The 57,671-nt window shown below is 52.8% G+C and carries 47 protein-coding genes (2 of these 47 cut by a window edge); 29 read left to right on the plus strand and 18 right to left on the minus strand.

Going from position 1 to position 57,671, the window contains the following annotated elements:
- A protein-coding gene (locus DTHIO_RS01660; protein ID WP_008868619.1) for an SDR family NAD(P)-dependent oxidoreductase crosses the window boundary here: on the minus strand, nucleotides 1-180 show its beginning. It extends 567 nt beyond the left edge of the window; 180 of the gene's 747 nt are visible here — the first part of the coding sequence; its start codon is at nucleotides 178-180; its stop codon lies beyond the left edge, outside the window.
- Nucleotides 181-1,282: 1,102 nt separating this feature from the next.
- Between DTHIO_RS01660 and modB the strand changes: the two genes are divergently transcribed.
- From modB to DTHIO_RS01680, 4 genes are all read left to right on the plus strand, one after another.
- Entirely contained in the window at nucleotides 1,283-1,960 is a 678-nt protein-coding gene (gene modB / locus DTHIO_RS01665) for a molybdate ABC transporter permease subunit (RefSeq protein WP_008868620.1), read from the plus strand.
- An 11-nt stretch (nucleotides 1,961-1,971) separates the two neighbouring features.
- On the plus strand, nucleotides 1,972-2,730 hold the full coding sequence (modA, locus tag DTHIO_RS01670) for a molybdate ABC transporter substrate-binding protein (RefSeq protein ID WP_008868621.1): 759 nt from the start codon (nucleotides 1,972-1,974) through the stop codon (nucleotides 2,728-2,730).
- A gap of 2 nt (nucleotides 2,731-2,732) precedes the next feature.
- Nucleotides 2,733-3,476 (plus strand): ABC transporter ATP-binding protein, encoded by a 744-nt coding sequence (locus DTHIO_RS01675; protein ID WP_008868622.1) that lies wholly within the window; start codon nucleotides 2,733-2,735, stop codon nucleotides 3,474-3,476.
- A gap of 202 nt (nucleotides 3,477-3,678) precedes the next feature.
- On the plus strand, nucleotides 3,679-5,232 hold the full coding sequence (locus tag DTHIO_RS01680) for a sigma-54-dependent Fis family transcriptional regulator (protein WP_008868623.1): 1,554 nt from the start codon (nucleotides 3,679-3,681) through the stop codon (nucleotides 5,230-5,232).
- Nucleotides 5,233-5,251: 19 nt separating this feature from the next.
- On the opposite strand, the gene DTHIO_RS01685 is transcribed toward DTHIO_RS01680, so the two are convergent.
- Complete coding sequence (locus DTHIO_RS01685; RefSeq protein WP_008868624.1) at nucleotides 5,252-6,451, minus strand: hydroxymethylglutaryl-CoA lyase-like TIM-barrel protein; 1,200 nt, start codon at nucleotides 6,449-6,451, stop codon at nucleotides 5,252-5,254.
- 381 nt (nucleotides 6,452-6,832) lie between these two features.
- On the opposite strand from DTHIO_RS01685, the gene nifH reads away from it, so the two are divergent.
- The 8 genes from nifH to nifB all read left to right on the plus strand — a co-directional run bounded on the left by nifH (nucleotide 6,833) and on the right by nifB (nucleotide 15,685).
- The gene (gene nifH, locus DTHIO_RS01690) at nucleotides 6,833-7,663 is read left to right on the plus strand and encodes a nitrogenase iron protein (protein WP_008868625.1); all 831 of its coding nucleotides are present in this window, start codon (nucleotides 6,833-6,835) and stop codon (nucleotides 7,661-7,663) included.
- Nucleotides 7,664-7,699: 36 nt separating this feature from the next.
- The gene (locus DTHIO_RS01695; RefSeq protein WP_008868626.1) at nucleotides 7,700-8,023 is read left to right on the plus strand and encodes a P-II family nitrogen regulator; all 324 of its coding nucleotides are present in this window, start codon (nucleotides 7,700-7,702) and stop codon (nucleotides 8,021-8,023) included.
- 12 nt (nucleotides 8,024-8,035) lie between these two features.
- Nucleotides 8,036-8,431, plus strand: coding sequence for a P-II family nitrogen regulator (locus DTHIO_RS01700; RefSeq protein ID WP_008868627.1), 396 nt, complete (start codon nucleotides 8,036-8,038; stop codon nucleotides 8,429-8,431).
- 58 nt (nucleotides 8,432-8,489) lie between these two features.
- Nucleotides 8,490-10,115, plus strand: a complete 1,626-nt coding sequence (gene nifD / locus DTHIO_RS01705) for a nitrogenase molybdenum-iron protein alpha chain (protein WP_008868628.1) — start codon at nucleotides 8,490-8,492, stop codon at nucleotides 10,113-10,115.
- A 24-nt stretch (nucleotides 10,116-10,139) separates the two neighbouring features.
- A complete protein-coding gene (gene nifK, locus DTHIO_RS01710) occupies nucleotides 10,140-11,516 on the plus strand; it encodes a nitrogenase molybdenum-iron protein subunit beta (RefSeq protein ID WP_008868629.1) in 1,377 nt (458 codons plus the stop codon).
- 45 nt (nucleotides 11,517-11,561) lie between these two features.
- On the plus strand, nucleotides 11,562-12,941 hold the full coding sequence (nifE, locus tag DTHIO_RS01715) for a nitrogenase iron-molybdenum cofactor biosynthesis protein NifE (RefSeq protein ID WP_008868630.1): 1,380 nt from the start codon (nucleotides 11,562-11,564) through the stop codon (nucleotides 12,939-12,941).
- Between the two features lie 2 nt (nucleotides 12,942-12,943).
- A complete protein-coding gene (locus DTHIO_RS01720) occupies nucleotides 12,944-14,308 on the plus strand; it encodes a nitrogenase component 1 (RefSeq protein ID WP_008868631.1) in 1,365 nt (454 codons plus the stop codon).
- Nucleotides 14,309-14,392: 84 nt separating this feature from the next.
- Nucleotides 14,393-15,685, plus strand: coding sequence for a nitrogenase cofactor biosynthesis protein NifB (gene nifB, locus DTHIO_RS01725; protein WP_008868632.1), 1,293 nt, complete (start codon nucleotides 14,393-14,395; stop codon nucleotides 15,683-15,685).
- On the opposite strand, the gene DTHIO_RS01730 is transcribed toward nifB, so the two are convergent.
- A complete protein-coding gene (locus DTHIO_RS01730; RefSeq protein ID WP_040417387.1) occupies nucleotides 15,686-16,327 on the minus strand; it encodes a hypothetical protein in 642 nt (213 codons plus the stop codon).
- Nucleotides 16,317-16,715, minus strand: coding sequence for a hypothetical protein (locus DTHIO_RS01735; RefSeq protein ID WP_040417389.1), 399 nt, complete (start codon nucleotides 16,713-16,715; stop codon nucleotides 16,317-16,319). Before DTHIO_RS01735 ends, DTHIO_RS01730 begins: the two co-directional genes overlap by 11 nt.
- A gap of 846 nt (nucleotides 16,716-17,561) precedes the next feature.
- On the opposite strand from DTHIO_RS01735, the gene DTHIO_RS01745 reads away from it, so the two are divergent.
- The 12 genes from DTHIO_RS01745 (at nucleotide 17,562) to DTHIO_RS21295 (ending at nucleotide 34,893) form a co-directional block, all read left to right on the plus strand.
- Nucleotides 17,562-20,213, plus strand: a complete 2,652-nt coding sequence (locus DTHIO_RS01745) for a hybrid sensor histidine kinase/response regulator (protein ID WP_008868634.1) — start codon at nucleotides 17,562-17,564, stop codon at nucleotides 20,211-20,213.
- A 22-nt stretch (nucleotides 20,214-20,235) separates the two neighbouring features.
- Nucleotides 20,236-21,645: a sigma-54-dependent transcriptional regulator gene (locus DTHIO_RS01750; protein ID WP_008868635.1), complete on the plus strand. Its 1,410-nt coding sequence runs from the start codon at nucleotides 20,236-20,238 to the stop codon at nucleotides 21,643-21,645.
- A gap of 406 nt (nucleotides 21,646-22,051) precedes the next feature.
- Nucleotides 22,052-23,764, plus strand: coding sequence for an L-lactate permease (locus tag DTHIO_RS01755; RefSeq protein ID WP_008868636.1), 1,713 nt, complete (start codon nucleotides 22,052-22,054; stop codon nucleotides 23,762-23,764).
- A gap of 89 nt (nucleotides 23,765-23,853) precedes the next feature.
- Nucleotides 23,854-25,245, plus strand: a complete 1,392-nt coding sequence (locus tag DTHIO_RS01760) for an FAD-binding oxidoreductase (RefSeq protein WP_008868637.1) — start codon at nucleotides 23,854-23,856, stop codon at nucleotides 25,243-25,245.
- Nucleotides 25,246-25,260: 15 nt separating this feature from the next.
- A complete protein-coding gene (locus DTHIO_RS01765; RefSeq protein ID WP_008868638.1) occupies nucleotides 25,261-26,532 on the plus strand; it encodes a (Fe-S)-binding protein in 1,272 nt (423 codons plus the stop codon).
- A 63-nt stretch (nucleotides 26,533-26,595) separates the two neighbouring features.
- Complete coding sequence (gene pta, locus DTHIO_RS01770) at nucleotides 26,596-28,692, plus strand: phosphate acetyltransferase (protein ID WP_008868639.1); 2,097 nt, start codon at nucleotides 26,596-26,598, stop codon at nucleotides 28,690-28,692.
- Between the two features lie 400 nt (nucleotides 28,693-29,092).
- Nucleotides 29,093-30,307, plus strand: a complete 1,215-nt coding sequence (locus tag DTHIO_RS01775; protein WP_008868640.1) for an acetate kinase — start codon at nucleotides 29,093-29,095, stop codon at nucleotides 30,305-30,307.
- A gap of 34 nt (nucleotides 30,308-30,341) precedes the next feature.
- On the plus strand, nucleotides 30,342-30,968 hold the full coding sequence (locus DTHIO_RS01780; RefSeq protein WP_008868641.1) for a LutC/YkgG family protein: 627 nt from the start codon (nucleotides 30,342-30,344) through the stop codon (nucleotides 30,966-30,968).
- Nucleotides 30,968-33,127, plus strand: a complete 2,160-nt coding sequence (ldhH, locus tag DTHIO_RS01785) for an L-lactate dehydrogenase (quinone) large subunit LdhH (protein ID WP_008868642.1) — start codon at nucleotides 30,968-30,970, stop codon at nucleotides 33,125-33,127. Before DTHIO_RS01780 ends, ldhH begins: the two co-directional genes overlap by 1 nt.
- 119 nt (nucleotides 33,128-33,246) lie before the next feature.
- Nucleotides 33,247-33,438: a DUF2283 domain-containing protein gene (locus DTHIO_RS01790; protein WP_008868643.1), complete on the plus strand. Its 192-nt coding sequence runs from the start codon at nucleotides 33,247-33,249 to the stop codon at nucleotides 33,436-33,438.
- 277 nt (nucleotides 33,439-33,715) lie between these two features.
- Nucleotides 33,716-34,651 (plus strand): radical SAM protein, encoded by a 936-nt coding sequence (locus tag DTHIO_RS01795; RefSeq protein ID WP_008868644.1) that lies wholly within the window; start codon nucleotides 33,716-33,718, stop codon nucleotides 34,649-34,651.
- An 83-nt stretch (nucleotides 34,652-34,734) separates the two neighbouring features.
- On the plus strand, nucleotides 34,735-34,893 hold the full coding sequence (locus DTHIO_RS21295; protein WP_153305055.1) for a hypothetical protein: 159 nt from the start codon (nucleotides 34,735-34,737) through the stop codon (nucleotides 34,891-34,893).
- Nucleotides 34,894-35,058: 165 nt separating this feature from the next.
- Here the strand turns inward: DTHIO_RS21295 and DTHIO_RS22615 are convergent, their stop codons facing one another.
- Nucleotides 35,059-35,457, minus strand: a complete 399-nt coding sequence (locus DTHIO_RS22615; protein ID WP_144311417.1) for a GNAT family N-acetyltransferase — start codon at nucleotides 35,455-35,457, stop codon at nucleotides 35,059-35,061.
- Nucleotides 35,375-36,541 (minus strand): ATP-binding protein, encoded by a 1,167-nt coding sequence (locus tag DTHIO_RS01805; protein ID WP_008868646.1) that lies wholly within the window; start codon nucleotides 36,539-36,541, stop codon nucleotides 35,375-35,377. Before DTHIO_RS01805 ends, DTHIO_RS22615 begins: the two co-directional genes overlap by 83 nt.
- A 145-nt stretch (nucleotides 36,542-36,686) precedes the next feature.
- Between DTHIO_RS01805 and DTHIO_RS01810 the strand changes: the two genes are divergently transcribed.
- The gene (locus DTHIO_RS01810) at nucleotides 36,687-36,845 is read left to right on the plus strand and encodes a hypothetical protein (protein WP_008868647.1); all 159 of its coding nucleotides are present in this window, start codon (nucleotides 36,687-36,689) and stop codon (nucleotides 36,843-36,845) included.
- A gap of 105 nt (nucleotides 36,846-36,950) precedes the next feature.
- On the plus strand, nucleotides 36,951-37,109 hold the full coding sequence (locus DTHIO_RS21300; RefSeq protein WP_153305055.1) for a hypothetical protein: 159 nt from the start codon (nucleotides 36,951-36,953) through the stop codon (nucleotides 37,107-37,109).
- 234 nt (nucleotides 37,110-37,343) lie between these two features.
- Here DTHIO_RS21300 and rimI read toward each other — a convergent pair whose 3' ends face one another.
- Both rimI and DTHIO_RS01820 read right to left on the minus strand, forming a co-directional pair.
- Nucleotides 37,344-37,838 (minus strand): ribosomal protein S18-alanine N-acetyltransferase, encoded by a 495-nt coding sequence (gene rimI, locus DTHIO_RS01815; protein WP_008868648.1) that lies wholly within the window; start codon nucleotides 37,836-37,838, stop codon nucleotides 37,344-37,346.
- On the minus strand, nucleotides 37,831-38,283 hold the full coding sequence (locus tag DTHIO_RS01820) for an SRPBCC family protein (protein WP_008868649.1): 453 nt from the start codon (nucleotides 38,281-38,283) through the stop codon (nucleotides 37,831-37,833). The genes rimI and DTHIO_RS01820 overlap by 8 nt, the downstream gene beginning before the upstream one ends.
- Before the next feature lie 278 nt (nucleotides 38,284-38,561).
- On the opposite strand from DTHIO_RS01820, the gene DTHIO_RS01825 reads away from it, so the two are divergent.
- On the plus strand, nucleotides 38,562-39,512 hold the full coding sequence (locus DTHIO_RS01825) for an L-lactate dehydrogenase (RefSeq protein WP_008868650.1): 951 nt from the start codon (nucleotides 38,562-38,564) through the stop codon (nucleotides 39,510-39,512).
- 325 nt (nucleotides 39,513-39,837) lie between these two features.
- Nucleotides 39,838-40,578, plus strand: coding sequence for a histone deacetylase family protein (locus DTHIO_RS01830; protein WP_008868651.1), 741 nt, complete (start codon nucleotides 39,838-39,840; stop codon nucleotides 40,576-40,578).
- Nucleotides 40,579-41,079: 501 nt separating this feature from the next.
- On the opposite strand, the gene DTHIO_RS19405 is transcribed toward DTHIO_RS01830, so the two are convergent.
- Together DTHIO_RS19405 and DTHIO_RS01845 are read right to left on the minus strand one after the other, a co-directional pair.
- A complete protein-coding gene (locus tag DTHIO_RS19405) occupies nucleotides 41,080-41,898 on the minus strand; it encodes a FlgO family outer membrane protein (RefSeq protein WP_008868652.1) in 819 nt (272 codons plus the stop codon).
- 29 nt (nucleotides 41,899-41,927) lie between these two features.
- A complete protein-coding gene (locus DTHIO_RS01845; RefSeq protein ID WP_161598613.1) occupies nucleotides 41,928-42,620 on the minus strand; it encodes a hypothetical protein in 693 nt (230 codons plus the stop codon).
- A 420-nt stretch (nucleotides 42,621-43,040) separates the two neighbouring features.
- Between DTHIO_RS01845 and DTHIO_RS01850 the strand changes: the two genes are divergently transcribed.
- Entirely contained in the window at nucleotides 43,041-43,646 is a 606-nt protein-coding gene (locus DTHIO_RS01850; RefSeq protein WP_008868654.1) for a FlgO family outer membrane protein, read from the plus strand.
- 77 nt (nucleotides 43,647-43,723) lie between these two features.
- On the opposite strand, the gene DTHIO_RS01855 is transcribed toward DTHIO_RS01850, so the two are convergent.
- The 8 genes from DTHIO_RS01855 to DTHIO_RS21930 all read right to left on the minus strand — a co-directional run.
- The gene (locus DTHIO_RS01855) at nucleotides 43,724-44,998 is read right to left on the minus strand and encodes a hypothetical protein (RefSeq protein WP_008868655.1); all 1,275 of its coding nucleotides are present in this window, start codon (nucleotides 44,996-44,998) and stop codon (nucleotides 43,724-43,726) included.
- A 125-nt stretch (nucleotides 44,999-45,123) separates the two neighbouring features.
- Complete coding sequence (locus DTHIO_RS19410; protein ID WP_161598614.1) at nucleotides 45,124-46,251, minus strand: TolB-like translocation protein; 1,128 nt, start codon at nucleotides 46,249-46,251, stop codon at nucleotides 45,124-45,126.
- A 48-nt stretch (nucleotides 46,252-46,299) separates the two neighbouring features.
- Complete coding sequence (locus DTHIO_RS19415) at nucleotides 46,300-51,312, minus strand: ankyrin repeat domain-containing protein (RefSeq protein ID WP_008868657.1); 5,013 nt, start codon at nucleotides 51,310-51,312, stop codon at nucleotides 46,300-46,302.
- A gap of 193 nt (nucleotides 51,313-51,505) precedes the next feature.
- Complete coding sequence (locus DTHIO_RS01870; protein WP_008868658.1) at nucleotides 51,506-52,327, minus strand: hypothetical protein; 822 nt, start codon at nucleotides 52,325-52,327, stop codon at nucleotides 51,506-51,508.
- Between the two features lie 33 nt (nucleotides 52,328-52,360).
- The gene (locus tag DTHIO_RS01875) at nucleotides 52,361-53,707 is read right to left on the minus strand and encodes a M48 family metalloprotease (protein WP_008868659.1); all 1,347 of its coding nucleotides are present in this window, start codon (nucleotides 53,705-53,707) and stop codon (nucleotides 52,361-52,363) included.
- Nucleotides 53,708-53,718: 11 nt separating this feature from the next.
- Nucleotides 53,719-53,931, minus strand: a complete 213-nt coding sequence (locus DTHIO_RS01880; RefSeq protein WP_008868660.1) for a hypothetical protein — start codon at nucleotides 53,929-53,931, stop codon at nucleotides 53,719-53,721.
- A gap of 646 nt (nucleotides 53,932-54,577) precedes the next feature.
- Nucleotides 54,578-55,414: a hypothetical protein gene (locus DTHIO_RS01890; protein ID WP_008868662.1), complete on the minus strand. Its 837-nt coding sequence runs from the start codon at nucleotides 55,412-55,414 to the stop codon at nucleotides 54,578-54,580.
- 102 nt (nucleotides 55,415-55,516) lie between these two features.
- Nucleotides 55,517-57,671, minus strand: the 3' portion of a protein-coding gene (locus DTHIO_RS21930; protein WP_208596360.1) for an Ig-like domain-containing protein. The gene runs 431 nt beyond the window's last position; only the last 2,155 of its 2,586 coding nucleotides appear in the window; its start codon lies off the right edge, out of view; it ends in the stop codon at nucleotides 55,517-55,519.

Below are 57,671 nucleotides of genomic sequence, written 5' to 3' on the forward strand. Positions count from 1 at the left end.
CGCTGTCCTGACCATAACATGATGTCCTGAACAATTTTGTGCAGTTTCATGCAAAGGTTCCCGGCTTCTGGCATTCAGGACCAGATTCACCCCTTCATGGGCCAGGCCCAGGGCCAGGGCTCTGCCTATTCCCATGGAAGCACCGGTAACAATCATGGTGCTATCTTTTAGTTCAGACATAAATAAATTCTCCTTATTTTAAGTTGATGGGACGAACTTCCTGCCCTGGGTACACCAACATTTATGTAGAAAAAAACCACCTTTTTGTAGAAAAAAGCAAGCAGTGCAAAAATTCAGGCTGCGCTTGGCAATCAAAAAAACGCCTGAAAAGTTTTTGTTGATCGCTGACATTTCTGTGTTCCCGGCCTGTCAGGGCTGGTACATAAGCAACCTCAAACAAAACAGGAACGGCTCTTGCTGTGTGTAACCAGTTAACCCTGCAACATCACTTATTTGTAACCATTCAGGGGGTCCTCGGTGGTGACTAATGGCACAAGGCCAGGGGACTGTCCCCCTGGCCGGTACCTGCCCCCCTGAATGGTTACACTTATTTGTATCTCAAAGGGACTGGCAATCCTTCAATAGTAAGGCTTCAGAAAAAGGAAGGGATCGGTTACAACCACCCCCGGCCTTAAGAAGTATGGGAGTAAGGGCGTATGGGAGGATGGGAGTCAAAACATCTTAACACCCACACATGGATACCCCCATACACCCATACTTCTTCCTAAGGCTGGCTATGCCCGCAACCCAATAAATAAAAGAGTTTTTTGACAGGATTAACAGGATTAAGAGATTGATTAAGAGAAAAACATTTTTGTCCTGGCCGGAAGCCAGGCCAAAAGGTAATCACTCCAGCACTCACTTTTTTCCGGCACTCATGAATGTCGGAAGAAAGTGAGTGCTGGATGGTAAATTCAGTCAGCGGCATCAGGCCGGTGGCTGATTATCCTATCCATCCTGTTAATCCTGTCTAAGGCCTGCCACGCGCAGCGCGTGGTTCTTGTTTTTTATGACAGGGTTTCAGGAGTAAGTCAAAAGAAGGGTAGAGATAAGGAAGGGATCGGTTACAACCACCCCCGGCCCCTCCTTGGCTAAGGAGGGGAGTTACTACGTGCACGTAAGCCTATTCATTGGGGCAGGCCCAGTTAAACCTTGCTTTGCAGGAAATCCTTCAGATTTGTTTAACCCGGCAGGCCCAGTTAAACCCTGCTTTGCAGGATGTCAGATAAAGTTACCAACATGTTTGTTTGAAATTTGTGCTAAGCGCCTGGATTCTGCCCTTATGGATTTTACCCTTGATACTTCTTTTCTGTACCCACTGCAGCTTACCCTCAAGGTAGCTTCTCTGGCAACTTTTTTTGCCCTGTTACTGGGGGTTGCAGCAGCCCTTGTCATCCATAAATACCGATTTTTCGGCCGGGATCTGGTAGATTCAGTCCTTACCCTGCCTCTGGTCCTCCCCCCTACAGTACTTGGCTATTATCTGCTGGTTGTGATGGGCAGAAACAGTTTCCTGGGCAGATGGCTGGAAGACTCGCTGGGCATTTCCCTGGTTTTTACCTGGCAGGGTGCCGTGGTAGCCGCAACAGTTGTGGCCTTTCCCCTGGTCTTTCGATCCACCCGTTCCGCCCTGGAAAACGTAAATCCCTCTTATGAAAACGCTGCCAGAACCCTTGGCTGCAGCGAACCCAATGTCTTTTTCCGCGTATCCCTGCCCCTGGCCATGCCCGGCATCCTGTCCGGCACTATGCTGGCTTATGCGCGGGCCATGGGAGAATTCGGGGCAACTCTTATGGTGGCCGGCAACATGCCCGGCCGGACCCAGACCATGCCACTGGCCATATACAGCGCAGTTCAGTCCGGCAACAATGCCCTGGCCAACTCCTTAGTGGTAATCATCTCAGTGGTCTGCATTATTATCCTGTGGACCTCAGGCAAACTTCTTAAACCCAGAAGGTAGACAGGTGCATTATGCCCAGAATAACAACTCTCTTCCTGTTATCATTCTTTTTGCTTTTATCCTGGCCGGTTCAGGCCAGGGAGCTTATTGTCTCGGCAGCAGCCTCCTTAACAGAAGCATTCGAGGAAATAAGCGCCCAATTCGAGGCCGACAACCCCGGAGTCCGGATCATCAGAAATTACGCCGCATCAGGGGCCCTCTACAGGCAGATGACCCAGGGAGCGCCTGTGGATGTATATGCCCCGGCCAATATGCACTGGATGCAGGAAGCAGCAAGGGCCGGCCTGGTGGAGGCAGGCAACCTTCATGTATTTGCCCAAAACCAGGTAGTACTGGCTGTTCCCGGGTCAGATAAACCTGATATTTCCACTCCTGAAGATTTAAGATTGGGAAGAATCCGTAGAATAGGCATTACCAGTCCAGCCACCTCACCTGCGGGTAATTACGCCATGATTTCCCTTAAAAATCTTGGACTCTGGAATGAGCTGGAACAAAAAATGATTTACGCCGAAACAGTCACCCAGCTTATGGATTATATACGCAGGGGCGAAGTGGATGCAGGGCTGATTTATGCATCGGATATTTTGCGTGGCCAGGATGAAATACACAAAAAATACACAATGCCCCTGGATACTCCCCCCGCCTACCCCGTTGCTGTGTTGAGCAGCAGCACAAAACCCGGGCTTGCCCGTAAATTCGTTGATCTTGTATTATCTCAAAAAGGACAGGCCATCATGGAAAAAAACGGCTTTCAAGCAGCAAGTCAATAATAATGCATGTTCAATGTCAGATAAAAGCCAGCCTTAAAAGCGGTAAAGAAAACTTTTCCCTGGAGGCGGATTTTGACACATCGTCTTCATCCATTGTTTTGTTCGGTCCCTCGGGTGCCGGTAAAAGCCTGACTCTAATGGCCCTGGCCGGCCTTCAGACTCCTGACTCGGGAAAAATAGTCCTTGATGGACGCACCCTCTACGACTCGGCAAAAAAAATCAACATCCCTGCCAGAAAACGCAAGGTGGGATTGCTCTTCCAGGATTATGCCCTTTTCCCCCACCTGACAGTCATGGACAACGTGGGCTTTGGACTTAAAAGATCTTTCAGACCTTTGAAAGTTCAGCAAAAAAATAAGATTTACCAGTATATACAAATGTTTGGGCTGGAAAATCATACAGACAAAAAACCTCATGAACTGTCCGGTGGCCAGCGCCAAAGAGCGGCCCTGGCCAGAGCTCTGGTGAGCAACCCCGACCTTCTTTTGCTGGATGAACCTTTCAGCGCCCTGGATCAGCCCCTGCGCATCAAAATGCGCTCTGAACTGGGAAACATCCTGGAAAAATTCAACATGCCCATGATCATGGTCAGCCATGATCACCAGGACGTGGAGGCTTTTGGTGAAACCCTGGTTTCATTCGGCCACGGACGTGTCCTGGACGTACTGGATTACCAGTCCAGAAGAAGGCAGGGGCAAGATGTCATGGACATACTCACCCCCCTTTACCAGACTGCAAGCATATGACAGGAGCCTGGCCAGAGCATTGCCATGTTTTTACAAAAATCGCAATACAAGGCCACAAAACAGCCTTAATTTTGCACAATTTTGTACACCAACGCCCTGTACAGACAAAAAAGCCTTGGACATTAAGGCTCAACAAGCTGTAATTACAGAAACAATACTCTGTGGCCCGAAATATGTATGAGCTTAAATAAAAAAGATGCCTATGGAATCTCTGACCCAAGTCAAACTAAATGTCCTGCATGAAATCAGCAAGGTTATAGAAAAGGCCCTGGACCTGGACAAGGCCCTGGAAGCCATTCTGAAGATCCTGGCCGACTCCCTGAGCATGAAACGCGGAGCATTTTCCTTTATTGAAGAAGACAGCGGACTTCTGGTCATCAGCGCATCCCACGGCCTGACATCCCAGGAGAAAAACAGAGGGGTGTACCGCATGGATGAAGGCGTGACCGGGCGTATCTTCTCAACGGGCAAGCCCTTTATCGTGCCGGATATTGCAAAGGAACCCCTGTTCCTGGATAAGACAGGGTCCAGGAGCATGGAAAAGGAGCGGATTTCCTTTGCAGGCGTACCGGTAACCCTGCAGGGAACCACGGTGGGCGTTTTGACCGTGGACAGGCTCTTTGACCAGGACATATCCCTTGAGGAGGATATTCAGCTATTGAGCATCGTGGCCGCCATGGTAGCCCAGTTTGTCAGCCTGAACCGCCAGGTTAAAGACCGGGAAGAAAACCTGCGCAGAGAAAACCAGAATCTGAAAACCAGGCTTTCCAGCTCTTTTCAGAGGTTTTTTATTGTGGGCAAGAGCTCCAGCATGCTCCAGGTGCGACAGATGATGGAGAAGGTCGCCCCCACCAGGGCGACGGTCCTTTTGCTGGGAGAATCCGGCACAGGCAAGACTCTGATAGCTGGAATCATTCATGAATTAAGTGAAAGGGGAAAATTCCCTTTCATCAAGGTCAACTGCGCTTCCCTTCCGGAAAACCTTCTGGAGTCCGAGCTGTTTGGATATGAGAAGGGAGCTTTTACAGGGGCGGAGAGATCCAAGCCGGGGCGCTTTGAAGAGGCGCACAGAGGAACTATATTCCTGGACGAAATCGGGGAGATGCCGGCGGGGCTTCAGGCCAAGCTGCTCAGGTTCCTCCAGGAAAGGGAGTTTGAGCGTCTGGGAGGCGTCAAAACCCACCGGGTGGACGTAAGGGTCATTGCAGCCACCAACAAGGAACTGGACAAAGAGGTTCAAGAAGGCCGGTTTCGCGAAGACCTGTACTATCGCCTGAATGTCTTCCCCATCTGGGTACCTTCACTGCGCGAAAGAAGAGAGGATATCCCCTCCCTGATCAATCATTTTCTGGACAAAATGGCCCGGGAATACGGCAGGAGGCTGGTCCTGAGCAACTCCAGCCTGGATTATCTGGTTGAGTACGAATGGCCGGGCAATATCCGGGAAATGGAAAACCTCATGGAAAAACTCTCCATAATGAGCGAAGGACAGATAGTGGCATTAAAGGACCTGCCATCAGATATGCAGCAAGAAAAGGTTTGCCCCGGAAAAGTTCAGGAGCAGGCCCGGGATCACTCGCTTCTGGACATGGAGAAAAAAGAAATCCTGTCCGCCTTGCAGCGCAACAGCTGGATTCAGTCCAGGGCGGCCAGGGAACTTGGTCTCACCCAGCGCCAGATGGGGTATCGCATCAAGAAATTCAACCTGGAAGAATACGTGTCCCGGAAGAAAAATATTGAAAAACCCCTGGACTGATTGAAGATAATCATCAATTTCAGCCTGCCTGCCCCTGCAGCATACTGACCACCTGCTCATCATCCAGTGGAGAGCCTTTTATGCTGGCGGCCCGGCGTACATCCCTGACCAGTCCCTCCAGGTCTACAAAATCCGGGTTTACACCCATCTCCATGAGCTTGCCCCGGACAGCACCCGCCCCGCTCTTTCTGCCCAGGCTGATCCTGCGCTGCATGCCCATCTTGTGGGGCTCAAAAGGTTCAAACAGATCAAAGGACTTGTACAGCGCATCAGCATGCAGGCCTGACTCGCAGTGAAAAAGCTGCCTGCCCAAAACCGCCCTGTCAGGGTTTATGTGCACTCCGGCCAGGCCGGCCACGCAGGTGCTGAGCTCCGGCAGGCTTTGGACATCGTATCCAGCATGTCCCTTATTGTACACCAGAAAGGTCAGAACTTCTTCTAAGCGGGCTATGCCGGCACGCTCACCGATTCCCAGCAGGCTAACATCCACATAATCCACCCCGCAGGATAATGCCGTGAGAGCATTGGCTGTAGCCATACCGAAATCATTGTGACCATGAAAGGCAAGGCTTATATCCAGTTTTTCCCTGAAGGGTCTCACAGCCTCCATCAGCTCTCCAGGCTCCATAACTCCCAGAGTGTCTGAAAGGCGGACGCGCCACACTCCCAGATCTCTGGCCATAAGGGCCGCACGCAGGGCAAACTCCCGGTCAGCCCGGGAAAAATCCTCCAGGCCCAGGGACAACTTTGCTTTCAGTTTGTCCGTGCCGGCCAGGGTCCTTTCAAGTAGCCTGAGCGCCCCGCACCGGTCCAGTCCCAGTCTCTTCTCAATATGCAGATCTGATACAGGCAGGGCTGCGCTTATGATGTCCGGGTCCAGGCTGTCGGCGTATTCCAGTTCCTGAATACGGCAGGGTGACCAGAGGCTGATTTTTGTAGAACCATGATGTTGCCTGGCATACTTTATCAAGGTCTCAAGCTCTTCATCTCTGCCCACAGACCCTGTCTCCAGCTCATCCAGGCCCAGACGGTGCAAACCGTCCACAATCACTTTTTTCTGCTCAAGGCTTAGATAAAGCCCGTAGCGCTGGTCTCCTTCTCTTAATGTAGTATCTATAAGCATGAAAACTTTTTTGCACAAAGCATGCCTCAAAACAGCCCTTATCACCCTGCTGCCTTCTATATCATCATTACATGGCCCCAGTTTAAATGTAAGCATTCAGGGGGTACTCAGTTTTAGTTCCTGGCACTCAAGCCTCTGGCGTGATTCCGGCACCCCCTGAATGCTTACGTTTAAGTACAGAAGCTGAAAAATGCACTCCCAGGCTGTCATGCCTGCATACAACACAACTTCTTCAGACCCTACAAATTTGTAGTACACAGCTACATTTTAGAATGTATCCCTGCATCTGAAAAAGGTCTGGACAATCAAAAAGCCTGGCACAATATCCAGCATAATATCAATCATTTAAACTCTATAAACCCTGCCTCCAATCTTCTGGCATGTCTTTTGCCAAATGAAAAAAACGCGGCACAAGGATGGTACATTCCAGGCCAATAAAGGCGGAGTGCTGCGAAAAAAATACAGGAGGAGCATTTCATGCGCAAAGTAGCAATCTACGGCAAAGGCGGAATCGGCAAATCAACAACAACCCAGAATACAGTAGCAGGCCTGGTGGAACTGGGCAAAAGAGTCATGGTGGTTGGTTGTGACCCCAAAGCGGACTCCACCAGGCTTCTGCTGGGGGGACTCTCTCAGCAGACTGTACTGGATACCCTGCGCGAGGAAGGCGAGGATGTGGAACTCGACGATGTACGTATCGGTGGATACGGCAATTCCCTGTGCGTGGAGTCCGGTGGACCGGAACCTGGAGTGGGCTGCGCCGGACGCGGCATCATTACTTCCATCAATCTGCTGGAACAGCTGGGGGCCTATGAGGAAGACGAGAGCCTGGACTATGTATTTTACGACGTCCTGGGCGACGTTGTCTGCGGTGGCTTTGCCATGCCCATCCGGGAAGGAAAGGCCCAGGAGATATACATTGTTGTTTCAGGGGAAATGATGGCCATGTATGCGGCCAACAACATCTGCAAAGGCATAAGGAAGTTTTCCGAAACCGGGGGTGTTCGCCTGGGCGGTCTTATCTGCAACAGCAGGGCTGTGGACAACGAGGAGGCAATGATCAAGGCCTTTGCTGAAAAGCTGGGCAGTCAGATGATTTACTTTGTCCCCCGGGATAATGATGTGCAGCGGGCCGAGATCAATCGCAAAACGGTTATCGACTTCACTCCCCAGGCCCCGCAGGCGGATCACTACCGCAACCTGGCCAAAGCAATGGACAGCAACCAGATGTTCGTAGTCCCCACACCCATTGAGACAGAAGAACTGGAAAGCCTGCTTCTGGAATACGGAATCCTGGAAACCGCTTAATCGCTGCGTAAAAAAAAGCACACAAGGAGAAACAACATGCTTATGATTCGCGCCATTGTCCGGCCGGAAAAAACTACAGAGGTAATGCAGTCTCTGCTGGACGCAGGATATCCGGCCCTGACCAAGGTGGAAGTAGCCGGCCGGGGCAAGCAGAGAGGACTCAAGCTGGGAGAGGTAATCTACGACGAACTGCCCAAAGAGATGATAATGACCGTGATCCCTGATGCAGATAAGGAGTTTGTGACCAGGGCCATCCTGGACAGCGCCCGCACAGGCAAAGGCAGCTTCGGCGACGGCAAGATATTCATATCTCCGGTGGATGAAGTTTATACTGTCTCTTCCGGAGTAAAGGAAACATAGAAGGGGTAGTTTATGAAAGAAGTGATGGCCATTATCCGGGCCAATAAAATAAACCAGACAAAAAAGGCCCTGGTGGCTGCCGGCCTGCCCTCATTCACGGCTGTGAAATGCATGGGCCGTGGGAGTCGTCCTGTGGATTTTGAAATGCTGGAAGCCATGAACAGGTCCCCTGAAGATGCCGGGGAGATACTGCCCATCCTTTCCCAGGGCGGCAGGCTTATCCCCAAACGGATGTTAAGCCTCATAGTACCTCCGCAAAAGGTACAGGAGGTGGTGGATATCATCATGCAGGAAAACAGTACAGGAAACCAGGGGGACGGCAAGGTATTCGTTCTGCCCATAAGTGACGTCCTGAGGGTCAGGACCGAAGAAGAGGGCCTTCAGGCCATTGATGAAATGCAGCAATGAAAACAAAAACCATCCCATGAACATATTCAACAATTTTTAAGGACCAGGGAGATACAGCATGTCAGATCTTAAATCATGTCCCAGCGTGGACCTGGAAGAATTTGTAGACAACATCCTGAAGAAATATCCGGCCAAAGTGGCCAAAAAACGAAAAGACCATATCCTGGTGCGCAAGGAAGAGGACCCCGCCCGGGAGAGCATTCAGGCCAACAACAGGACTGTGCCGGGCATCATCACCCAGAGGGGCTGCTGCTATGCAGGCTGCAAGGGGGTTGTGCTGGGCCCGGTGGGGGATATGGTTCATATCACTCACGGTCCCATAGGCTGCGGGTTTTACGCCTGGCTCACCAGGCGCAATCTCTTCAAGCCCGGCGAAGATGGAAAAAACTATTCCACGTACTGTTTTTCCACGGACATGCAGGAGCAAGATATTATTTTTGGAGGGGAAAAAAAGCTCAAACAGGCCATCAAGGAAGCCTGGGAGACCTTTAAACCCAATGCCATAAGCGTGCATGCCACCTGTCCAGTGGGCCTGATAGGCGACGATGTTCAGGCCGTGGCCAGGGAAGCAGAGGCAGAGCTGGGAGTAAAGGTCCTGGCCTTCAACTGCGAGGGCTACAAGGGAGTCAGCCAGTCTGCAGGCCATCACATTGCCAACAACAAACTGTTCAACGAGACAGTGGGCACAAAAGACGAGGCTATCCCCGGATACAGTGTGAATATACTCGGAGAGTACAACATCGGTGGTGATGCCTGGGAAATAGAAAGAATCCTGGAAAAATGCGGCATCAAAATTGCCGCTACCTTCAGCGGGGACGGCAAGTATGATTCCATGACCTCCTCGCACATGGCCTCTTTAAACCTCATCATGTGCTACAGGTCCATCAACTACCTGGCGGAGATGATGGAAACCAAGTACGGCATACCCTGGGCCAAGGTCAATTTCATCGGGGTCAAGGCCATGTCCAAATCCCTGCGCAAGATAGCCAGGTTCTTTGAAGACCCTGAGCTTACCAGGCGGATTGAAGAAGTAATAAAGGAAGAAGAAGAGAGCGTGGAGCAAAAGCTGGCCCCCTACAGGGAACGTCTGCAGGGTAAAACCGCCATGCTTTTCGTGGGAGGCTCCAGGGCACATCACTACCAGGACCTTTTACGCGACCTGGGCATGGAGCCGGTAGCGGCAGGCTATGAATTCGCCCACAGAGACGACTACGAAGGCAGTCACATAGCAGGGAAAATCAAGGTAGATGCTGACAGCAGGAACATAGAAGAACTCAAAGTGGAGCCTGATCCTGAAAAGTACAGCCCCCGGGTTTCTCCTGAAAAGAAAAAGGAGCTCGAACAGGAATCTGTACTGGGGCACTACCACGGCATGATTCCGGATATGCCCCCGGGCACTCTCGTGGTGGACGACATAAGCCATCTGGAACTGGAAGAACTCATCAAAACTCTTAAGCCGGATATTATCCTCTCCGGGATCAAGGACAAGTACGTAATCGAAAAATTCAACGTTCCCAGCAAGCAGATTCACAACTACGATTATTCCGGGCCCTTTGCCGGATATAAAGGGGCAGTCAACTTCGCCCGGGATATCGATATGATGATCAACAACCCGGCCTGGAAGCTTGCAGTCCCTCCCTTTGAGAAAAAGCCGCTGCTTTCGGCAGATCTGGGAACCGACTAATCAAAACATCCAAGGAGAACTAAAGTGCTGGACCATACACCTGCAGAAGTTACATCCCGGAAGGCCCTCCGGGTCAACCCGGCCAAGACCTGTCAGCCCATTGGGGCCATGTATGCGGCCCTGGGAATCCATCGCTGCCTGCCCCACAGCCACGGCAGCCAGGGATGCTGCTCTTATCACAGAAGTCATTTAACCCGGCACTTCAAGGAACCGGTCATGGCTTCAACAAGCTCCTTTACTGAAGGAGCATCGGTGTTCGGAGGAAGCCCCAACCTGAGACAATCTTTGAAAACCATTTTCCAGGCCTATGATCCTGATGTGGTTGCCGTACACACCACCTGCCTTTCCGAAACCATTGGCGACGACATCCCGACCATTGTCAAAAAGGCTGAAGACGACGGTATTGTGCCCAGGGGCAAAAAGGTCATCCATGCCAGTACCCCCAGCTATGTGGGATCACACGTCACCGGCTTTTCCAACATGGTCAAAGGCATAGCCTCTTATTTCACCCATCCGGCAGAACATAAAATCAAAGACCAGATCAATGTCCTGCCCGGATACGTGGAACCGGCGGACATGCGCAAAATAAAAAGCATGGTCTCTGAGATGGGCCTTAAACAGCTGGTCTTTCCAGACACCTCGGATGTACTGGATACCCCCAAAACAGGTGAATACAGCATGTATCCCAAAGGCGGCATAAAGATGCAGGAGCTCGAGCAGACCGGAAACAGCCTGCATACAATAGCCATGGGACATTTTTCCTCTCTTGAGGCTGCCACCTACATGGATCAGAAAGCCGGTGTCCCTTTTACCCTGTGCGATATACCCATAGGGGTTCAGGCCACGGACAGGTTTGTGCAGGCTGTCATGGACGCCACAGGAGCCTCACCGACCCAGGCCATGCTGGATGACCGGGGCCGCCTAGTGGATATGATGACTGACTACCAGCACTATCTGTACGGAAAAAAAGTGGCCCTGTGGGGAGATCCGGACCAGATCATCAGTATGGCCGAATTCATGGTCAGCATGGGCATGCAGCCTGTGTACGTGCTCACCGGCACTCCGGGCAAGGCCTTTGAGAAACGCATGAAAAAAATATTAAATGACACTGTGCCCAATGCTGTATTCGGCCACAGCCAGGACCTGTTCTACCTGCATCAGCTTATCAAGCAGGAGCCTGTGGACCTGCTGGTGGGCAATACCTACGGTAAATACATTGCCCGGGCCGAGGACATACCCTTTGTCCGCTTCGGATTTCCCATACTGGACCGTACCGGACACAGCTATTTCCCAAGCGTTGGCTATAAGGGCGGCATGCATTTTTTAAGTGCCATGATAAATACACTTCTGGAACGTATGGACCGCGACAGCCCGGACGAATGCTTCGAACTGGTGCTGTGATCTGTACTGTTGCGCATGCCCGTAAAACACAAAAGGAAAGATAAAATGCAGCCTGGATTGCTTAAAGACAGACAGAAACAGGTCTATCAGAAAGGGACCACTCCCTTTGACCTGGATTGCAACAAAGGCAGCCTGGCCGGAGCCGTGAGTCAACGGGCCTGCGTATTCTGCGGCTCCAGGGTGGTGCTCTACCCCATTGCCGATGCCCTGCACTTAGTACACGGCCCGGTGGGTTGTGCAGCCTACACCTGGGACATCCGGGGCTCCCTGTCCTCGGGTCCTGAACTGTACCGCCTTAGTTTTACCACGGATCTCCAGGAAAAGGATGTCATATTCGGCGGAGAAAAAAAGCTCTACCAGGCCCTGGTGGAACTCATCGAGCGCCATGACCCCAGGGCCGCCTTTGTCTACTCCACCTGTATCGTGGGACTCATCGGGGATGACCTGGCAGGAGTATGCAAAAAGGTCAGCCGGGAAAAGGATATACCGGTCATCCCGGTGCAGTCCGAGGGATTCAAAGGCAATAAAAGGGCCGGATACCAGGCCGCCTGCAAGGCCATGTTTGAACTGGTGGGTTCGGCTGACACCAGTGATATTTCCCCGGTGGCAGTCAATATCCTGGGGGATTTCAACCTGGCCGGGGAGACCTGGATCATCAGGGATTATTACCGGCGCATGGGAGTAGAAGTGGTGGCCAACATAACCGGAGACGGCCGGGTGGATGACATCAGACGATGTCACGGAGCCTCCCTGAACCTGGTGCAGTGCTCCGGAGCCACCGTGGAGCTGGCCAGAATGATGCAGGAAAAATACGGCATCCCCTATAAGCAGGTCTCCTATTTTGGAATGGAGGATATGGCCAGGGCCCTGTATGAAACCGCTGATTTCTTCCAGGATAAGGACCCGGGCATAGCAGCCAGGACCCAGGAAATTGTCCGCCGGGAACTGCAGGCCATACACCCGGAAGTGCAGAAATACCGCTGGGACCTGGAAGGCAGAAAAGCAGCCATTTACGTGGGCGGAGCCTTTAAGGCCTTTTCCCTCATCAAGTGCTTCAGGCACCTGGGTATGCAGGTGGAGATCGTCGGGTCCCAGACAGGCACAAAGGAGGAATACCAGGAAATGGCTGACATGTGCCATGAAGGCACTATTATCGTAGACGACACCAACCCCTCTGAACTTGCCCGTTTTATCAAGGAAAAGGACGTGGATATTCTGGTTGGAGGCATCAAGGAGCGTCCCATAGCCTATAAGCTGGGCATCGGCTTTTGTGATCACAATCATGAGCGCAAGCTGGCCCTGGAAGGCTTTGAAGGCATGGTCAACTTTGCCCGCGAAGTACACTCCACAGTCATGAGCCCGGTCTGGAATTTTGTCCCCCGAAGGGCCGGCGGCATGACAAACCACAAAAACATGGAGGATTGATCATGCTGGATGCTGCAACACCTTATGTCTCCACTACCAATGCCTGCAAACTGTGTACTCCCCTGGGGGCCTGCATTGCCTTTAAAGGCCTCGAAGGCTGTATGCCCATCCTGCACGGTTCCCAGGGCTGTGCCACCTACATGCGCAGGTACATCATCAGCCATTTCCGGGAACCTGTGGACATAGCATCTTCTGCTCTGGGGGAGGACCAGGCCATCTATGGCGGCGGTCCCAACCTGATGCAGGGCATCATCAATGTTATGGACAAATACAATCCAGATATCATCGGAATAGCCTCCACCTGCCTCACAGAGACCATTGGAGACGACGTGCCCATGATTTTGTCCGGATTTAAGAAAGAATTTGCACATTTAAAAATTCCGGAACTCATCCACGTATCCACTCCGAGCTATTCCGGCACCCATATGGAGGGCTTTCACAGGGCCATCAGGCAGACTGCAATACAAATGGCTGAGCCGGACCCCCTGCCCCACAGCAAAATTACAGTCCTGCCGGGATTTGTCTCCCCCTGGGACGTTCGGCACCTGAAAGGGGTCATGCGTGATTTTGATATTCCCGGTATCATCCTGCCGGACATCTCCGAGACCCTGGAAGGAACCATCCAGGAAGACATTGAGATGGTCCCCTCCGGCGGCACGTCCATGCAGGATCTCAAATCCCTGGGCGGCAGCCCCGCCTGCATCGAACTTGGCAACTGCATAAAAAACGATCTGAGTACTGCCGGGTGGCTTGAAAAAAACCTGAATGTACCTGCACACCGCCTGGGCCTGCCCATAGGACTGCGGGGCATGGATGCTTTCATGCAGACCCTGTCCCGGATTTCAGGCAAAGACATGCCCCGGGAGCAGATGCTGGAGCGGGGCAGACTGGTGGATGCATACGTGGATGCGCACAAGTATCTGTTCGGCAAGAAGTGCCTGATCTATGGCGAAGAAGACCTGGTAACAGGACTGGTATCCTTTCTGGCGGAAACAGGTGTGCAGCCGGTGCTGGCTGCATCCGGAGGCAGAAGCGGCCTGATGCAGAAAAGCATCGAACAGGCCTGTGACGGAATGCTGCCACAGACGCCCTCTGTATTATCCGGAGTGGATTTCTACCAGATAGTGGAAGAGGCTGAAAAGCTGGAGCCGGACTTTATCCTGGGCAACAGCAAGGCTTATCGCATAGCTGCAGGCAAATGGGACATACCTCTTATCAGAGTAGGCTTTCCAGTACATGACCGCATGGGGGCTGGACGCATAAGGCATGCAGGTTATGAAGGAGCCTACGACCTGCTCATGAGAATCGTAAATACCCTGCTGGAAAAAAGACAGGAAGATGCCGATCTGGGCTGGGGCTACATGTAGGCAGAATCCCTGATCCGGTCTGAATATAAAATACCTGAGGCGGTGACGGAAAACTTTCAAGCCGTCTGAACATCGGAGACCAATATGAGTAAATTAGACCTCTCCAGACACCCGTGTTTCAACAAAAAAGCAAAAGGGGGATGTGGGAGAATCCACCTGCCGGTGGCCCCCAAGTGCAATATCCAATGCAATTTCTGCAACCGCAAGTATGACTGCGTCAATGAATCCAGGCCGGGGGTAACCTCTGCAGTGCTTACCCCGGTTCAGGCGGTGGAATATCTAAAAGAGGTCCAGAGGCTCGAAGGCAGTCTGACAGTAGCTGGAATAGCCGGTCCCGGGGATCCCATGGCCAATGCCCCCCAGACCCTGGAAACCATCGCCAGGGTGCGCAGTGAGTTTCCGGATCTGTTGCTGTGTCTGTCTTCCAATGGCCTGAATCTGCCTGATCACGTAACAGAGCTAAAAAAGCTGGGCGTGACCCATGCCACAGTAACCGTCAATGCCATTGACCCGGAAACAGGCAAGGATATATATGCCTGGGTCAGGGACAGCAAAGTCGCTTACCAGGGCAGGGAAGCGGCGTCTCTACTCTGGTCCAGACAGAAGGAAGCGATCTTGAAGCTCAGGGAAAATGGTATCCTGGTCAAGATGAACTCCATTGTCCTGCCGGGAATAAACGACCATCATATCCAGGATATAGCTGAAAAAGCCGGAGAAATGGATGTAAGCCTGCTGAACTGCATCCCGGTGCATCCGAGTCCCGGGGCCAGGTTTGAAAATATAGACGAACCGGATAAGGCTTTTATAGATTCCCTCCGGAAAAAAGCCTCGCAGCACGTACCGCAGATGACCCACTGCCGCAGATGCCGGGCCGATGCAGTGGGCCTTCTGGACCGGGACAGATCCTTAGAGCTTGCACCTGTCATGCGCGATGTTGCTGCCAGACCGGTAATCCCCGACGACAGTGAAAAGCGACCCCATGTGGCGGTGGCCACCAGGGAAGGAATGCTGGTAAACCAGCACCTGGGCCATGCAGAAAAGTTTCAGATATGGACCCGGTCCAATGGTGACTACAAGCTGGTGGAGTCCAGGCAGGCCCCGGAAGCCGGAGGCGGATTACAGCGCTGGCATGAAATGGCCCGGGTCCTGCAGGACTGCCGGGCGGTGATAATAAGTGCTGTCGGGGATACCCCGAGAACTGTCCTGGAAAAATCCGGAATGGTGGTCCTGGAAATGGAAGGTCTCATTGAAGAAGGCCTGGATGCAGCGTATAAAGGCACTGATGTTTCCGGCTTAAGACCAGTCAAGACCAAAAGCTGTTCCGGAGGGGATAGCTGGAGGCTGCGGATAAGGGTTGGGGGTGATTTTTTTAAATGATCACTTCCTTTTGATACCGCGCTTTGCCCGGATTTCGTGCAGCAATACAAGGTACGGCTCGATGCTTCGAACCTTTTTAATGCCTGCTGGTGTCGCGGCCTTCAGGGTACGCTCCGGGAACAGGCGGTTAAATGAGGCCCGGTCCGCTTCCAGCTCCATGGCCTGCATGATTTTTATCCGGTCCCCGGCGCTCTTGATTTCCGGATGAACGCAGTTATCCAGGCCGGCGGCAACCACAGGATCATCATGTACGCTGTGATGAATCTCATGCCAGACAAGCCACTCGTAAAATAATTCCAGAGGGATATCCCGGACGAGATCCAGTTCCAGCCGCCTGGCCGACCGGATCTCGTCTAAGGGGATCTTGTTGGCGATTTCGATTGCGGTAATTTCAGCCGATACCTTTTCGCTGCTGCGCCTGTACCTGTCGCTCCCGGCGGGGCTGCAGTTCGCCCAGTCCATGGGCTCAAGCACCCCGGAGCGTCGCTCGTCCAGGTCAAAGACTTCCAGAAACATGCCTGCATGTTCCCTGACCAGGTTGTCCAGCCGCACATAAAGGCCCGGGGTCAGATACAGGCAATTTCCTGAAACAAGATGTTCCCGGGCTTCCTGCTTATTTGCTTCTGATTTATCAGGCAGCACTTTCCCCGTACGAACGAGCACCTGCCTGATCATGTTTCCAGTCCCGGGTCAAAGTATTCCAGAGTGTCCTGCCTCTTTCTTCAGAAACCTGGCCACAGTATACACTTCCTGCATTCTTTGATGCAGCACCTGCGATATGATTCAGAAGATTTGCAGGCATATGCCTGACAGTGCCGGCCTGGTCCTGGGTATTCATGTGGGCCAACACACGGGAGGCATGCCCGGGCTCAATCATGCAGAGCACTCGGGCCGCTTCTTTGGAAGAAACGGGTTCAAGGGCACAGGCCAGATCCTGGGGATGCAGGCTCTTGCAGAATTTCTGCAGCAGACCTGTTTCATTTTTTTCAAGGTATTTCTGCAGGGAATGGTTGATATAGGGTGTAGACATCTGGTTCACCTCCTTAAAGAGTTGCCGCCATGCAGTGAAGCAGCGGCCAGGAGGAGAACATGCGGGGATATTTATCCGGAGTGCACGGCTCCTGCCGCCTCTTCACCTGAAGGCGGTGCTTCGGATTCCGGGTTTTGATGATCAGCGCCTTGAAAGCGCCTGATACTGTCTGCTTCCATGGATGCTAAAGCTCCTGTTAGGGTTGCCTGGGCTGCCCGCTGCAGCCGACTCCAAACGCGGGAATATATGTATTATCTGCAGGCTGTTGTCAAGTATTTTATATTGACTTTGACCTGTCAATTTACAATAAAATCCAGTGTCAGGCTTTACAAGGAGTGGCTGCTCGAGTTTGATTTTAGAGCTGAGACTGGTAACCATGCCTTGTCTCTTATCCTGTTCTCTGGTAATGGACAGACGAAGTCATGATGAAAAGTTACAAAACCTGGTTCCTCGACGTTTGATGTGGATTAACTGCTCACAAATGAATATTATTTTTATCTCTCGCCCGCTCGAAGACTCGCTTGAGTCGCAGAGCTTGGGAGAAGAGAGGTCGGTTTTTCATTCCTGCGAGTTGCAGTAATGAAAAAGGTCCCCCGCCCCAGGCGGGGAGCATCTTATTCATAGCCCCCAACTCGGGGGATATGGATATTAAACCTCTTACTCCTGCTTTCTCTTCCTCGTGCCTTGCTCCGTGGCTCTAGGGCCGCTTCGGCCCGGGCGTGAGAAATTCTTCCAGGATGAATTGCTTGTCACTATTGATGCCCAAAAAGCCGTTGGTAGCATTAAAATGTGAATAGTTTGAACATGGTTCAAATCCATACAATACGTCGAAGAGCCCAAAACCTTATGCCCAAACAAGCTTTGCCAGTGCTGACCCGTATACTGCTTGCCCTTTTAGCAATACTCATCACCCCATCCCCGGGCTTTTCACAAAAAGAGGCCGCCGGGGACTTTTCAGTTTTTTATCTCAACTCCTACCACGACGGCTATGCCTGGTCAGACGACATCCGCGAAGGCATCAGGCACAGATTCCAGGAGTCCGGGCACCGGGTGGAAATCCAGATGGAGTATATGGATACCAAGGTGTTCCACCGTCCAGGCGTAACCAAAAGGCTCCTGGAGCTCTACCGCGAAAAGTACTCGAATGAAGAATACGACATAGTAATCGTGTCCGACGATGATGCCCTGGATTTCATGCTGGACTATGGAGACGAGCTTTTTCCCGGGCTGCCCATAGTCTTTTGCGGCATCAATTACCTGGAAGAAGAACTTCTGGACCGGGAACGCACCACCGGCATCGTGGAAAACTTCAACGTAAAAAGGACTCTGGAGCTGGCCCTTTCCATTCACCAGGACAAAAACCGCATGGTGGTCATAGGCGACGAATCCACCACGGGTATAGCCATCAAGGGCCAGATCAAGGAAGCTATACCTGATTTTCAGGGCAGGCTGGATTTCGAGTTCTGGACCCAGTACTCCTTAGACGAGATTGCAGACAAGGTCAAAGACCTGCCACAGGACACACTGGTTTACTTCATTCCTTTTTTTTATTCCGCTGGAGGACAGGTGTTTTCCGCCGGTGAAGTACTGGAGAATGTAGCAGGGTTCAGCGACCTGCCCATTTACAGCAACTGGGAGTTTCTCCTGGGCCACGGCATGGTGGGCGGCAACCTCATCAGCGGCTTTGAGCACGGTTCCATTGCCGCAGGCATGGCCCTGGATATCCTGGAAGGCAAAAGCCCTGCCGACATTCCCATAATCCACGATATTGTGGATCAAAACATGTTTGACTACAACGTACTGCAAAAGCAGGGCATAAAGCAGACCCAACTACCACCGGAAAGCGTCCTCATAAATGAGCCCCCGGCCTTTTACGAACTGGACAAGCAGGTTTTCTGGGTGATCATGTCCAGCCTGGGGGCGCTTGTAATTATCCTGGCCTTTCTGGTGCGCAGCATAATTCATAAACGCATTGTGGAAAGCCGGATCCGCAACCAGCTGGCCTTTCAGGAGAGCCTCATGGACACTATTCCACAGCTCGTCTGCTGGAAGGACCTCAACCAGCGCTATATGGGGGCCAACCAGGCTTTTACCGACTTTTTCGGCATAGAGTCCCCGGACAAGATCATGCACCAGACGGATTCCCTGCTCATGCCCTCCCGGGATTTCGCCCAGTGGGCCGCCCGCATGGACAAACAGGTGCTTCAGACCGGCCAGGCCCTTAGAAAGGTGCGCATGTCGGTCAGGGATCAAGATGGCGATTCCTCCTGGCTGGAGGTAAACAAAATTCCCCTGCGTGATGAAAAGGGGGAAATAGTCGGTACGCTGAGTACTGCGGAAAACATCACCAACGAGATAAACCTGGAACGCCAGCTCCTGCAGTCCCAGAAAATGGAGGCCATGGGCACCCTGGCCGGTGGCATATCCCACGACTTCAACAATATACTTACCTCCATCATGAATTCCACTGAACTGGCCCAGGGAGATCTGGACCCGGACTCCCCGGCTTACCAGGATCTGGAGAGGGTACTCAAAGCATCTCACAGGGGCCGGGACCTGGTCCAGCGAATTCTAACCTTCAGCCGTCCCTCCCAGGAGGGCTTCCGGCCCACGGTATTGCCCGAGCTGGTGCGGGATTCAGTATCTCTGCTGCAATCCTCGCTGCCCCGCAACATAGAGGTCCGTTCCAGTGTCAGCGGCGGCTACGAACCGGTCAACGTGAATCCCACCCAGATTTCCCAGGTGGTAATGAACCTGTGCACAAATGCCTTCCAGGCCATCCAGGACCAGAAAGGCACCCTTACGATAAACCTGGAGGAAATAGAGCTGGATGTATACCGGGCCGAAGAACTGGACATGCCTGCCGGCAAAGCCTTCAGGCTGGAGATATCAGATACCGGGCCCGGCATAGACCGTCGGGACCTGGACAAAATCTTTGATCCTTTTTTTACCACAAAGAGCCAGTCCGGGGGCACCGGTCTGGGTCTGGCCGTGGTCCTGGGCATAGTCAAGAACCACAAAGGGGTCATCCAGGTGGACAGCAGTCCGGACCAAGGCACCTCCTTTGAAATCCTGCTTCCCGCCCGGGAGCCCGGCAACCAGGAATCATCCCCTTCCGGCGCTTCCCTGAAAAGAGGCAGTGGAACCCTGCTCTTTGTTGAAGATGACCAGGACCTGCTGGAAACCACCCCCAGGAGCCTGCAGGCCATGGGCTACAGTGTTTTTTCCGCCTCCAGTGCCCAGAAAGCCCTGGAAATCCTGGGCCAGGACATTCCCTTGGACCTGGTCATCACAGACTTTGACATGCCCGGCTTAAACGGCATCGAACTGGCAAAAAAGATCCAGGCAGAGCACCCGGACCTCCCGGTCATGCTCATTACCGGGCGTATCCAGGCCCTGGAGGGCATTGAGCAGCCGGACAACATCAGGCTCACCCTGTCCAAGCCCTTCAACCAGGCTGATTTGTCCCAGGCGGTGTCAACAGCCATAACTGACTGAAAAACCTGAGAGACGAGATATTATGCCCCGAGTACTGGTAGTGGACGATGACCCGGAAGTACAATCCACAATGGCCAGCCTGCTGTCGCGCCAGGACATCCCGCATCACCTGGCCAAAGACCTGGTCTCCACTAAGCAGGCCCTGCAGGAAGACTGCTTCGACCTGGTTCTACTGGACGTGGGCCTTCCCGACGGCAACGGCCTGGACCTGCTGCCGGAAATAAAGGCCCTGAAAAACGCCCCGGAGGTCATAATCCTCACCGGCCGGGGGGACAGCGAAGGTGCGGAACTGGCCATTGAGGGAGGTGTCTGGGATTACCTCTTAAAACCCTCACCCATCAAGGAGATAAAACTGAGCATCTCCAGGGCCCTCAAGTACAGGCAGCAGAAAGAAAGCGCCCGGCCCAGGGCCCTGGACCTGTCCGGGGTGGTCGGGTCCAGCCCGGCCATGCAGTCCTGCTATGACCTTCTGGCCTGCGCCGCCGGATCGGATTCAAATATTCTTATCACCGGTGAAACCGGGGTGGGCAAGGAACTTATGGCCCGCACCATCCACGCCAACAGCTCCAGATCGGGTCATCCCTTTGTAGTAGTGGACTGTGCCGGAATAACCGATTCCTTAGTGGAAAGCACTCTTTTCGGACACTGCAGAGGCGCTTTCACCGGGGCCCTGGCCGATCACACCGGACTCATCAGCCAGGCTCACCAGGGAACACTCTTTCTGGACGAACTGGGAGAGCTGCCCCTGTTGATTCAAAAATCACTGCTTCGAGTGCTGCAGGAAAGAAAGTTCCGCCCGGTAGGGTCCAGCCGGGAGCAAAAAAGTGATTTCCGCCTCATGGCCGCCACCAACCGGGACCTGGAAGGCATGGTCAGTGAGGGCACCTTTAGAAATGACCTGTATTTTCGCATCAAGACCATGCATATGCACCTGCCGCCTTTGCGGGACCGGGTCCAGGACATAAGGCCCCTGGCCATGCACTTCGCGGACGAACTGTGCACCAGGAGCGGTATTGCATCCAAAGGTCTGGGGGCGGACTTTCTGGAAACCCTGGAAGCCTACTCCTGGCCCGGCAACGTGCGCGAACTGTGCAACGTCATAGAGCAGGCCCTGGTAGCCTGCGCCGGGGAAACCAATTTATACTCCATGCACCTGCCCAAGGAGATCCGCATCAAGGTCACCCGATCAAGGCTGGAAAAGTGTCCCCCGGACGAATCCAGTCACGGCACGCCCCCCTGGGCTCAAAAAGGCGACTCCCCCCCCATGCCCGATATTTCCGACTTCAAGTCCTACAAACAGGAGTGCGAAAAAAAATACCTGCAATGCCTGCTTCAGAAATACCCGGGCAACGTTCCTGCTATACTCAGGCTTTCAGGTCTTTCCCGCTCTCATTTCTATACCCTGCTCAAAAAATACGGCCTGGAAAGCTGACAGTACCAAAAGACCGTTCTGTCCGTTTTTCAGGACAACACTAATCTGCTGTATCACAAACCATACAATCAGCCTCAGATGGGCATTTACTGAGAATTTGCAGACATTGACTCCCTGCATCTGTCCGTTTTTCCGCACAGCACACCCTGCTCCTGCCGAGCACTTCTGAAAGAGAAAGACTCATAACATTCTGAAATAATTAAAAAAAATTTTAAAAAGATATCCAGGCATATTTTTTGTAGTAGCGTTCTGAATTCTGCTGTATGCTTTCCCAGGTCTAAACATTGAATTGATTTTTCAGCATACGTTCATCAGGCCGAGTACCTGCTCATAACCTGTCAATGCCAAGAAGCGTTGGGCTTTTTTATATAGGAACATGTTTAATCATTTAAGGAGGTATTGACCCATGTCTGTAGGATTTTTGGCCCTTTTAGCGGCGATACCCATTGCTATCGCCCTGGTTCTCATGGCCGGGCTGCGCTGGCCGGCCACCAAGGCCATGCCGGTTGCCTGGCTGGCAACCGCCCTGGCCGGCATCATTTTCTGGCAGCTGCCGGTGGGCTATGTGGCCGCCCTTTCCATTGAAGGGATTATCGGCGCTATAGGAATTTTAATCATCGTGTTCGGAGCGATCCTCATTCTCATGACCCTGCGAGACTCGGGAGGCATGGAAACCATCCAGGCCGGAATGCAGGATGTATCACCGGACATGCGGGTCCAGGCCATCATCATCGGGTTTTTGTTCGCAGCCTTTATCGAGGGCGCCGCCGGATTCGGCACGCCAGCCGCCCTGGCTGCCCCGCTGCTTCTGGCCCTGGGTTTTCCTGCCCTGGCAGCTGCGGTCATCTGTCTGACCTTCAATTCCGTCCCGGTTACCTTTGGAGCCGTGGGCACCCCCGTTATCCTGGGGCTTGGACCCCTTGACGACTTTGTAACCCGGGCGGTGGAAAGCGGAGCAGAGACCCTGAACTTTTCCGATCCCACAACATTCGGTATAGTTGTTGGTCAGTGGTCATCTCTGATGCACCTGCCCATGGCCATAATCCTGCCCATTTTCATGCTGGGATTCATCACCCGCTTTTTCGGGCCCAACCGCTCCTGGTCTGATGGATTCGGTGCCTGGAAGTTCTGCATCTTTGCCTCTGTTGCCTTTGCCATTCCCTATGTGCTCCTGGCCTGGCTGTTAGGACCTGAATTTCCGAGTCTCGTAGGCGGTCTCATCGGTCTTGGCATCGTGGTCTGGGGAGCCAAGCAGGGCATTGCCGTTCCCAAGGACGTTTTCACCTTCGGCGCCCAGAAGGACTGGGATCCTGAATGGACAGGAACTGTCAGCGTGGCCGAAGGCAGCAAGTTTGAGGCCCGCATGAGCCAGTTCAAGGCCTGGTCACCCTACATCCTTATCGGCTTTATCCTGGTGCTCACCCGCCTGGACTGGCTGCCTTTCAAGTCTTTCCTGGCCGGTATCACTATAGATTTCCAGAACATCCTGGGTTATGAAGAGGTGGCCAACTCCATTGCTATACTCTACCTGCCGGGAACCATCCCCTTTGTGCTGGTGGCCATTTTGACTATCTTCATCCACCAGATGAGTTCAGACAAGGTCAAAACCGCCTGGGTGGACGCCATCAAGCGCATCAAGAACCCGGCCATAGCCCTTTTCTTTGCCGTGGCCCTGGTGCATATCTTCAGAGGATCCGGCGTGGAAAACGAGGCATTGAACCCCAACCTTTATCCCTCCATGCCCCTGGCCCTGGCTGAGTCCATAGCCGCCATCGCCGGGCAGACCTGGCCCTTCTTCGCCGGCTTCATCGGCGGTCTGGGAGGCTTTATAACCGGCTCCAACACGGTTTCCAACCTGCTCTTTGCCGAGTTCCAGTGGGGCATGGCCTCTCAGCTTGACCTGCCGCACCAGCTCATCGTAGCGGCCCAGGCCGTGGGCGGCGGTTTCGGCAATATGATCTGCATCCACAACATCGTGGCTGTGTGCGCGGTGGTGGGCCTGTCCGGCAAGGAAGGGCTCATCCTGAGAAAGACCTTCTGGCCATTCATGGTCTACGCTGTAATAACCGGCCTGTGGGTAACCCTCATGAGCTTCGTGCTCTTCCCGGGTCTTTACTAAACTCTGAACCAACAAGCTGACAATGCCCCTGGTGCAGTAAAATATCTGCACCAGGGGCCAACAAAGGATATCTTACCAAGGAGCATTTTATGTCCAACGAGAGCCTGCAAAAAGAATTCGCCAAGGTGGTGGGGCAGGACAACGTCATGACCAGCGAGTCCGAGATGCACGCCTATTCCTATGACTCGGCCGTGCTGGATCAGGTCAGCCCGGCCATGGTGGTCCGGCCGACATCTTCCGAAGCCCTGGGCCAGGTGGTGAAACTCTGCAACGACAACGAACTGAAACTGACAGTACGCGGTGCCGGCACCAACCTATCCGGGGGCACTATTCCTCATCCCGGAGGCATTGTCTGCCTGACCACCGCTTTAAATAACATCCTGGAAATAAACGAAGAAGACCTGTACGCTGTGGTAGAACCTGGAGTGATCACTGCCAAGTTCGCGGCCCAGGTGGCCTCCAAGGGTCTTTTGTACCCCCCAGATCCCGGTTCCCAGGCCGTATCCACCCTGGGGGGCAACGTGGCTGAAAACGCCGGGGGCCTCAGAGCCCTCAAGTACGGGGTAACCAAAGACTACGTCATGGGCGTGGACTTTTTCGACGTCAACGGCGAACTGGTCAAGTCAGGATCAAGAACGGTCAAGTGCGTCACCGGCTACAACCTGGCCGGACTCATGGTAGCCTCCGAAGGCACCCTGGGCGTCTTTGAAAAATTGATCCTCAAACTGGTGCCGCCCCCAAAGGCTATCAAATCCATGATGGCCGAATTCGACGATGTTGCTGCAGCGTCTCAGGCTGTATCAGCCATTATCGCTGCCAAAATAGTCCCGGCCACTCTTGAGTTCATGGACAACTTCACCATCAAGACTGTGGAAAACTTCCGCGGAGCCGGCCTTAATACCGAGGCCGCTGCCCTGCTTCTGCTGGAGGTGGATGGCCACCCGGCCCAGGTGGAGGACGATGCGGCTCAGGTCCAGGAAATCTGCAACAAGCTCGGAGCCAGGCAATTCACAGTGGCCCAGGACGCCAAGCAGCGCGATGCAGTCTGGCAGGCCAGGCGCGACGCTCTGCCGGCACTGGCCAGGGTCAAGCCCACAACCGTCCTGGAGGACGCCACCGTGCCACGTTCCAAGATACCCGACATGATGCAGGCCTTAAAACGCATTGCCCGGGAATACAAGCTGACCATAGGCACCTTCGGCCATGCCGGGGACGGCAACCTGCACCCGACCATTCTTACTGACAAGCGCGATACCCAGGAATGGGAAAGAGTGGAGAAGGCCATAGACGAGATCTTTGACGTGGCCCTGGATCTTGGTGGCACCCTGTCCGGGGAACATGGCATAGGCATCGCCAAGTCCAAGTTCATGCACCAGGAACACGGCCTGGCCGCCATTGAATACTCCCGCCGCATGAAAAGCGTATTGGACCCCAAAGATATCCTGAATCCGGGCAAGATGCTTGGACCTTTGCTCGCTTAACCCCGGGAGGAAAATATGGCCGATATAAAACAACTATCCAGGATGCTTCAGGAACTGGATGACCTGCTCACGCGCTGCATGCGCTGCGGCATGTGCCAGGCCCAGTGTCCTGTGTTCACAAAATCCGGCAAGGAAACCGACGTAACCCGGGGCAAGCTGGCTCTGCTTTCAGGGCTGTCCCAGGAGATGCTCAAAGACCCCAAAGAGGTCCAGGATAATCTGAACCGCTGCCTTTTGTGCGGTACATGCGAGGCCAACTGCCCTTCCGGAGTCAAAGTTACGGATATCTTCCTCAAGGCCAGGGCTATCTTAAACGGATATCTCGGACTCTCTTCCACCCAGAGGCTCATTTTCAGGCGTCTTCTCACCAGGCCCAAACTCATGAACGCCCTTATTTCCATGAGTTCCGCCTTTCAAGGGGTCTTCAGCAAGGATGCTGACCAGATAATCGGGACTTCCTGCGCCAGGTTCAATGCACCCCTTATCCGGGACCGCCACTTCAAAAAGCTGGCCGGCAAACCTCTGCACAGGCAGGTCCCCAGCCTGGATACTCCGGCCGGATCCTCGGGCATCAAAGTTGCCTTTTTTCCTGGATGTGTCACTGACAAGGTCTTTCCTGATGTGGGCCAGGCAGTAATAAAAATCCTCAAGCACCATCAGGTGGGGATTTACATGCCCGAAAACCAGGCCTGCTGTGGCATTCCCGCCCTGTCCTCCGGGGAGTCTGACGCCTTTTCCACTATGGTGCGACAGAACGTGGAACTCTTTTCCGCCGGAAAATGGGATTACCTCATTACTCCCTGCGCCACCTGCACAGCCACCATGCGCAAGCTCTGGCCGGAATACCACAAGGGCAGCCTGGGCCGGGTCATAACCGAAAACATCCTGGATGTAAGCCAGTTCCTGGTGGACGTCCTGGGGGTCAAGCCCGAGACATCCGATAACCGGAAAACACCGGTGGCCTATCACGATCCATGTCACCTGCGAAACAGCCTCAAGGTCAGCGCTCAACCCAGGGCGGTACTGGAGGCCGGCGGCACATACAAAACGGCTGAGATCCCCGGCGGGCCATCATGCTGCGGTTCCGGAGGCAGCTTTAATATCAAGCATTACCAGCTTTCTAAGGATATCGGGCAGGAAAAGGCCCGGAACATCAAAGCCTCAGGAGCGGAGATGGCCGCCACGGCATGCCCTGCCTGCATGCTGCAGCTTGCGGACATGCTTTCCCAGGAAGAAGCCTCCATGCCTGTAAAACACGTGCTGGAACTTTACGCTGAATCATTGTAAAACTGCTGTCAGTCGCCGGGTATCAGGCGGCTGACAGCAGAAGAAAAATACCAGGAGCGCTTGATGGCCAAAAATCTATTCGTTATCAACACCGAACCCAGAAGCGGCAAATCAGCCGTCTGTCTGGGCCTGATGCAGATGCTCAGGCGCAATATTCGCAAGGTGGGTTTTTTCAGACCCATCATCAATACTCTGCAGGAAGGCAAGGTGGACCACGACATCCACCTCATCCTGTCCAGGTTTCAGCTGCAGCAGTCTTATGAGGATGCTTACGCATATACCCTGGAAGAGGCCAGGGACCTCATCAACCAGGGCAAGCACTACGTGCTCATGGAAAATATCATGTCCAAGTACAAGGCCCTGGAAAAAAACTGTGATTTTGTCCTGTGCGAGGGTACGGACTTCGTCGGCACGGATTCGGCCTTTGAATATGATATAAATGCCGAAATAGCCGCCAACCTGGGCTCACCAGTAATACTCATAACCAACGCCCAGAAAAAAAACCCCAAGCAGGTGGTATCCCAGACCCAGATGGCCATTGACAGCTTTATAGAAAAAGGCGTGGACATACTGGCCACCATCATCAACCGCTCCCGGGTGGAGGACAAGTATGAAATTTTGTCCGGGCTTCGCTGCAAGTTCCGGGACGAGGCCGACTGCCTGAGTTTTCTCATCCCCGAAGTGGAGTCTCTGGGCAGACCCACCATGCATGACGTGCACAAGTGGCTGGGAGGCGAAGTAATAAGCGGCCAGGATTTTCTGGATGTCCAGGTGGACGATTACCTGGTGGCGGCCATGCAGGTGAACAACTTTCTGGATTATGTCACTCAGAACTCTCTGGTCATTACTCCTGGAGATCGCTCGGACATCCTGCTGGGTTGTTTTTCCACCCGCCAGTCCAGGGCGTATCCGGAAGTGGCCGGGATCGTTCTCACCGGCGGTATGCACCCGCCGGCCTCCATGACCAGACTGCTGGAAGGCTGGGCTGGAGTGCCCCTGCCCATCCTGGCTGTAGAAGGACATACATTCAAAGTAGCCCGCATACTTACGGAGCTTTACGGGCGCATCGACCCCGAGGATGAAAAGAAGGTGGCCACTGCCCTTGGCTCCTTTGAAGAACATGTGGATACCGAGGCACTGCTCAGCCGCCTGGAAGCCAAGCGGTCCACCCGGGTCACCCCCATTATGTTTGAATTCAGCCTCCTGGAAAAGGCCAAAGCGGACAAGAAACATATTGTCCTGCCCGAAGGCTCTTCGGACCGGGTCCTGCAGGCCGCGGATATCCTTCTTCGCCGGGGCATCGTGGACCTGACCATTCTGGGGGAGCCGGACAGGATGCGCACCAGGGCCTCCCAGATGGGGCTGCACCTGGAAAAGGCCCTGCTGTTGGACCCTACATCCTCCAAGGAGTTTGAAGACTACGCAGATACTTATCTGGAACTGCGCAAGGCCAAGGGCGTGACCCCGGAAGTGGCCAGGGACACCATGTCCGAACCTACTTATTTCGGGACCATGATGGTCTACAAAGAACATGCCCACGGCATGGTCTCCGGCTCCATCACCACCACCCAGCAGACCATTCGCCCGGCCCTGCAGTTCATCAGGACCAAGCCGGGTATCTCATTAGTGTCATCAGTATTTTTCATGTGCCTGCCGGACAGGGTATTGGTATTTGGCGACTGTGCAGTCAATCCCAACCCCTCTGCAGAGCAGCTGGCGGAAATCGCTATCTCGTCCAGCGAGACGGCAGTACAGTTCGGAGTGGAACCCAGGGTGGCCATGCTTTCCTATTCTACAGGAGAATCCGGTGCCGGGGAGGATGTCAAGAAAGTGCGCCAGGCGACGGAAATAGCCCGGTCCAAGGCCCCTGAACTGCTCCTGGAAGGCCCCATTCAATACGATGCTGCTTACGACCCTGAGGTGGCCAGGGCCAAGATGCCCGACTCCAAGGTCGCCGGCAGGGCTACCGTATACATATTTCCGGATCTCAATACCGGCAACAACACCTACAAGGCGGTCCAGCGCGCAGCCAACGCCGTGGCCATCGGCCCGGTGCTGCAGGGCCTGAACAAACCGGTCAACGACCTTTCCCGGGGATGCACAGTGGCCGACATTTTGAACACCGTGGCCATCACCGCCATTCAGGCCCAGCATGCGTGATTTGTGGATTCTCGGATTGAGGGATTTAGGGATTCTCGGATTGAGGAATTCGGGGATTTTGGGATTCTGGAATTGTAACTATTCACCATCTGCATCAGCTGGATAAAACGCCTGGTTGCGGATTCATGGTCCGGGGGCTTTGCAAATTGGGCGTAAACTGTCTGAACGACGTAGGAAGCGTTAATCAAAACCGTAAAACACCGAACTTGATTCAAAGCATGCTACAGAATATATCCTGCCTATCAAACCAGTGTGTAGGTTTTGATTTACGCTTCCTTGGAGTGAGTTTTTACGTCCTGTTTGCAAAGTTCCCGGACCATGGTGAATAGTTACCTGGAATTTAGGAATTCGGGAATTGAGAAATTTGAGCATTCAAGGATTAAAGGATTAGGATAAAATTATGATCATTCTGGTACTGAACTCTGGCAGTTCATCTGTAAAATATCAGCTCCTGGAGATGCAGGACAAAACCCTTCTGGCCTCCGGGCTGGTGGAACGCATCGGGCAGTCCGGTTCAGCCTACAAACATGAGCGCCTGCCTGGAACGGACACCAGCCAGGTGTTTTCAAACGAACAAGATATCCCGGATCACTCCACAGCCCTGGACCTGGTGGTAAAACTCATCACCGGAGAGCAGACCGGAGTAATAAAGGACGTCTCCAGCATAAACGGCATCGGCCACCGCATTGTTCACGGGGGTGAAGACTTCAACACACCCATCCTGGTGGATGATGACGTTGTAGAAGGCATCCGGGCCCAGATACCCCTGGCCCCGCTGCACAACCCCGGCGGGCTGGCCGGCATAGAGACAGCCAAGAGGCTTATGCCCGGAATTCCCAATGTGGCCGTGTTCGATACCGCCTTTCACCAGACCATGCCCCCCGAGGCTTACCGCATGGCCATACCTGCAGAGCTTTACAGCGAACTGAAAATCAGGCGTTACGGCTTTCACGGCACCTCACACCTGTATGTGGCCAAGCAGTGCGCTGCTACTCTGGGCCAGACCCTGGAACAGACCAGCTGCATCACCGTGCACCTGGGCAACGGATGCTCCATGGCGGCAGTAAAACAGGGTCGCTGTGTGGACACCAGCATGGGCCTGACTCCTCTGGCCGGGCTGGTCATGGGCACCCGCAGCGGTGACGTGGACCCGGCCCTGCATGCTTTTCTGACGGACAAAAAGGGGTATTCCATTCAGGACATAGACAACCTGTTGAACAAGAAAAGCGGCCTCCTGGGACTGTGCGGCGACAATGACATGCGCGACATCCACGCCCGTATAGACAAAGGGGACAGCGATGCTGAGCTGGCCCTGAAGATATTCTGCCGCAGGGTGACCCAGTACATAGGTCAGTACATGGCCATACTGGACAAAACCCAGGCCATCTGCTTTACTGCCGGAGTGGGCGAAAACGATGAGCGGGTACGCGAGCTTTCCTGCGCCACTCTGTCCGGTCTGGGGGTAGTCCTGGATAAAAAGCGCAACCAGGAAGTCCGCAGAGGTGAGATATGTGAAATAAGCTCCCCGGAAAGCCGGGTAAAAGTGTTGGTCATCCCCACCAACGAAGAACTGGAAATAGCCACCCAGACTGCACAAGTCCTGTCCAGTTCATAGTTCAACCGTGAACCATCAATCATAGAGGTACAAAATGCAAAATGAAATGGTGGAAACCTTTACTGCCAAGGCCAAGGCTGTATCAGCAGAAGTCCGGCATATCAAAAGCATGCAGGAGGCCTTCGACTATACGGTCAACATCTGCGTGGACAAGGAGGCCTGTCAGTTTCTCATGGCCGGCTGTGAACTGCCGGTCTCTGACGAGGCCCAGCAGCTGTGTGAAATTAAGCCTGGAGAAAAAGTTATCGCTGCCCCGGCCCTGGACGACAAGAACCTTTCCGGGCTTACCTCCCAGGCGGAAAAACAGGGCATTACCACCATTACCAGTGAGCTGCGCCGCTACCTGGGGGGTATAGATATCGGTCTGGCTGTGGCTGATCTGGGACTGGCGGAAACCGGCACCCTGGTACTTAAATCAGCCTCCGAGGACCTGAGGCTGGCCACCATGATCTGTGAGATAAATGTCATGGTTCTGCCTCTGTCCCGCATGCGCCAGGGCTCTTATGACGCCGAAAAAGAACTCTCGGAAATGCTGAGAGACGGGGCCAACTACCTGTCCTTTATCACCGGAGCCAGCCGCACCGCCGACATAGAAAGAGTACTGGCCCTTGGTGTGCACGGCCCCCTGGAACTTCACATATTGCTTTTGGAGGATGCCTGATGCTTAACGCAGACAATCTGAAAGACTACCTGAAAGAAATTGAAGAGCAACTGCAAAACGATTTTCAGCGCAAGACCCTGGATACTTTTGCAGTGGCCTACCGTACAGGACGGGCCAATGCCTTCGCCGGAATGGATATAGACTCACTGGTAAAGGAAATAGCCGAGGCCAAGGACTCCTCCCTGTCCCGCATGGACGCCTTGTACAAGGAGTTCAAGAAAAACGCCGAGGCTTTGGGGGTAAAGGTTCATCTGGCCAAGGATCCCAAAGAGGCCAACGAGATAATCGCCTCCATAGCCAAAGAAAACAACTGCAAAAATATTGTCAAAGCCAAGTCCATGACCGCCGAGGAAATCCATGTCAACACCCACCTGGAAAAGGAGGGGTACAGGATTGTGGAGACCGACCTGGGGGAATGGATAATCCAGCTTCGAAACGAGCCTCCTTCGCACATGGTCCTGCCGGCCATTCACCTTTCCAGATACCAGGTTGCAGACCTTTTTGAGGGAGTGACCAAGAAAAAGCAGGACACGGATGTACACAAGCTGGTCAAGGTGGCCAGGCGGGAACTGCGCAAGGAATACGCCTATGCCGACATGGGCATTACCGGAGCCAACTTCGCCATATCCGAAACCGCCACCCTGGGCATGATAACCAATGAAGGCAACGGACGTCTGGTGACCACGCTGCCCCGGGTACACGTGGCCCTGGTGGGCCTGGAAAAACTGGCTCCCAAGCTGAGAGACGCCCTGCGCCTTTTAAAGGCCCTGCCCCGCAATGCCACCGGCCAGCAGATAACCTCGTATGTCAGCTGGATCACCGGACCCAATGAATGTAAAAGCGCACCGGATAACAAAAAGGTCATGCACGTGGTCTTTCTGGACAATGGCCGGCGCAAACTGTCCACGGACAGGAATTTCTCCCAGATCCTGCGCTGCATCCGCTGCGGTGCCTGCGCCAATGTCTGTCCGGTGTACCGCCTGGTGGGCGGGCACAAGTACGGCTACGTATACATCGGAGCCATCGGCCTGGTGGCCACATACTTTTTCCACGGCAAGGACAAGGCCAGACTTTTGGTGCAGAACTGCGTAAACTGCGGAGCCTGCAAGGAAATATGCGCTGCCGGAATCGACCTGCCAAGACTTATCAAAGACATTCACGCCCGGATCCAGGACGAGGATGGTCATCCCCCCAAGTCCAAACTTCTGGGCATGGTCATGAAAAACCGCCGCCTTTTTCATTCGCTGCTTAAAAACATGCGCTTCGCCCAGCTGCCCTTTGCAGACACCGAGGCCAGATACGTGCGGCACCTGCCCTCCATCTTCATGAAGGACCAGGATTTCCGCAAATTGCCGGTCATAGCCTCAAAACCCTTCCGGGACCGCTGGGAGGATTTAAAGCCCAGAGTGACCCAGCCCCGGAAAAAGGTCGCCCTGTTCTCCGGCTGCGCCGTGGATTTTATTTACCCGGAACAGATGGAGGCTGCCTCGAAAATCCTGTCCAAGGGCCGGGGCATTGCCCAGGAGCACCCAATGGATCAGACCTGTTGCGGACTGCCCGCCCTGATGATGGGCGAGAAAAAGGCCGCCAGGGAAGTGGCCAGGCAGAACCTGGAGGCCATAAACCCCGACGATTTCGACCATATCATCACCCTGTGCGCTTCATGTGCCTCGCACCTGAAGCACGGCTACACAAAGCTTCTGGAAAAGGACAAGGACCTGAAAGACAGGCTCAAGGCCTTTACCGGAAAAATAATCGATTTCAGCTCATATATCCGCGATGAAATGCGCCTGTCCTCCATGCTCTTTGAGCACTCCGGCAAAAAAGTGGGCTACCATTCACCGTGTCACCTGTGCCGTGGGCTGGAAGTCCGCGAAGCCCCGCGCAAAAATATCGCCCTGGCCCACGAGTATGTGCCCACTGACGAAGAAGAGGTCTGCTGCGGTTTCGGCGGAAGCTACTCCATGAACTTCCCTGCCGTATCCAGGACCCTGCTGGCCAAAAAAATGGCCAACCTGCAGGCCGGTCAGGTCTCGGCCGTGGCCACCGACTGCCCCGGATGCGTCATGCAGATCCGCGGCGGCATGGCCAAAGACGGCAAGGACATCAAGGTCAAGCATATAGCCGAGCTCCTGGCTGAACAGCTGAAAAAAGGCTGATCGCATACCACCAGGCTCTTCATGATACGCCTGCAAAAATAACTTTTTGCAGGCGTATCGAAATAGGAAAAGATGGTAATAAAGACAGTAATGCACCATTTTCAGTGGGAGGTGGAGTCATGAGAGTGAGTTATGATGAAGCTGACGATATCCTCGTTATTCGTCTTTCCAATAAAGAAATAACCAGAGAAACTTCCCAGGACTGGAATACACATATTAGTTATGCGGGGGATGGAACTGTCGTTGAAGTTGTCGTTCTTGATGCCTCTAAACAGGGGGCCTGGCCACTGCTTAGAAGTGAAGCTGCATAGATCTCGTAGATCTTCGCAGATGGCAGTATATTTTCTTTAATGACAGTTATACATTTTCTGAACTTGCAGACAAAGACCAGCAGCACGTCCGGTTTTTATCCAGAGTTTACCTTGAGTTGCGTGATCGACAAACAGCCTGTCAAAAAAACTTTTAAGAGACCTGACACGGGACAAAGATTCTATTTTTCATCCGACTATCGGAGGCGGTTCAGACTTTCAGCACCATAGTATAACCTGAGAATATGCAGAATTAAAACCTCAAAAATGGAGTAGGCACATGCAGCCGGGTTACTTACAGGCGCTGGAAACAGGCGAGTTGAAGCGCAGGATCGACAAGGCCGGGCAGTGGTCAACCAGATGCTGCCTGTGCCCGCGCAACTGTGGGGTGAACAGGCTGGAGGGAGAACTGGGATTCTGCCGCACAGGCCCCCTGGCTCAGGTGGCCGCGTTCAATCTGCATTTCGGAGAGGAAGCCCCCCTGGTGGGTGAGAACGGTTCCGGAACAGTATTCTTCGGCCACTGCAACCTGGGCTGCGTCTTCTGCCAGAACCACGACATAAGCGACAACCAGAGCACCCACCAGGAAGTGCACCCAAATCAGCTGGCCTGGATCTTCATGCAGCTGCAGAAACAGGGAGCGCACAATATCAACCTGGTCACTCCTTCCCATGTGGTCCTGCAGGTCCTGCAGGCACTGGAACTGGCCGCTGGTGACGGGCTGAATATTCCCCTGGTATATAACACCAGCTCCTACGACGAAGTGCATACCCTGAAGCTTCTGGAGGGCATTGTGGACATATATCTGGCGGACTCCAAGTTTTTCTACAGCGAACAGGCCCGCAAATACGCAGACGCCCCGGACTACCCCCAGAAAGCAAAAGAGGCCATCCTGGAGATGCACCGCCAGGTGGGGGGACTGGAAACTGATGATCAGGGCATCGCCAGGAGGGGACTGATGATCCGGCACCTGGTCATGCCGGACAACCTGGCCGGCTCGGATGAGTGGCTGCAGTTTTTTGCAGAAAACCTGAGCAAGGATACCTTTTTAAACATCATGGGTCAGTACCGTCCGGCCGGCATGGCCCATAACTATCCGGAACTCCTGGGCCGGGTCAGCGGCAACCAGGTGGAGACCCTGAATAAAAAAGCCCGCAAACTCGGACTGACCAACCTGGACCAGAGGTCTTCGGGCATTTTCCGGCTGCTGGTTTAGTGGCTTACTCCTGAAAATCTGTCACAAAAAACAATAACCACGCGCTGCGCGTGGCAGGCCTTGGACAGGATTACCCCAGTTGAATGGAAGAGATTCAACGGGGCAAGCAGGATAAGCAATCAGCGGCCCCAGTGAAATCAACTGCGCTGTCCTTCGGAATTTCACAGGGCAAGCCGGAAGCCGCAGATTGCATTAACCATCCAGCACTCACTTTCTTCTTCATGAGTGCCGGAAAAAAGTGAGTGCTGGAGTGATTACCTTTTGGCCTGGCTTCCGCCTGTCCCGTTTTACCCGGTTAAACACGGCTATGCCGTAGACCAGAGGTCTGTTTAACTGGGTGAATTGCTCGCAGAGCAAGCCCCAAGGGCATTAAACCGGGAGCCAGGACAAAAATGTTTTTCTCTTAATCAATCTCTTAATCCTGTTAATCCTGTCAAAAAAGCTCTTTTCTTTATTGGGTTGCGAGCAAAGCCCGAGTTAGATTTTCTGACTGAAGGCAGCTTCAGGGCATGGGCCAGTTCCAGCTGCAGCACCAGGGCGTCTTCACCTGTGTCGGTGTAATACTTCTCCCGCCTGCCCACTTCCTTGAATCCGCAGCTCTGGTACAGTCTTATGGCCGGGACATTGGACATGCGTACTTCCAGGGAAATCCACTGCACCCCGTGTATGCGGCAGTAGTCCAGAAGACGAGACCACAGCCGAGTTTGTTGTTCGGAAAACAGCCTAATAGGCCGGGCCAGCCAGACCCTGATGGGCCGGATCCAAACCCAGCAGGAATTCCTGGCATGGTATGCACAAGATGCCATCGATCATCAGACGCTCCCGGCCCAGGTATGCCAGGCAGGCCCTGGCCTCCGGATAATCCTGGCAAAAAGTCTTTAAAGAGCGCAGGTCCTTGCTGTGGATGGATCCTGATCTCTTGACTTCCACGGCCCAGAATGTATCCGGACCATAGATCACAAAATCCACTTCACTGCCGGACTTGGTCCGCCAGTAATACAGACGGGCCGGAGTTTGCCGGTAGGTTGCCCATGCCCGCAGATTCTGGGCCACGAGTCCTTCCAGGGCAGGGCCTTCAATCTCCTCTGGTCTATCCAGGGGGCCGGAAGGACGCAAGGAGCGGTACACGCCCACGTCAAAGAAATAGAACTTTGCATGCCTGACCAGATGGCGCTTGGCCCGCCGGGTAAACACGGGCAAACGGAAACACAGCAGCAGATCTTCCAGAATGTCCAGGTAGCCCTCCGCGGTCTTACGGCCCACCTGGCATTCCCGGGCCACCTGGGCCAGGTTGAGAATGCTGCCCTGGGAAAAGCTGATGGCCTCCAGAAATCTGGAGAAGGCACCTATGTCTCGCACCAGGGCCTCGGCCTGAACTTCCTCGTTCAGGTACAGCGAGGCATAAGTCCGCAATACCGCAGCGGGGTCAGGGGCCGACGTCACCAAGGGGACCATTCCATACCGCAGGGCGTGCTCCAGGCTGAAGGCCGAACCCAGTTCCGCGGCCATAAAGGGGTGCATGAATGTTTCCATAAGACGGCCAGCCAGAAGATTAAACCCTCCCCGCCGCAATTTGCGAGCGCTGGAACCAGTCAGCACGAAACGCAGTTGCCGGTCCGACTCAATCATGGCATGAACCACGTCCAGCAGGGCTGGAGCCTTTTGGATCTCGTCGATCACCACATCTCGGGCCGCCGGGTTTCCAGCCACCACCTGATGCAACCGCTCGGGCCGTGCCCTGTACAGACGCTGCGCCTCAGGATCGAGCAGATCGATCCATACGGCATTCTCCATGGTCTGCTCCAGCCATGTGGATTTGCCGGTTCCTCTCGGCCCGAACAGAAAAAACCCGTATTGAGGCTCGCGGAAAAAACGAGGTACATTTTCCATTTTTACTTCTTTTAAGGAAAAACCAGTTCCATTTTTAAAGATGTATAGCTGGCGACAAAGAATAGCATAGATTGGCTGGAACTTGAGAGCTGCCGCTCAAACAATTTTGCTGTTTCCATTTATATGCCCCTCCTCTTTATACATCATGGGTCAGTACCGTCCGGCCGGCATTGCCCATAACTATCCGGAACTCCTGGGCCGGGTCAGCGGCAACCAGGTGGAGACCCTGAATAAAAAAGCCCGCAAACTCGGACTGACCAACCTGGACCAGAGGTCTTCGGGCATTTTCAGGTTGCTGGTTTAGTGGCTTACTCCTGAAACGCTGTCACAAAAAACAATAACTACGCGAACCACGCTAAGAAGCGTGGCAGGACGCGTGGCAGGCCTTGGACAGGATTACCCCAGTTGAATGGAAGAGATTCAACGGGGCAAGCAGGATAAGCAATCAGCGGCCCCAGTGAAATCAACTGCGCTGTCCTTCGGAATTTCACAGGGCAAGCCGGAAGCCGCAGATTGCATTAACCATCCAGCACTCACTTTCTTCTTCATGAGTGCCGGAAAAAAGTGAGTGCTGGAGTGATTACCTTTTGGCCTGGCTTCCGCCTGTCCCGTTTTACCCGGTTAAACACGGCTATGCCGTAGACCAGAGGTCTGTTTAACTGGGTGAATTGCTCGCAGAGCAAGCCCCAAGGGCATTAAACCGGGAGCCAGGACAAAAATGTTTTTCTCTTAATCAAGCTCTTAATCCTGTCAATCCTGTCAAAAAACTCTTTTATTTATTGGGTTGCGGGCAAAGCCCGAGTTAGATTTTCTGACTGAAAGGCAGCTTCAGGGCATCGGCCAGTTCCAGCTGCAGCACCAGGGCGTCTTCACCGGTGTCGGTGTAATACTTCTCCCGCCTGCCCACTTCTTTGAAACCAAATCCCTGGTACAGGCTTATGGCCGGGACATTGGACATGCGTACTTCCAGGGAAATCCACTGCACCCCGTGTATGCGGCAGTAGCCCAGAAGCGCCTTCATGAGCTTTTTGCCAAGCCCTTTTTGTCTTTTTCCGGGATGCACGGCCAGGTTCATGATCTCAGCCTGGTCCCGGACATGCAGAAATGAAAGATAACCCCTGAGTTCACCGCATTCCATCATCCCCAGCACCTTGAAGTGCTCCCCGGTCATGAGCCGGCTGAACTGTGTCTCATCCCAGGGCAGGGTGAAACACTGCGCCTCCAGCTTCAGCAGTTGCCGGATGTGCGACTGGTTCAAGAAAACTATACACAGTTCCTGTTCCACAAGTTCAACCAAAGATTTCAGTCAGAGCCTTTCGTCTGAACGTAAATATTTCCTCCAGCCTGGGCCGGACCAGCAGGACATGCAGAGGCGATGCCAGAGGGCCCAGGTAAAGGGAATAGTGCACCAGGTCCGTTACCTCCACCCCGCCCTGCGCTTCCTTGAGCAAATGCTGATGGTGCCAGAACCGGTAAGGCCCAAGTCTTTGCTCATCCACGAAGAAATACGGCTTCTGCACCTGGGTGATCTCAGTTAACCAGCGCATGGGAATGCCTGCCACTGCCCGGATCACGTATTCAATGATCATCCCGGGGTACATTTTTTCATCCGGGGCAAAACGTATGTCAAAGCAGAGCCAGTCAGGCGTAATACGGCAAAGGTTTGCCGGTTGGGAAAAAAAATCCCACGCGGTGTTGACATCCACCGGAAGAATTTGAGTATAATGCAGGCGATAAACCATCCATCCCCCCCCCCTTGATCAGGCATAAATCAAAAGTTGATCTTTACCATTTGATGAGATATTTTCAATAATTAATCCATACTGGAAAGTTAATAGTTATCAGTTAATTGTTAACATGCGAACAAAAAAGAATTGTGATTTCAATGTGTTAGATCATGAATGCATCTGGACAGTTGGGCTTTAGAAAAACACAATAAATCCAGAGCATTGTACAAATCACGCCTCAGGAGTGATTGACTCTCCAGGTCAATAGTAGCATCTTATAACAAGGATATTGTATGCAGGAAAATTTTCTTCACAAAAAAGTAACCATAATCGGCACCGGCATGGTGGGCATGTCCTATGCCTATGCCCTGACCATCAAGGGATTCGTCCGGGAGCTTGGCCTGATAAACCGCACCCCTGAGAGGGCCCAGGGCGAGGCCATGGACCTCTGCCACTGTCTGCCCTTTGTGGAGCCCATGGACATCAAGGCCGGCGGATACGAAATGTGCCGCGACGCCCAGATCGTGGTCATCACAGCCGGCGCGGCCCAGCGAGAGGGAGAGACCAGGCTGGACCTGCTGCACAAAAACGCCGGCATCATCCAGGATATCGTTCCCAGAGTCCTGGAACAAAATCCCAACCCCATACTGCTAATTGCCAGCAATCCTGTAGACGTACTTACTTATGTAGCCCTGAAGGTCTCTGGACTCCCTTCCAGCAGGGTCATAGGTTCAGGCACTGTCCTGGACACCATGCGTTTTCGCTATCTTATTTCCCAGTACTACAACGTGGATGCCAGAAACGTGCACGGCTACATCCTGGGTGAACATGGAGACAGCGAGGTGCCGGTATGGAGCCGGGTGAACATAGCAGGGATTCCTTTGTCCGAGTACTGCATGATGTGCGGGGAACTGGTGGACAGTCAGAAAAAGGAAATCGAGTCAGATGTTCGCAATGCGGCCTATCACGTAATCCAGAAAAAGGACTCAACATATTATGCCATAGGGCTGGCCCTGGTGCGCATCACCCAGGCCATTCTCATGAACCAGCAAAGTGTTCTCACCGTGGGCACCCTGGTCAACGGCGAATACGGCATCAAAGACGTATGCCTGTCCCTGCCGTGCGTAGTGGGCAGCAACGGCATAAGTCAGGTACTGGCCAATCCCATGCAGCAAAACGAGGTCGAGGCCCTGCAGAATTCTGCTGCTGTTCTTCGCAAGGCCCTGGATTCCATTGGATGGTAGGCTTGGGATTCTGGATTCAGGAAGGGATTCTGGTATTGAGGTATTGAGGTATTGAGGAATTAGGGATTCAGGGATTCAGGGATTGGGGAATTGTGTATTCATGGAGCAAGAGGAGATGGCTGCTCGCCATGATAATGGTTTTGCTGACACCCTGCCCCGCTGGATTACGTGCACGGCGTAAACTCCCCTCCTTAGCCAAGGAGGGGCCGGGGGTGGTTGTATGAGATCCCTTCCTTTTACTGATGGTGCCCCGTAGAGGCCTCTTTTTCCGCGCAGGGTCGCGGAAAAGGCATAGAAGCTGAATCGTTAATCAGGAGTTCTGGTTATGAAAATTGTTTTTCACAAACAATTCCTGGAAAGTTACGCTACGGACCCGGCAGCCGAGGAAGGCAGGCTGGACCGGGCCAGGCAGGTACTGCAGGAAGAGTACGAATTTATTGAACCCCGTGAGGCCTCCCTGGAAGACATTCTGCTGGTGCACACCCAGGCCCATGTGGACAAAATCTCGCGGATGGAGCCCATTTACAGCGCAGCCATGCTCGCTGCAGGCGGCGCCTGCATGGCTGCCGATATTGCCATGCAGGGCGAGCCGGCCTTCGGCCTTATCCGCCCTCCCGGGCACCACGCCAGCCCGGATTTCTGCTGGGGGTTCTGCTGGTTCAATAACGTAGCCATAGCTGTAGAAAGACTGATTCACAGAGGTGAAATAAATTCAGCCTATATCCTGGATATAGACCTGCATTTCGGGGACGGCACACAGGGATTTTTCCTGGGCCGCGAAGACGTGATTTATCAGCACATGGGTGATATGGACGAATTGCCCCGGGAGCTGGAACAGGCCGGCAATCCTGACCTCATTGCCGTATCAGCCGGCTTTGACCGCCACCTCCTGGACTGGGGAGGATATCTGAGCACCCAGGACTATCAAGAAATAGGCCGGCAGGTGAAAGACCTTGCCCAAAACACCTGCCCGGGACGGGTATTTGCTGTCCTGGAAGGCGGATATAATCACCAAGTCCTGGGCGACAACATACTGGCGCTGCTACAGGGACTGCAGGAGTCCTGATGAGAGGCTTATGTGCGCCTGTGTTTTTGACGACACATTACCAGCAGCCTCTCCAGTGCCTGACAGGACCGTAATACCTGGGATACCAGCGGCCGGGCTCAGGCTTTTTGAACCTGAAATCAGCAGGCCTGGGGCTGCAGCGCAGGTCCCAGTGATGAACCTTATACGGAAGACTCCTGTATGCAGGCTGGTACCCAGGACAAACAGGGCGCTGAAAATCCTCATGCAGGACTTCGTTGCCAGACACTGCAGAATCTGCATATTGATGTGGACAATACCCTCGCGGAGCAGCACACCCTGCCAGGAAAATCAGCAGCAAACCCACCAGCCCAAAACAATAAAACCTGTTCATAATCTTCCCCCGAATTTTGATCGGAATTTAATTCTGCCTACTCTGTGCACCCATTAAATGCTTCAGCTTCAAACATTCTCCAGCAAGATTCAACTCAACTGACACTATTTTATAAATTCCTGATTTTCTGGCCTGACCTGCCCTGCTTTTTACTGTCCCGTACTCCTGAAAAGCCTGATCTGGGTCTGCGCATCCCACTTCTGGGGATCAGGCAGCTGGTTTTTGCTTTTAAACATTTCCAGGGCCCGTTTGGAATTTCTGCCCCATATGCCGTCTATTCTGTCCAGGTATAGACCAAGGTCCGCCAGGCGTTTCTGGATAAGCTTGGCATCTGTACTCCTGGATGGATTGAGTAGAATTGCTCCTTCTGACAGAGGCCCTTTGCCGTTGACCTTTTTCTCCTCCACCTCTTCTTCCGAGGGCACAGTTTCCGCTTCGGTCATGGCCTTGAGGTCCCCGTCCAGCCGGAATGAAAAATCATGGGAAGCGATAACAGCATTGTCTGTTGTTTTAACCAGCTTGGTGGTAACCATAGCTCTATCGCCCTGTACATGATAAGTCCCGGTAAGAATTGCCTGGGCCCCCCAGGAGTCCTTGAGGTGATCCATATCCCTGGACAGGGCGAATTCACCGCTTCCCCTGGCCATGCGCATGGAATCCTGTCTAAGCTTCATCTCCACCACATTGTACCCGTGCTGGGAAAGCCTGGACCCCATGAGTTCTCCCATCTGCCTGCCAAGAACCGAGGTCTGATCCAGGTCGCTTACATCCACAAAGCTGGTGGTCATAATGGGCAGTGTTCTGCTCAAATCACGGGTAATATTGTACTCCAGCATGTCCGCCGCCTGATATGCTATCCCCGGCAGCCCCTCTTTTGCGTGATATAATTGCGGCTGCCAGGCATAAACAGTATTTATGCCCGCCATGAAAAACAACATCGCCGCAATAAAGATTGCAAGTCTTTTCATAACTCCTCCGGTTTAATCATAATCGCGTCTCAATCAACAAGCCGGTAGTTTACCTTTGACGGATCCCTGTAGATTGAATGCTGTTTGTAATGATCCCAGTCAGCATCATTTATATAGTATATGGAGGAATCACGCATGATATAATTATCATTCATGGTCAGAGAGGTTGTGACCATCACTTCCACCGAAGGCAGTTCCGGGGTATATGCTCCGGATTCTACGTTTACCATGGCTCCTCCCACCTGACGTTCCTGCGGGGCTATGGTGCCTGGTGATGCCTGCCCCGGCGGCTGTCTCTTTACGTACATTCCAGGAGCAAGGGACCTGTACACTCCCTTTTGCGTTCTGACCATGCGCTCACTGTGTCTGACCATCTCCAGGTCAAAAGACAGCACCATCGACTGACTCTCACTCCTGGAAACTCGCATGCCCTGCTGCACCATTTTGGTTAAGACAAGATCGTAAAAGGCCTTTTCAAATGGAGTGCTGCCTGGAGGAGCCACATAAATGGAATAACTGCCCATGGGAATGGAACGCGCTTCCAGAGAATTTTCTATTCTTCTGGCCACATCCCCTGCCAGCAGCTCCCAGTGCTGTACGGCCTGCATCTTTTTCTGGGTGGTCAGGGAATACCCCGTGGGCACAGGCACCTGTGAGGACACAGGCTGGGCCGCCCTGGGCTGGTACGGCTTTTCATAGTAGGTACATCCGCCTATGAACATAAATAAAAGTAAAATGACAAACAACCTGTAATAGCAGGACATATTACCTCCACAGGAAAAGTATTGGCTGCGGTAACAGAAGATTCGCTATATTATTCGGACAGGGTCACAAAAAGTTTAGGCACAAACATCTCAAAATAATCCTGAATGACTGCTCATGTCGATGTGAATATACCGTAACCATTCAGTGGGTTCCGCGGTGATGATTACTGGCACCAGGCCCTGGGGACTGTCCCCCGCTAAGTACTAAATGTGCAGATTCACGAAACTTCGCGTCTGTACTTTTTGTATTTGTGCAGAAAAGGTGTCGCGGGGACTGTCCCCAGGCCGATTGAGGCATCCCCTGAATGGTTACAATATACCCAGGCCTTTTATCTAAAATGGCACGGCAAGTGCATAACATTTTTTCAGGAGGAAATTATGACCAGGTACTGCACAGCAATTCTAGTTTGTCTGATTTTGTCTATTGCGGCAGGTTGCGCTTGGCAGGGTCAGAATAACGACGTCCGGAAAATCCCGGAAAAGCAGGCGGAAATCATTCATGATAATCACCGTGCAGGATATGAGCTGCATAACATGCTTGTTGCCACTTTACCGCAGGAAACCACCATCCTCCTGACCACTTTCGTCAACCTGGACAACTTGGAAGAAACCAGCTCCCTGGGGCGTATCGTGCCGCACCATATCGGCACCGCCCTGACCAGATGCGGTCACGAAATTGTTGATATCCGCCTTCGCCGGGACTCCCTGCTGGTCAGGCAAAAGCAGGGAGAGTTCGGACTTTCACGTGAAATAAAAGAAATCGCCCGGGACAACCAGGCCAATTATGTCCTGGCAGGCACCTATTCAGTTCTTTACAACCGCATCCTGGTCAACGCCAAGGTCCTGCGCAGCTCAGACGGCCTGACTGTTGCCGCCACAGACTATTACCTTCCCTACGATTCCACGGTCCTCGATCCTGCAGGCTTCTCAGGAGAGCAGGCCGCGGAAACTATTTTTACTCCAAACGTCCTTACCGGATTTTGACAGTCAAGGGATAAAGCTTGGCAGTCAATACCGGAATCGGCGTCAGTCCTCAATAATTTCCCGAACTCAAATCTCACTCAGACAAACGCACTCTCCAGGTCCTGGGCAGCCTGCCTTGCTTCCTGCTCCCTGCCGGCAGGAACGGGCACGCGCACCAGGATATCCCCGCCCCCGTGGCCCAGCTGGAAATAATGGATGACCAGGCAGGGGTTGGCCCCGGTTTCCACCGCGGCTGACTGAAACCTGTGAAAGAAGCCGGTCCAGGTGTGGGTCTGCCCCCCGAGGTACAGGCCCTTGAGTCCTATGTGGGCCTCAAAAGGGCCACGCAGGAGACGCCGCCGGGAAAACACCGGAACTGATACGGCGGTGAAGACAAGCGCAAAAAACACCCCGCTTATGATCATCACTGCCAGCACCCCGGCCAGCCAGGAGACCACCAGGGCTGCGGCCAGGAGTACAAGGCCTATAAAAGCCAGCTTCTGCAGCATATCCCCGCGCTCTATATCGTACTGCGTATGGACAAAGTTCTGCCATTCCGCAGGGGTGTAGCTCCACTTAATCAGGCGCTTTTCTCCCTGCAAAAGAGCCTGGATATACTTATAGGGTCCAAGAAAAACCAGGGCGCTGAGCGCTCCGCTCAAACACAGGAAAAGGCCCACGAAAAAGGCGGCAAAACCCAGATCACCCCTGCCCCATATTCCGTACAGATGAGGCATGCAGATCATGGCCGCACCCACAAGAATAAGACCCAGGCAGCAGGCCAGAGTTGTCCCGATCCTGCTGTCTGATGCGCTGGGTATAAGCTCCGTGTTGCTTCTGCTCCAGGCCAGACCGGCAGTTGCAAGCATGACCAACCCCGCAAGCGTGGCAAACAGACGCAGGGGATGCCTGTCCTGCCAGCCCAGATCGGCCCCGAAGACATCCTGTGGTCCCAGCCAGGCCAGCTGCAGGAGTTGTATGTCTTCTTCCTTTTCCAGAACAGCCGTCCGGGGTCCCCGGTATTCTGCCGGCCAGGGCAGGGGCCATTGCTCAGGCCCCAGGTATACCTGACCCTGACTGCTTAATTTGTCCGCCAGAGAACTCCATGACTTAGAATCAGCTGCAAGGATCACATCAGCTGCTTGCATAAAAGCGGACCGGAACTGTTCAAAAGATACATCCTGCCTGTTGCCGCCGGTCATTTCCAGTGGAAGGCCGAAAGTTGGGGTGATGCCCATCCACGTAGGGTTCTGAAAACGCTCAAAGCGACTCTCCAGGTCCACCGGCTCAATGCGCACCAGGTGCTGGGCCGGATACCACCAGGCCAGAAGCAGGACTAGGCCCATGAGACACATAACTAATTTTTTCAGCATACTTTTTTCCACAAGGTAAAAGGTGTACCCGCTCCTTGGAGGTAACCAGCTGAATTACATATAGTGCGCAGCTGGCATAAAGAGAACTCCATGCCTGCTTGAAATGAACTGAACTCCCTGCATCACTATTCTTGAGGCAAGGCGGTCACATAAAGGTCATATCCGCCTTTTCCACCCGGCCGGTCTGAGGAAAAAAGCAGCAGCTTGAGCTGTTGATAACCCTTCAGAGACATGGTCATAATGGATGGTCTGAACTCATTGGCCTTTGTATTGAGTTCCACACCCGGGGGCATGATTTTTTGCATGTTGAAGGGCTTTTGCCATTTGCCGTCTTCATAGCGGGTGGCGTAAAGATCGTACCCTCCGTAGCCGCCGGGCCGGTCAGAGGCGAAAACCAGCAGATTACCCTCAATATATGGAGCCAAAGTATTGCCCTGGGCAGTGAACTCCGTTGCCGGTTCGATTTTTTCTGCCAGAGAAACGTCCCCGAGCCACCGACTGAAGTCCGTATCATGCGAAGGATTCTGGAAGCGATAAATCTGAAAACGTCCGCTGCGGTTGGAACTGAAGTAGAGCACGTGGCGCTTGAAATCATATGTTGCATAAGCATCATCTGCCCCTGGCTCATTGCCAAAAAAAGGCCTTGGCTCATTGTTGTCATCCAGAAAATATAAGTTGCGTTTGCCGTCCTTGTCCGAATCAAACATCCAGACCCCGCCGGGTGACAACTCACCCTTTTCGTTCCAGGGCAAGGATTCTTTATCCAGGGTCAGTCTCAAGGGCCAGGGCTTAGGTTCCCTGCCCGGGTTCAGTCCCAGGGAAAGATAATAGTTGTAAGCCTCGTCATAAGGACGCTCAGGTACAAAACTGGAAACCAGCGGGGTGGGGCCGAGATGGTTGCCGGCTGACTCAGAGGCAGGGGCAAAAGGTCCTGCTCTTTCGCCGGCAATGATCAAAGGCGGCGGCAGCTCTTTTTTTCGACTGGAATATGGTTTCTGGGTGATTTGCACCCGGCCTGTTTCCAGGGAAAAAGCCTGCCCTTTGGAAGCGGCATTGCTGGCAAATACTATAAAGGAATCCATTTTCAGGGGAGGAGGGACAGCCACCGCGTTAAAATCGTCATAAGGAGAATTCAGCCCTTCCAAGGCATAAACCCCGGGAGCACTTTCCAGTGTGTCGGGCATATCACCGTAAAGCATCTGCATGATGCAGCCGCTCAAATAAAGCAGGAAAAGAGCGCAGGCCAGCATCATCCCGGCAGTTTTCAAGTATTTTACATGCAGCGATCGCACCGGTCTGCCTTACTCCTGGTAACTCACTGCATATACGTGTCCGTCATAACTTCCAAAGTAGACAATGTCATTAAGTATCAGAGGCGAGGAGATAATCGTTGCCAGGGCTGAGAATCTCCATTTCTCCCGGCCTGATTCGCTGTCCAGTGCATAAAGGATGCCTTTTGAATCACCAAAATAGAGGGTGTTTCCCGCCATTGCAGGGCTTGACTGAATCCCCCCTCCCGAATCAAATTTCCAGATCTCTTTACCGGTATGCAGGTCCAGAGCATACATATACCCTTCAAGGCTTCCCACATAAATCCTGTCCCGTGCAATCACAGGAACTGTCAAAAGATCCCTGCCGGCCTGGGTACTCCAGAGTTCCTGGCCGGATTCAGCATCCAGTGCATAAACGTTTCCCTGCCAGTCTCCGACAACGACCATATCTTCCGTCAAAGCCGGAGAAGATAAAATCTCTGCTTCAGTTTCAAAGCTCCAGAGCTTCTCACCGTTTTTGCCGTCCAGGGCAATCAGTTCTCCATCTCCGCTGCCGAAATAGACAACACCATCCAGTATCACTGCAGAAGATATGCTTCTGCTGCCGGACTCAAATTTCCAGATCTTGTCGCCGGTTTCAGCGTCTACAGCAAAGACATCCCCCTGAAGATTGCTGATAAAGGCTGATCCTTCCCAGTGGTAAGGGGAAGAAACTATGTCTTTATCGGCATTAAACCTCCATTTTTCTTCACCGGTCTCCTGGTGGACAGCGTACAAGAATCCGTCCAGGCTCCCTGTATAGACCACACCCTCGACTACTGCAGGGGAGGAAAAGATTGTATCTGCGGTTTTAAAGCTCCAGATTTTGCTGCCCGTGGCCTGGTCCAGGGAATAAAGGTAATTGTCCTGGCCTGCTATGAAGATATGTCCATTGGAATACCTTGCTGAAGAGTCAACTGGACCGCCGGTTCCGAACTTCCAGACCAGATCCGCTGTTGGAAGCAGTGCAGCAAGCAGATCCAGCAGTTCAGACCTGTTGGATATCCAGGTATTTTCTTCCACAACCTGCAAAGGAGTCAGGCCCTCATCATTGGTGACGTCCGCAGAAGCACCGTTTTCCAGCAGAAGGGCGGCCATGGCCACATTTCCTTCATCTACAGCACTATGCAGGGGAGTATTACCATCATGGTCCTGCAGGTCAGGATCAGCACCATATTGAAGCAAAAGCCCGGTCAATTCGGATTTTTTATCTGCAACAGCCACATTCAGCCGGGTCTCTCCATGCAGGTTGCGCACATTTACGTCTGCTCCCAGGTCAAGTAGGTGCTGCAGCATTTCCTGGTCCCGGGCCTGAAACAAAGGCGGGTCCCAGGAATCAGATCCAGCATCAAGATCCACTCCGGCCGCTGCAAACTTAGTCAAGATTTCCATATCCCGGTTATGACCGATGGCACTCAATAAAATCCTCTGCAGAGGATCAGGATCCGCTCCTTTTTGCAGCAGAACCTGCACAGCATCCCGCTTGCCCTCCATAGCAGCTGAGACAAGGGGTGTATAATGCGCGCCCCAACCTATACTGTATTCAAGGTCCGCGCCGCTTTCTATGAGTATTTCCAGCACATCTGCACGCCCTGCCCTGGCAGCTGAATGAAGGATGGGCCAGGCCCAGTCCTCATCCTCGGTCAACTGCTCCGGGCTGTCTGCAAGCACCTGCCTGACCTGGTCAACCTCACCTCGAACAGCTGCAATACGAAGCTCCGGCCAGCCCATGACCCGGGGATCTGCTTTTGCACCGTGAGCAATCAACATCTCGGCTATGTTCAGATATATCTCATGGGAAATAATTTCACCTACAAGGTCCAAAGGCGTATGGCCCTGGGCATCCTCAAGGTCAATATCAGCACCGCGGTTTATCAGATACTCCACTGTTTCTGGATTGCCAACCTCGTAAGCAGCTACATGCAGAACAGACCAGCCATCCTCATCCTGGGCGTTTATGCTTACGCCGTGCTCCAGCAGATATTCCAGGCCAGGAATCTGTCCCTGGTATACTGCTTCAAACATCAATTCCAGACCGATCTGCTGAGCTTGCAGTTCTGCTCCCAGTTCCAGCAGTTTATCAGCTATGCCTGTATTCCCAAAGACAACAGCCACGTGCAATGCAGTAAAACCATGTCTGTCAGGCACTTCAATCTCCGCACCATTTTCCAGTAAAATTTCCAGCAGATCTTCTTCACCAGTCATGGCTGCCTTGTGCAATGGAGTTTCATGTCTTTTATTCAGGGCGTTAACGTTGGCACCTGCCTTGAGCAGTGTTTCTGCTGCATCTTTGTGTCCTGCAGCAATAGCCAGGTGTAAAGCTGTATTCTGGTCATCATCAACAGCATTGACATCCGCCCCGGAGTCAATATGCCGCTTAATATCCTGTGCATCGCCCTGGGCGGCTGCCTGTAACAAATCGCCGTGCAAACTTGCCCCGCTTTTCTCCAGCATGAGCACCACTTCTGAATGCCCGTTGGAATGGGCCAGTTCCATGGCGGTATTGCCTCTGCGGTTCTGGACCTGAATATCTGCCCCGCTTTGAACAAGCAGCTCCACTATGTCCAGGTGCCCGCCCTGGGCCGCCAGGTGCAGGGGAGTAAGTTCACCTGGTCCGGGTTCGTCCACTTTCAGGCCTTTTTCCAGCAACTGCTTTACCATCTGAGTGTTGCCTTTTCCTGCCGCCAAGTGCAGGGGGGTGTTGCCTCGGCCGTCTTTGACATTGGTGTCTGCACCCGCAGCCAGAAGAACCTCAGTTATTGTCTTAACCTCATCAGCTTCTGCATAATAGTGGTTCAGGATCTGAAGAAGGGCAGTCAGGTTCTCATGGTGCGAATATTCCGGGTCTGCTCCATTTTCCAGAAGCAGAGATACTACCGGGGCTTCTCTGTAGCCTATGGCAAGCTGGAGAGCCGTTCTATGCTGCCCGTCGACAAGCGAGATATCCGCATCATATTTCAGCAGAACTGCAGCTGACTCTTTACTTCCATGTTGTGCTGCCAGCATAAGAGGGGTCATCTGGAGATAATTTACAGCATCTGCGTTTGCTCCCAGTTGCAGCAGTTTCTCAGCCACCGCATACCTGTTCTGCAGGACTGCTGAGTGCAGATAGGTCATCTGCTGGACAAACTCCTGATCAAGGTCTATGCCTTCTACAAACAGGCTTTCCATAACAAAGGGCTGACTGTAGCGGACTGCATAGTCGAAAGGATGAGCACCATCATTATTTGTTGCCAGGACATCAGCTCCCTCTTCAAGCAGCATTTCCACCCAAGGGCGGGCATTATCTTCCAGAGTTGCAGCCATATGAAGGGCTGTATCACCGCTTGACATGGCAGCTCCTGTATCAGACCCGGACGATATCAGCAGTTCACCAACTGCCAGGTTATTACTGACAACAGCCAGATGCAGAGCAGTGCGCTGTGCATTATCTCTGGCCTCCAGTTCTGACCCGGCTTCAATAAGCATCTCGGCAACGTTTTTTGCAGGGTTACCTGCTGCATAATGCAAAGGGAGCTGTCCTCTGCGGCATTTTTTATCAATAGACGCACCGGCATCAATAAGCACCTGCACGAAATCACTGTCCGCCATAAGGGCTGCAAAATGCAGGGCAGCAGCACCGCCTCTTCCCGTGGCGTCAACGTCTGCACCCGCATCAAGCAGCACCATTGCCACTTCCAGGTCCGAATTTTCGGCAGCCAGCATCAGGGGCAGCCGCCAGTTCTGTTCTCCTGCAGAGCCTGGGTCAGCACCCTGTTCAAGCAGATACTTGACCACTTCAATATGACCCTTGGCAACAGCAAAGTGCAGAGGGTCAATGGACTCAGTACCCATGTCCCCTGGGCCAATGGGATTTTCTTCTGAGGCTCTTCCGTACCTGGGTGCTCCTACAATCCTCCTGGAAGTAACATCAGCTCCTTCCTGCACCAGCCTTTTCACTTCTGCAAGGCTGCCGGCTTGAGCTGCATCGAAAAGATTGTCAAAAGAAACCCTGACCCGGGTTTCAGGCACTTCTGCCCCAAGAGCGCTCAGCCTTGTCCTGGCGGCATTCTGCAGAGTACGGCTGTCTTTTTCAGTATTTTGGAGATAGGCCTTGTATACTGCAACAGCTTCTTCGTTTCGATCCAGATTTTCCAGTACCCGCCCATAAGAAATATAATGCTCCAGCAAGTCCTGGCCCGAAGCATCAAGATCAACAATCAGCTGCCCATAAAGATCTGCAGCCTCTGACCATAACTCTTCTGTTTCATACAGGTACAACAGCCTTTTTTTGGCCGTAGGCATGCCCGGAGTAGCAAACATGGCAAATTGATCATCAAGAAATGTGGAGCCGGGATAACGCTGCACGTAAGTTTCCAGGATATCTATGGCATCCAGATTTCTGGAGGGGCTGTAGGCCCGCATGTACATATTACTGAGCCGCCAGTAGCTTTCCTGGGCATATCCAGTATCAGGAGCTTTCTGCATTACCTGGTGGTACAGCTTTTCCATCTCATCCAGTTCATCATCATCCAGGGCATCAATCCTGGCAAAAAGAGTTCTGGCCATGTTCTGCTGCTGTGAAACTGAAAGACTTTCCTTTTTTGCAGTCTTCTGCACATCATTTATGCCAGCTTTAGTTTCAAAGGATTGAGCAGCAAGGACAAACTCATGCATATATTCTGCAAGTTCCTCCAGGGGATGGGCAAAAGCGTTCAGTAATTCGTCTTCCACAGCACGGTCTAAAAGCTCTGAAAGCGTTTGCATATCAGCATCAAGAAGGTTTATGCCCTGAGAGCGAAGCTCCAGTGCCAGATGCATAAACCGCTCCGGCAACATCCCCCAGGCACGCATGGCCCTTACGGTCAGTTCGCCCTGCACTGCAAGATCCTGAAGTTCCTGCTGCTTATTTGCTGCAGTTTCCCGGGCAATACTCTTCTCAGGACCTGACAGACACAGTATGAACGCCCAAAAACAGAAAAAAAAGCTCAAAAACATTTTTTTGTAGAAATTCAAGTTTTTCATTGAGTTTTATCCTTTGTAAAATATCAGGAATTGTATGATGTGACTGCAAAAAATCTAGGCATGAGTAATTCAGCAATAGATCAAACTTATAATGCTTTGTTTTTACTGACTCCTGATCCCTGTCTCCTGACACCTGTGACTGCAAAAAGTACTTTTTGCAGTTGAGTCTTTATAACTATATCCATCTGATGGCTCATCCATATGCACCTGTCAGTTTAAATCCATCCTCCTGCTTCTCCAGATAAATACTATTGTATATCAAGCAGCTGCCATCTTTATAGGTAAACATGTAGGATATCAGATACTCACCTGAAGTGATCACTTCAAAATCTTGAATCATATCTATTCTTGCCTGAAATGAAGTTTTCACATTCAGCAGATAGTTCATACAGCAGATGCTTAGATCCTGCATTTTATATATTCCGGGAAACAGCAGTTCATACAGAAACTGTGGGGTATTTTTCTGCAGTATGCTGTCATGCTGCTTTTGCAGATATTCATGGTGAATATAATCCTCCATGAGACGCTTCCAGTCATGGGCGTTAACTGTCTTTTCCAGGCCCAGGACAAATGTGCCCAGTTTCAAAGAAAGCTTCTCATCCTGCAGGGTAGCCGGAGTAAAAGTCTTTCTGTCCGACTGGACATGGTATTTCAGGCATGATCTTGAGATACTGCATGCTTTATCCTGTGGGCCTTTGTCCAGGATGACCACGTCCGTGGGGCAGGTAAACATGCCGTTATAGAGGTCTATTCCCGCCGTGGCCCGGATCTTTCTGCCCTCGAACAGATCTGGATCAAAGGGGATATTGGAGCAGGGAACAATCTCTAAAGGCTTGTTTGAAGCAAAGCGCTGCGGTTCTATTATTGTTATCTGCCCGCCCCGGACAAGGCCTTCAACGGTTTTTACAGGCACCGGCATGGAAGCCCCGGCCGGCAGGCATAAGACTGCGGCAAGAAAAATACTGAGTACAGTCATGACCAGCATTACCCGCCCGGAGCTTGATGGATATTTCAAGAGTGCCTCCTGGCTTGAAGCCCTGTTTATTTACTATTCATCTGACGAATCCATATAACCCCACTCCTGCAGCCTCTTGCGGGCATAGTCGGCCTTTTCTCCGGCACCGGAACTGTGCAGAAACCTCTCGTACTCCCCGGCCGAATCACTTTTGCGGCCCATGCCTTCCAGACAGACAGCCTTGAGGAAAATGGTATTCGGGTTGCCCGGCAACATGTCTTCATAGCGTCTAAACCCCTCCAGAGCAGCGTCATACCGCCCCAGATCCATTGCCGCCACACCGCTTATGTGATGCGCCTGGGCCTCCTGCGGATAAACCCTCACGGCCCTGTCGGAAAAGTTCCTGGCTCTTTGGGGCCGGTTCAGGGCCAGCTGGCATTTGGACATGAGCACCAGGGCAGCATAGTCTTCAGGTGCCTGGCTCAGGGCCCGGCTGAATGAGTCTTCAGCCTCATGGAAGCGCTGCCGGCCCATATGTTCTTCTCCTTCCTGCATATCTTCGATGGCCCCTCTCATGCGGCGAAGATCGGCGGTATTGTCCATGTAGCGCTCTCTATGAACCGGAAAATCGCGGGCATGGGCATACTCATTCTCGGCCCTGTACCGGGCGGTGTCGTAACGCTCCTGGCTCATGGGATGGGTTGAGAACATGCGCTCGATGGCCGAAGGTTTCCTGCTGTTCACCCCCTGCAGCACATCCATAAGGCCGACCATTCCCTGGGGATTCATGCCGGCATCGGTCATATACTGCATGCCCAGCTCATCGGCCTCCCGTTCGTTGGCCCGGCTGTAGCTGGCCAGAAGCGCTCCAGTGGCCACTGCTCCCAGTCCGGCTGCCACAGCAGCATAATCCTCCTGCTGGCTTTCCAGATACAGGGATGCACCTGCCAGCAGAGCCTGAGCCATTATGGCCCGGGACATGCGTGCGGCGGTGTGCCTGGCGTTGACGTGGGCTATTTCATGCCCCAGCAGGGCGTCCAGTTCGGCCTCATTTTCCATCTCCAGGAGTATGCCCCGGGTGGTGGCGATGCTCCCGCCGGGAAAGGCGTATGCATTGACGTTAGTAGCATTGACGCATCTGAAGGAGTAAGGCATGTCCGGGCGATGAGTGATTGCGGCCAGATCTTTGCCCTTGCGGTCCAGGTAACTGTTCAGGTTTGAGTCCTGGACCTCTCCGTAATCGGCTGAAAACTGATGCGGGGAGTGCTTCTGATCCAGGCTTATTTCGCCTGATTCGGACATAAGCATGAACTGGCGCTCTCCAGTGACCGGGTTGACCGCGCAACCGGAGACCAGGCCCAGGGTGGATACCGAGGCCAGCCACAGAAAGTCCCGGCGTTTCATGCTCCGGGTGGATATCCGGTTTTGTGGATGGTACAAAAAGACCTCCTTCAGTCGTCGTCATCCTTGTCGTCTTTATCGTTTCTACTGTCTGCACTGACTATTACAGGCCCTTGTTTGCGCTCATCCTCCCTGTCCGCCCACCACTGCTCGCGGTGCAGATCGTCGAGTGTCTCTTCCCTTTGCTCCTTGCCTTTGTTTTTCCAGATGACAAAACCAATAAAGCCGGCCATAACCAGTATACCGATCAAGATTTCACCCATGGCACTTTCTCCTTGCTCAAGTTTTTTTGCCCTTTATGGCATCACAATGTCCGCTCAATATTTCAAAAAATTGTTGTCAGCTGATTTAATGATTTAATGCGTGCATCTGAATGCATCAATCAATGGCATGGAATCGGTAATCCATGTTCATGAAAACAATTTGCCGGATCTACCGCTGGGCCTGCCATTCCTCTACTGCTTGAAGCATTTCAACGCCAAACTGCTTACCAGCGCAATATTCCCATATTTCAGGGCCTGTGGGCAGTGAGTGGCGTGAACAGCCAAACCCCGAGCAAATGCAGGGATCTCCAGGGTCGCCGCATGTCGGGGCAGCACAAAACACAGACAGTAACAGTACAAAAAAAACCAGCAGAATTGAGGCTTTCCTGAAATTAAAGTAAAGCATCTTTCCCGCCATTCATACCTCCTCAAACGTTTGCTCAAGACTCACACGGCTCTGCATAACATCTCGAAGAATTGTTCAGTGACAAAAGTCAAAAAGTTATGCACTGCATTTTACTCAAGAAATGTGTGCTATGTGAATTTTTATAGTCACATTTGATTATATGAAGAACATGTACTTGAAACTCCCAGATAGTTACATTTTTCATCGTAGCTTTGAACATACTGCAGCCCCGTTAGATAACTACTGAACTTCACGCGTGATTAAAGCCATGCTTTCGGCGAGTTGTTCCAGAGGGTCGGCCCATTGTTCAAGCTGACTGTCTTGCCGCGCCTCTTGGGACAGTACCCGTATTTGTCGATGATCAGCACCAAGGAGGTCAGAGTCGAGGTGCTGGAAGGCAAGAATCAGGCTGTCAAATTTTTCAGGCAGCATGCCCCATCCGCGCAAGGCTCTGACTGTTAGCGCATCCTGTTCTGCCAGCGGCAAAAGCTCCGGTGGCAGGTCGGTTTCGAAAGACGGGGCCGCCCTGCCCTGGCCGGAATGGCTGATGTCTGTGGGTTCGTCTGCGCCGGCATCTGTGGAAAGAGCTGAAGACACCAATTCCATCTTTTGCGTGATAACATCCAGAAGGTTCTCATGGCAGGCGTCCTGGAGAACGGTCACGGAGTCAGCACCGGAGACGAAAAAAGTGTCTCCAGGCAGAAGACTTCCTTTAATGCCCAGCGACTTGCCTTCATAATCGCTCAGATCCAAAAGCTCATAGGGAGATTTATCAATGTGCGGATATATCTGATAAACATCCCCCAGGCCTGGGGTATCCGAGACCAGACCCTTGTATATTTCTTCAGCCCTGTTCAGGTCATGTTCAAATAAGGGGTGTCCCAGACTGTAAAAACTTCTTTCCACCACGCACCCCACCAGGGTGGTATCCACAGGCTCTGAAGCAAGAACAGCCTTTGAATGCAGAGGAATATACAAAGTCAACAGCAAGAGCAGCGCACACATTAGTACGCCCGAATAACTGATCCAAAAACCTCGCCCGTGCCCTGGAAAATACCTTTTTGAAATACTGCTCATCTAGCACTCCCCTGACCTTGTGTGAAAAGATATACTGGCATTTACCCACCTGAAAAAGCAGGGCCTGTCCGGTCCTTGCTATGGGAGTTGTTGCAGCACAGCCTACAAACTGGACCCCGTGTCCACCGGCACCAGCTCCCCTTCATTATTAAAGGCAAAGCGTTCCATATGCTCCTTGAGAGCTCGAATATCCTGGGCATATTCCGAGATAGACCTGTTGGTCCCTGACTCTGCTTTAGCCAGCAGCTCACTGATCTCGGCCATATCGGCCCCCAGCAAGTCGACCCCATGCCTGCGCAGGTCCAGGGCCAGCCGGCTGAAACGATCCGGAAGATGTCCCCACGCGCCCAGAGCCCTTACAGTAACCTGGTCATGCAATACTGTATGCTCAGCTGTATAGTCTGACACTGAAGACTTTTCGGGAAGGACATTGACCCAGCTGTAAAGAAAGACATCAGGATTATTCAGGCTTATTAATTTAATCTGTGTCAGCCCGGGTTCTTCTCCTGTAACCTCCCCGAGTTCGGAAAGAGAAGCCACTTGTATATCAACTGGTTCCCAGGAAAGCTTGTGGTCCCTGGCGTCAACAGCAACCTCCAGGTTGGAAGAGGCTCCGGAAACCAGATCCATCTGCACAGGACTCAATGAGACTCCAAACTTGGTGTGGACTCGAAAACTCTCTGGAAGAACAACCCTGTTATTGTGATCATTTACCAGAATCAGGATTTGAAACCCCGAGTTCTGCGGTCTTTCAAAAGAGACGCGCTGCATGGAGTCACCGGAAAAAACCACCTTGTGGGATTCAGTGGCATTGAAATTGTGGTTGTTGCCGGCTTTTTGCTGAAAATCACCTCTTACCTCCAGAACACCCCGAGTCAAACGGTTGGAATGACTTCGGCTGGTTTGAGTGATGAAGTCGCCCTTGACCAGCACTTTGTCTCTGTCGTGGGTCATATTCAGATAACCCCGGCTGTCTTCAGGCTCGCCTCCCTCTTCTTGAGGCATGCCCTGCATAATATAATCGCCATGGACGACCAGGGTACCTCCACCAATGGTCAGGGTGCCATCAGGCTGGACCAGGTTGCCTTGAACAGTAAAGTTTCCGCTGGATATATCCAGCGTTCCTGGACCTTCAAAAGATATAGAGTTGTCAACCGTGAGAGAGTGACCGTCCAGATCCATGGTACCGTTAAAGCCATAAAGCCCTTTGATGACAGCATCATCTGTCAGCCGCCATCCCCTCAGCACGCTGTCAAAATAGACATCTTTGTTTGAGATGGAACACCCGGCAAAACCTGAATTGCCGGGCGCTTCAAAAAAAACTCTCTGCTCATTTTCTCCTGAAAAGAGCACCTTGTGGGATTCAGAAGCATTGAAATTGTGGTTGTTGCCGGCTTTTTGATGAAAATCACCCCTTACCTCCAGAACACCCCGGGTCAAACGGTTGGAATGACTCCGGCTGGTTTGAGTGATGAAGTCCCCCTTGACCAGCACTTTGTCTCTGTCGTGGGTCATATTCAGATAACCCCGGCTGTCTTCAGGCTCGCCTCCCTCTTCTTGAGGCATGCCTTGCATAATGTAATCGCCTTGGACGATCAGTGTGCCTCCACCAATGGTCAGGGTGCCATCAGGCTGGACCAGGTCACCTCCGATAACCAGCTTCCCCCTGGAAAGACTGCATGTACCTGGACCCTGCATTGTAACCGGATTTTTCACTGTCAGCGTGCGTCCTCCCAGATCCATAGTCCCGGTAAACCCGTGCATTTCCCTGATGACAGCATCTTCCTTCAACTTCCAGCCTCTCACAACTGTCAGGAAGTAAACCTCTTCGTTAGAGATAGTATTGATTCCAAACCCGGAATTGTTTGGACTTTCGAATGATACTTCCTGTTTTTTCTTTCCGGAAAGTAGTACGTTATGCGAACCTGATGCATTGAAGTTATGATTGTTGCCCGCTTTCTGCATGAAATTTCCCTGGACTTCCAATGTCCCACTGGTCAGCCTGTTGGAGTGACTGCGACTGCTCTGAGTAATGAAATCACCTTGAACCAATACGGAATCATTTTCCCCGGTCATAACCAGGTACCCATTGCTGTCTTTCTTGTTCCCCTCATCATCCTTTTCCATACTTTGCAGGCGGTAGTCCCCGGTCACTGTCAACCTGCCTCCATCTATATCAACTGTCCCCCCGGACTGGATAAAGTCGCCATGTATATCAAGTGCCCCTCCTGCGAGTTTGAAAGTGCCATGATGTTCC

Origin of the sequence: Desulfonatronospira thiodismutans ASO3-1 (assembly GCF_000174435.1) — a bacterium.
Lineage (GTDB): Bacteria > Desulfobacterota > Desulfovibrionia > Desulfovibrionales > Desulfonatronovibrionaceae > Desulfonatronospira > Desulfonatronospira thiodismutans.

Bases quoted from the DNA above. Each gene is read 5' to 3' on its own strand.
- DTHIO_RS01745 (WP_008868634.1), top strand. From the start codon at position 17,562: ATGCCCAAACAAGCTTTGCCAGTGCTGACCCGTATACTGCTTGCCCTT.
- DTHIO_RS22615 (WP_144311417.1), bottom strand. From the start codon at position 35,457: ATGGCATCTTGTGCATACCATGCCAGGAATTCCTGCTGGGTTTGGATC.
- nifH (WP_008868625.1), top strand. From the start codon at position 6,833: ATGCGCAAAGTAGCAATCTACGGCAAAGGCGGAATCGGCAAATCAACA.
- DTHIO_RS01855 (WP_008868655.1), bottom strand. From the start codon at position 44,998: ATGCTGAAAAAATTAGTTATGTGTCTCATGGGCCTAGTCCTGCTTCTG.
- DTHIO_RS01790 (WP_008868643.1), top strand. From the start codon at position 33,247: ATGAGAGTGAGTTATGATGAAGCTGACGATATCCTCGTTATTCGTCTT.
- DTHIO_RS19415 (WP_008868657.1), bottom strand. From the start codon at position 51,312: ATGAAAAACTTGAATTTCTACAAAAAAATGTTTTTGAGCTTTTTTTTC.
- DTHIO_RS01845 (WP_161598613.1), bottom strand. From the start codon at position 42,620: ATGTTCATAGGCGGATGTACCTACTATGAAAAGCCGTACCAGCCCAGG.
- DTHIO_RS01765 (WP_008868638.1), top strand. From the start codon at position 25,261: ATGGCCGATATAAAACAACTATCCAGGATGCTTCAGGAACTGGATGAC.
- DTHIO_RS01850 (WP_008868654.1), top strand. From the start codon at position 43,041: ATGACCAGGTACTGCACAGCAATTCTAGTTTGTCTGATTTTGTCTATT.
- DTHIO_RS01775 (WP_008868640.1), top strand. From the start codon at position 29,093: ATGATCATTCTGGTACTGAACTCTGGCAGTTCATCTGTAAAATATCAG.
- DTHIO_RS01890 (WP_008868662.1), bottom strand. From the start codon at position 55,414: ATGAGCAGTATTTCAAAAAGGTATTTTCCAGGGCACGGGCGAGGTTTT.
- DTHIO_RS01805 (WP_008868646.1), bottom strand. From the start codon at position 36,541: ATGGAAAATGTACCTCGTTTTTTCCGCGAGCCTCAATACGGGTTTTTT.
- DTHIO_RS01755 (WP_008868636.1), top strand. From the start codon at position 22,052: ATGTCTGTAGGATTTTTGGCCCTTTTAGCGGCGATACCCATTGCTATC.
- DTHIO_RS01795 (WP_008868644.1), top strand. From the start codon at position 33,716: ATGCAGCCGGGTTACTTACAGGCGCTGGAAACAGGCGAGTTGAAGCGC.
- DTHIO_RS01695 (WP_008868626.1), top strand. From the start codon at position 7,700: ATGCTTATGATTCGCGCCATTGTCCGGCCGGAAAAAACTACAGAGGTA.
- ldhH (WP_008868642.1), top strand. From the start codon at position 30,968: ATGCTTAACGCAGACAATCTGAAAGACTACCTGAAAGAAATTGAAGAG.
- DTHIO_RS21300 (WP_153305055.1), top strand. From the start codon at position 36,951: ATGGAAGAGATTCAACGGGGCAAGCAGGATAAGCAATCAGCGGCCCCA.
- DTHIO_RS01880 (WP_008868660.1), bottom strand. From the start codon at position 53,931: ATGGGTGAAATCTTGATCGGTATACTGGTTATGGCCGGCTTTATTGGT.
- DTHIO_RS01820 (WP_008868649.1), bottom strand. From the start codon at position 38,283: ATGGTTTATCGCCTGCATTATACTCAAATTCTTCCGGTGGATGTCAAC.
- pta (WP_008868639.1), top strand. From the start codon at position 26,596: ATGGCCAAAAATCTATTCGTTATCAACACCGAACCCAGAAGCGGCAAA.
- modA (WP_008868621.1), top strand. From the start codon at position 1,972: ATGCCCAGAATAACAACTCTCTTCCTGTTATCATTCTTTTTGCTTTTA.
- DTHIO_RS01685 (WP_008868624.1), bottom strand. From the start codon at position 6,451: ATGCTTACATTTAAACTGGGGCCATGTAATGATGATATAGAAGGCAGC.
- DTHIO_RS01780 (WP_008868641.1), top strand. From the start codon at position 30,342: ATGCAAAATGAAATGGTGGAAACCTTTACTGCCAAGGCCAAGGCTGTA.
- nifE (WP_008868630.1), top strand. From the start codon at position 11,562: ATGCAGCCTGGATTGCTTAAAGACAGACAGAAACAGGTCTATCAGAAA.
- nifB (WP_008868632.1), top strand. From the start codon at position 14,393: ATGAGTAAATTAGACCTCTCCAGACACCCGTGTTTCAACAAAAAAGCA.
- DTHIO_RS01825 (WP_008868650.1), top strand. From the start codon at position 38,562: ATGCAGGAAAATTTTCTTCACAAAAAAGTAACCATAATCGGCACCGGC.
- DTHIO_RS01735 (WP_040417389.1), bottom strand. From the start codon at position 16,715: ATGTCTACACCCTATATCAACCATTCCCTGCAGAAATACCTTGAAAAA.
- DTHIO_RS01720 (WP_008868631.1), top strand. From the start codon at position 12,944: ATGCTGGATGCTGCAACACCTTATGTCTCCACTACCAATGCCTGCAAA.
- DTHIO_RS01675 (WP_008868622.1), top strand. From the start codon at position 2,733: ATGCATGTTCAATGTCAGATAAAAGCCAGCCTTAAAAGCGGTAAAGAA.
- DTHIO_RS01760 (WP_008868637.1), top strand. From the start codon at position 23,854: ATGTCCAACGAGAGCCTGCAAAAAGAATTCGCCAAGGTGGTGGGGCAG.
- nifD (WP_008868628.1), top strand. From the start codon at position 8,490: ATGTCAGATCTTAAATCATGTCCCAGCGTGGACCTGGAAGAATTTGTA.
- DTHIO_RS01830 (WP_008868651.1), top strand. From the start codon at position 39,838: ATGAAAATTGTTTTTCACAAACAATTCCTGGAAAGTTACGCTACGGAC.
- DTHIO_RS19410 (WP_161598614.1), bottom strand. From the start codon at position 46,251: ATGATGCTGGCCTGCGCTCTTTTCCTGCTTTATTTGAGCGGCTGCATC.
- DTHIO_RS01700 (WP_008868627.1), top strand. From the start codon at position 8,036: ATGAAAGAAGTGATGGCCATTATCCGGGCCAATAAAATAAACCAGACA.
- DTHIO_RS01680 (WP_008868623.1), top strand. From the start codon at position 3,679: ATGGAATCTCTGACCCAAGTCAAACTAAATGTCCTGCATGAAATCAGC.
- DTHIO_RS19405 (WP_008868652.1), bottom strand. From the start codon at position 41,898: ATGAAAAGACTTGCAATCTTTATTGCGGCGATGTTGTTTTTCATGGCG.
- modB (WP_008868620.1), top strand. From the start codon at position 1,283: ATGGATTTTACCCTTGATACTTCTTTTCTGTACCCACTGCAGCTTACC.
- DTHIO_RS01810 (WP_008868647.1), top strand. From the start codon at position 36,687: ATGGGTCAGTACCGTCCGGCCGGCATTGCCCATAACTATCCGGAACTC.
- DTHIO_RS01750 (WP_008868635.1), top strand. From the start codon at position 20,236: ATGCCCCGAGTACTGGTAGTGGACGATGACCCGGAAGTACAATCCACA.
- DTHIO_RS21295 (WP_153305055.1), top strand. From the start codon at position 34,735: ATGGAAGAGATTCAACGGGGCAAGCAGGATAAGCAATCAGCGGCCCCA.